Source organism: Chryseobacterium sp. OV279 (genome assembly GCF_900128945.1).
GTDB lineage: Bacteria > Bacteroidota > Bacteroidia > Flavobacteriales > Weeksellaceae > Chryseobacterium.
In genome coordinates this window covers 1,757,150-1,814,234 of sequence record NZ_FQUD01000001.1, presented here as the reverse complement: position 1 = coordinate 1,814,234, position 57,085 = coordinate 1,757,150, and the positions used below count along the sequence as shown (strand labels likewise).

Sequence of the window (57,085 nt, the reverse complement as noted above, 5' to 3'; positions counted from 1 at the left end):
CCCCTGTTGTACCCGTGTTGTGAATTGCTTTCAAAATTTACTAACTTCGTGATTAGTCACAGCCTCAAAATTTAACCCATTGAAATTCAATGGGTTTATTATTTAATTAGGATTTTAAAATTAGAATAATTCAAGCTGTTGAAAGGTTGGAGGCGGTTCTTCTTTATTTCTCGCAAAGAATATTTCGATATCCCCAAACTGCTTATCGGTAATACACATAATTGCGACCTTGCCAGCTTTTGGGAGCATAAATTTAACCCTTTTGATATGCACTTCCGCATTTTCCCGGCTCGGGCAATGGCGAACGTACATTGAAAACTGGAAAAGAGTAAATCCATCATCAATTAAACCTTTACGGAAGCGATTAGCATCTCTCATATTGGCTTTTGTTTCTGTCGGGAGATCATATAATACTAAAACCCACATAATTCTGTATGCGTTAAACCTTTCGGAATTCATATCAGTTCAGGATAAGAAATTAGTCTTTTTTCCCCTGTATAACATTTATATAGCGAAGTAGCTGTTGTTTTTACTGCTACCAACAAGGGTCTTGTTTTATCATCTATTCTCACATCCCTTGTTGCAATCTGCAAAATATGAGCTTTATATTCTTTTGACAATTCTTCGGCCTGTGGGTTTATTTTCAGCCAATCTACCACCAATAGATCAATAAAAGGACGGTATGGTTCCATCAGGTCATCTGCCAAACAGTAAGGATTGTATTTATTTTTATGAAAAATTCCCAAAACAGGAAGCAAGCCGGTTTCTACAATAGACCTTGCGACCATACTTCTTAAAACTGAATACCCAAAATTAAAGAATTGATTGGGTGAATTTCCAAAACGCCCTCTCAAAAAATCAATATTAATAAGGTATTTCCAGTAATGCTGTGCAGCTATACCTTCCATATTGGTGATATCGCCACTTTTTACATTTCTCTGATATTCTATCATAGGCTCAAAATAGTTTCCTAACCTTATCAGAAGATTTTTCTGATTTTCAATTTTACATTCTACGGTCTGTTTCCAAAGTTGTTTCTTCAAAGGCTCACTCGCTTCAAGCTGATCTTTTACCCTATCCGAATGCTCCGTATGCCCATAAAGAGGAAGCATTATTCCATGTGGCAAATGTTGTGCATCACAACTGATAACCACTACATTATTCCCCATCATTTTTTGGATCAGCTGATGCGAAAGGGTGATCTGAAAATGATCCAGCATGAGCAATCCCAGATCTTCCACCGGAACACTTCCCTTCTCTACCTTAGTTTCAGGGCAAAGTATTTTCATCTGCTCATCTTTAAGTTTAAGATAAGCGGGATTGCCGATGTAGATGGAACGGGTGATCATGATTACGATTTTGTCATATTTCCTATGCGATCAATTTTTAACTTTACACAGCACTCTTTAATCATTCTGCCATCAATAGCTCTCTCCATTTTATTTAAAGTAGAAAATTCAGCTTTATTTACAATAGAAACAGCAACATTTTGTTTTACAAAGAAAATTTGACTACCAGAAAAGCTTACCACTTTATAAACATTATTTATATACTCTTGAGAATCAGACTGAAAATCCAGATTATCTACAGATTCACCTTCTGTAGCAACATATACCAAGTCATTGGGAGACAAATAAAAATCATTTTTACTTTTTAATGTAACTGGCGCCAATCCTTGTTTCTGTCTTTCAATCACTTCATTTAAAGGAATCGTTTCATACGTTCTTTTGCCTTTATCATCTTCATATATGGTAAAAAAAAGATTAGTTCCTTTTGCCGTTTCTACATATTTATGTTTTTTATTCCCGTTTTGTCCTAATGGAAATTTACTACCTAATTCAAAAATCCTCACTTTAGTAATAGGCTGATGCTGTTTTCCATCATTAAATTTTTCGATATTCTTATTCATATCTTCAATTCCTTCAGGTGAAAAAGCTTCCTCATAACTTCCTTTATATTCAAGATAATTTTTTAGAATTTTCTGAATTCCAGTATCTGTAATGGAATTTATGGTTTTCATATCAAAAGAAGTATCAATACTTTTCCTCGTAGCAGTTAGTATTTTTCCTTTAGGAACTTTGGTTCCAGGTAAATCTACTTTTCCAGAAACCGTATCTTTATGCAATGGTTTTCTGATTGCCCAATTCAAACCTTGCTGCTCCACCAAAGCTTTTACTTTAACATTGTCTTTTTCAATCCATTTTTCATAATGATTTGTAGCTTTATTAATTACTCTAAGATTCTGTTTAAAGCTTACAATAATTCTATCAAGATTCTCTTTAGCTTCGACAATGAAATTATCCCACGGTTTTAAAAATTCTACCGGAACATCCTTTACAATTCTTTCTCCTGTTTGTGAATGCTGATAGGCTTTCTTTTCAAACTTCATCAGCTTTCTTTTCAAATCATACCGTTTCATTTCTGATCTTGCGGACTGATTATTAAGCAGATTAACATGATCTCTTGTTGCACAGGCAATTACCAAAGCGTCTAATGCATGATTGCGATGATCTATTCTCTTTTTTGAAAACCCTTTTGAAAATTCGACGGGCACTGTTGGCAAAAACTTCTGGTATTTTTCATTCCAGACTGTAAAGTCATTAGATTTGGTAAGCTCGTTCATCCGTTCAAAACGGGGAAGAACTAAATCATTCCAAACATCATTTAATCCCCAATCCTGTTTAAGTTGTAATGTAATTTTTCCATTACCGGGAATGATATCTTTAGAATTTACGCCATCATCATTTTCCTTTTTCCTTACAATATTAGAAAGAATACCTGAAATATATTTACTGATATACCGGGTATCATTAAGCTGACGTTCAATCATATCTTCCGGAATTTCTTCCAGCAGAAGTTTTGATCTCTTAGACCAGTTACTGGCATAATTTTTCTTCACAAAATCTTCATATTCATCCACTTCAAAGACTTTAGTTTTATCAGAAATTTTATAGCCATGAAAATGTTTAATGAATCCTAGACCAATGTAATTATCTTTTAGCCTGTTAACTGAAGATTCACAAATCACTTTATTGCTGAAACTGTTGTCAAAATAACGGCTTTGAGGAATAATATGTTCAATTTCATATTCAGTTGTAAAAAGTTTATTAAGAGGAATGATATCTCCTGTGTAAGGTGAACGGTATTTTTGTTCCAGCCAAAGTTTATACTTTTTCAGATCGGATGGAGAAGGTTGAGCTGTTTTACTGATCTTAAGAATGTCATCATCTACAGAAATCTCAGAATTCAGGGCTCCATCTTCATATATCTTCAGAATCTCCTGGTGCATGGGAGAATAAGACCTTACATTCTGCACTTCACTATCATTCATCATTTCTGCCAGTAAAGCTTTAATACGAAGGTTGGTATTTTCGTTTTCTGATATTTTTTGGGTCATTTTACTTCTCTCCTTTGCGGGAAGCTTCATTTCCCGGCCAAGTTCAATATGAATTTCATTGAAAAAATCTGCCGCTCCATTACCATATTTTATCCAGATATCTTTCACCACCCGGATGGTTTCTGTTATCACCTGCTCTACAATTGGGTTGCGAAGAGAATGTTGTTTGAATTCTTTCAAATACTCTTCCATATCATTCACAGAATTCCATTTCCCTGCGACTGAAGCTTCAGAATGTCTGCCATATACTACATATTGAGCTAACCATAAAGGCAATCCCTGAAAATCACTTTCCTTCTGAAGAGAAAGCGTTTTCTCTCTTATATTATCTGTAATATCTTCATCACACTCCCCGGTAATCATTTTCTGAATCCTGTTTTTTGTTTTTTCATCAACAGCTTCCCAGTTCCAGTACTTACCGGTTCTGATTAATGGTAATAGTTTCTTAATGGCTTTCTCAGAAAAGGAACCATATTCACTATCAAATGGAGGAAATTTTCTGAAAGCTTCAAAGAACGAATTGTCATCGAGATCATTTTTCTTTGTAAAAGATTTCAAGGCTTTTTCATATTCTGTTTTATCATTCACAGAATAGATAATGTGCCAGATTTGTTGCTCCTTTTCTCTTGTAAAGATATTATCCACGCTATCCCATACTTTTTTAAGTCTTTCCAAAATCATTGTTCCGGTCTCATTGCACGGATATTTTTTATCTTCAACATAATTCCAGCGATGCGTTTTTTCACTTAATTTAAAATGTTTCAAACATGCTTTCTGGTCAACTTCTTTTCTCGTATTTAGAAATACAAAAAGATCTTCGTAATCTTCAGTTGACTTTAAATATTCCAAAGTCACATTAACGTCATCATCTCTTCTGTAAATTTTAAGGTTAGATATCCATTGCCAGATGCGGAATTCCTGATAATATGGATTTGATTTAGGGATAACTTTCAGAAATTGAATTCCTTCTGTTCCGCTTTTATCTTTGTATTTTCTAAATTCCAAAGTACAGTTAGAAACAGAAGACTTCTGACTTCTTAAAGGTCTTTGATAAAAAATGATATCCTCTACGAAAAGATGTATAAAATTCTTTTTAGTCAGACTTAACTGGTGGGCGTCATTATTTCTGTATAATTCTCTCACACAATCACTGTACAAATCTTCATTTTGGAGTTCAGGATGAAAGTCTTTCTGTTTTTCTAGAATCTGCTTCAGCTCTTCTTTGTAAAACTTACGTTCAATTGTTCGGACAAGTTTTCCCTTTATTTTTTGTTTGGGATTTTGAAGAATAGCATCATAAATATAGGATCCTACCGTTTTATGAGCTGTTTCAATCTCCTGTTCTGTTTTCGCCTTGATGGCAATCCAGTCCTTTTCAGAATCAACAGCTTTAAAAGTCCGTTTTACATCACCATTTTTTAATGGAGATTCGGTAATAATAAATTCTTTGGAACGTCCAACCCAATCTTCCGGTTTTGTTATTTGCTTTTCATATTTCCATCCGTTGGTAAAATATACATCGAAAAGGACATTCCCTTTCACTTTTTCCCCGGAATCAATCACTTTATCAACATTTAACGTCACAAATGTTTTATCTTTTTCTTCGTCAAAATCTTCTCCTCTAAGCTGATAATAACCTCTTTTCTGATTAAAATTTAAAAGAATCCAGGCCAGCTCTTCTTTCTCTATTCTCTGAGAGACTGCTTTTTTTCTCAAATAATAAATCGTCCAGTCATAAGGAACTTTTTTATTTTCTGATAAAAGCTCAGGTTGAGATATTTTAAAATCTGAAAGCATTTCTTCAAAAGAATTCTTGAAAATAAAACCTTCATTGTTATAGGGTAGTTTAGGCTCTGTTTCTGCTTTAAATTTTCCAAATCTTTTATCGAAATCGATTTGAGCAGCATAATAATCCGGCAGAAAACCTAGAATATTTAAAACCCTGTGCAGCCTTTCTCTTCTTAGTAAAAACCTTTCTCGAAGCCTTCTCACTCCTCTATACCCAGTTCTGGCAGCTGTTTGTGAAACAGAATTTCCTTTTCCAAAATCCCCTAAAACATCCTGTGACATAGGTAATATACGGGTTCCCATTCCTAGAATACTTCCCTTCCTCTCTTCAGCGTATAGTTTAATTAAAGCCCAACCAATTGAGTTGGTTCCTAAATCTAGCCCAAGTATATTTTTAGTCATCATCTTATATTTAAACTATATAAAAATAGAAATAAAAAAAATAGTCAAATTATGGGTTCCCATAAATCATAAAAAGATTTTTTCATTTATATTTGTTCTATAATTTTGAAAGCAATTCACAATAAGGATTATTCCGTTGTGAAAACATTTAAGGCGGGGCAACTCGCCTTTTTTTCATTCTAAAGCCTTATTTTAGCCTTCCGAAACCAAGATAATGACGACCGTAACATTTATACAGCAACAGCTCAATATATCAGAAAAGAGCATCAACAATACGCTACAATTACTCGCAGAAGACTGCACCATTCCGTTTATTTCCCGTTACAGAAAGGATAAGACGGGAAATCTGGATGAAATTCAGATAGAACAGATCTCAAAAATCAGCAAACAGTTTGAAGAAATTGTCAAGCGGAAGGAAAGTATTTTGAAATCTATTGAGGAACAGAATGCCCTGACTCCTGAACTGAAACAGAGAATTGAAGAAAGCTTTGATATTCCGGAGCTGGAAGATTTATACCTGCCTTTCAAAAAACGAAGAAAAACAAAAGCGGATACAGCCAAAGAAAAAGGACTGGAGCCTTTAGCCAAGATCATTATGAGTCAGAAAAGCAGTGATCTGCAGTTTCTGGCTTCGAAATACCTGAACAGCGAGGTTCCTTCTGAGGAAGAAGCACTTCAGGGTGCAAGAGATATCATGGCGGAATGGATTAATGAAAATATGTACGTCCGTAAAAATCTTCGCCGCCTGTTTCAGCGTAAAGCATTGATCACTTCCAAAGCGGTCAAAGCCAGAAAGGAGGAAGAAGATGCACAGAAATTCTCTCAGTATTTCGAATGGGAAGAAAGCCTCAACAGAACGCCTTCTCACAGACTTCTGGCGATGCTCAGAGCTGAATCTGAAGGTTTCGTAAAGGTGAATATCGGCATTGATAAAGATGAAGCCGTTGATTTCATCGAAAAAGCCATCATTAAATCCAATAATGAAAGTTCAGACCAGATCGCTCTGGCTATTAAAGACAGTTACAAACGTCTTCTGGAACCTGCTATTTCTAATGAAGCGCTGCAGGAAGCCAAAGAAAAAGCAGATAAAAAAGCCATTGAAATATTCTCTGAAAATCTCAGCCAGCTGCTTCTTGCTCCACCTTTGGGCGAAAAAAGAATTCTGGCGATTGATCCCGGATATAAAAGCGGATGTAAAGTGGTCTGTATTGATGAAAAAGGTGACTTACTGCATAATGAAACCCTCTACCCTCACGCGCCTCAGAACGAAAGCGGAATGGCGATGAAAAAGATCCGTTCTATGGTAAACGCGTACAATATTGAAGCGATTTCTATTGGAAACGGAACCGCAAGCCGGGAAACTGAGTTTTTCATCAAGAAAATCGCTTTTGATAAGCCGTTGCAGGTTTTTGTAGTCTCTGAAGCTGGAGCATCGGTATATTCTGCAAGTAAAATTGCAAGGGACGAATTTCCGTCTTATGATGTCACGGTTCGTGGTGCGGTTTCTATCGGAAGAAGATTGGCCGATCCGTTGGCTGAACTGGTAAAAATTGATGCCAAATCGATCGGTGTGGGACAGTATCAGCATGATGTGGATCAGACTCAATTGAAAAACGAACTTGATTCAACGGTGATGAAGTGTGTGAATTCTGTTGGAATCAATTTAAATACGGCCAGTAAATCTTTGTTAAGCTACGTTTCAGGAATCGGTGAGAAAATGGCGGAGAATATCGTTAACTACCGAATGGAAAACGGTGCTTTTGAAGACAGAAAACAACTCAAAAAAGTTCCGAGGCTTGGAGAAAAAGCCTACCAGCAGGCTGCCGCTTTTGTAAGAATTACGAATGCGAAAAACCCACTTGATAATTCGGCTGTGCATCCGGAAGCTTATGGAATCGTAGAAAAAATGGCAAAAGATTTAGGTATTAAAACCAATGAACTGATTGCCAGCAAAGAAAAAACAGCTTTGGTAAAGCCTGAGAATTATGTCACGGAAGAAATAGGAATTTTAGGGATCAAGGATATTTTAAAAGAACTGGAAAAACCTGGATTAGATCCAAGAAAAGCGGCCAAAGTATTTGAATTTGATCCTAATGTAAAAAGCATCAGAGATTTAAAACCCGGAATGATTCTTCCCGGAATTGTCAATAACATTACGGCTTTCGGATGTTTTGTAGACATGGGAATCAAGGAAAGCGGGCTGGTTCATATTTCTCAGCTGAAAGAAGGTTTTGTTTCGGATGTGAATGAAGTGGTAAAACTTCACCAGCATGTTCGTGTAAAAGTAACCGAAGTAGATGAAGCCAGAAAAAGAGTTCAGTTAAGCATGATTTTATAATGATGCTGAAATATGTTTAACGCTATTAATCAAACAAATTAACACTGCATTTTGAGCTATACAAATTTAATTTTCGATTTAGACGGAACGCTTTGGGACCCCAGAGCTACGATCATCAAAATATGGAATGAGGTTTTAAATAAATATCAATTGATTCAAAAGGACCTGAAACCTGAGGATATGGATCAGTATATGGGATTATTGGCGGATAACATTTTAAAAGCGATCATTCCCGGTATTTCAGATCAAAAGGTTCGTGAAGTGTTATCTGAAATCGTAAGCATTGAAAATAAGGTGTTGCGCGTTGAAGGCGGCATTCTTTATGAAGGAGTTGCAGAAACTTTAAAGAATTTAGCAAAAACCCACAGCCTTTTTATTGTCAGCAACTGCCAGGACGGATATATTGAAGCATTTTTAGAACATTATCAATTCAACGATCTGTTTGTAGATATTGAATCCCACGGCCGGACTAAAAAACCGAAATCAGAGAATATTCAACTGCTTATGGAAAGAAATGATTTAAGTGTTGAAAACTCGGTTTATATTGGTGATACGCAGACTGATTATGATTCAGCTACCTCTAATAATCTGCCGTTTATTTTCTTTGAGTATGGTTTTGGAAAGCTGAATACGGATGATTATAAGCCTTCTGTTTCGAATTTTTCGGATCTATTGATGCATATTTAAATACATATTACAAAGCCGGGACAACATTAAAATTGTCCCGGCTTATTTTTATTTAAAAATGATTATTTATTTTAAAGCTTCATCTTATTGAACTGAAATTAAAGCTTTGGAATTTTTTTCCACGCACCATTGTCATAAACAGCCGTGTAAGGCGTATTCGGGATAATCCCACTTAATGAGGCACCGTCATCACCGGGATATCCGGAATTGGCGAATGTTGTGATCATACCATTCACAGCTCCTGTAACCGCATTATACTGGTATGGAGAAACTGTATTCAGATTGGAAAGATGGGTACCAGCCAGTTCATGTCCCGAAGGATATGTAATCTGAATCATTCCTTTTCCTTTTTTAAGTAAGGAAGGCGTAATCGAGATATAGGATGAGCCGGCTATAACATCATTTTTATAATTATCTCCCGAGATATCAATGGTGTAGCCTTCAAAATTTGTGGCTTCAAATTTATAGACCGAAGTATACCATCCATCAGTGTATTCAAAATAATTATTTTTTGAATATACATGAGCCGAAGTTACCGTGGAAGGAATGCGTACAAATGAACTTGAATGCCCCGTTGTCAAATACGCATGACAATTGGCCGCCATCACCCTGCAATTATTGTCAAGAATTTTAATACATGAAGCCTGATCGTCTGCTTTTTCTCCTTCAAAATAAATTCCCATGCATGAAATTCTGGATGAAGAAAGAACAATTCCAGCATCGGAAAAACTTTCTACACTTCCGCCAAACAGATTTAAATTGGTACCATCCAGTAAGAGAATCCCAATATTCGTTAAAGCTGTACTTCCTCCATATCCTGCTCTTATTGAAAGAGAAGAAGCAGTCGCATTATAACAGTTCTCCAATACCAGACATGTAGAACAGTATCCAATATAGGAATTAACAAATCTGTTGTAATAGCCTTTTTTGACCTTAACTCCTACTTCAAAATTCTGTACTACAGCAGAGTCCAATGTGAGAGATGCCAAACCATTTCCGTCTAATTGTATCCCTGTTTTTCCAGGGAGCTCATTCCCGAAAATAACCAGATTCTTAATACATAAACTCACAGCAGCTTTGATACATGAACCAATAGTGAGGTCAGTAAAACCATTGAAAATAATTCTTGATCCTTCATTATGTCCGCCATCATTTCCATTGATATAATTCTGGCCTAAAAGCATTATGGCACATTTAGTAATTGTGATCTGTTCCGAACACCTGTACTTTCCTCTTATTAGAATCGTATCATTGATGTTTGCTGCATCAATTGCCGCCTGAAGCTCGACATGCGTTTTTCCGGGACCAAACCATTCCGGATTAATAACTCCGTTGTGTACTCTTGCATATTTCACTCCGTTATTTTCCAGATACATAATGCCGTCCACCGTGGGAGATCCTGTTGTGACTTTTTCAAAGTTGACTAATTCTTTTGTCCGGCTGTCAATTAGTGTGACAATTCCTGAAGTTGGAATACCTGAAGTTGGAAAATCATTTGTTTCCAATAAACCTAGTGTGTTACTCATAATTGTAAGGATTAATTTTGGTTAATAATAGTCTCCTGCAGGAATTCTATTAAAGCAAAAGTAAGAGCTGAAAGCGACAGAAGTTGACGTGTTTTTATAAAATAAATTCTGTTATAAATTTTATTTTAACCATCAAGATCTTTATATAATTAAGGCTGCCCTAAAGGACAGCCTTATCATTTTTAATCATTTAAAATAATCTGTACAGGTCTCTTTAAGCTTCCTGCACTGGACTTGTTAATAGATTTTTATAATTGTTATTCAAAAGTCGTAAAGCTACAGAACTATTAAATCTATATGGAGTAACCGCATTCAGTACCGTATTTCCAACGATTTCATAAGTTTCCTGGAAAGTCTGTTTCACCGGATTGTTTTCAGGAGGGGTTACAAACTCTACAAAAACACCATATTTCATAGCATTACCATTGCCTACCATCTTATTGTTTCTTACAGAGATTTCTTTATTTAGCGTTCCACGAATGGTAATACCGGTTAAAAGATCTTCCAGACCCGAATTCTTCATTCCGGGATTTTCAATAGTATTAAAATTGGCAGATAATAAATAATTATTAGCTTCAATCATAATTCCCGTTTCCTGAGTCGTTTTAATATTGTTATTGCAGACTTCCACACCTTTGGTGTCGGAAATATAGATTCCTGCGTACGAGATATCATTGATCACATTATTGGAAACCACACCCAGATCTACAAATCTCACATTAATCCCGTGCTGGCCTGCATTTCTCACTACATTTCCTGAAACTACAACATTTTTTGCATAAAGCCGCGAAGCCCCCACTGTTGTATTATTGATCAAGATACCATCTCCGCCATCACCTGTATTTTCAACTATATTATTCGAAATGACAACATTATGACACACATAGTCTGGATGCTTTGGATCATCACTATTCTGAAGTTTAATTCCTACTTTCACGGTATTTCTCACTCTGTTTCCTATTACCGTAAGATTTGAGATACCGGAATCAAGGTACATCCCATGCTCCAGAATGGTATTCTCTACATCATTATCTGAAATGCTGACAAAATTGGAATTTTCAGCAATATAAATTCCCTGTGACGAATTTTCAAAATAGTTTTTAAAAATTGTGATATTTTCTCCTCCTACTACAATACCCATATTATCCTTTCTGTACTCACCATTTTTTGTTACCCATTCATGATCAAATAAATTTTTAACTTTATTAAATCTAAAGGTTAAATCTCCTACTCCATCCAGTCCTGATACCGCAGCATAGGTGAAATTTTCAAATACATTTTTTTCAATAATTAAATTTTTTGCTTTGGTACAAAGAATGCCTACATTTCGGGAACTGGCATTGACCACGTAATCAACTCCTTCTCCTTTTAACATAAATCCTGTAATGGAAATATTTTTCTTTTGCTCACAGTTAAAAATTTCTGCTTTGACTTCGGTCTGTTTTATCGTACACTTATTTGAAAGAATTTTTTGGTTGTCCTGAAGGTAAAGTGTTCCATCAATCTCGATGGACATTTCATCAAAAAATGTATTATATCCCAGAGCCAAGGCTTTGTTGATACGCTCTGTAACGGTTGGCGGCAGGATTCCGTTTTCCCTGATATTCCACCATAATACATTGACATAGCCGGACCATTGTCTTTCATAAAAATCATTGTCTTTTTTTCGGTAGATGACGCCATCCTCAACGGCAGTACTTACTTTTTTATAAACCACAGCCTCGTGGGTATAATTATCTACCAGCTGTACAACGTCTTCGTTAGGATAGCTATTACCTGGTGTGAAAAAAGCATTTGCGTAAATCATAAAATTTTGTTTTTTGGTTTAAATTAAATGGTAAAATATTTCTTCTTTAATTTTACTGATACAAATGTAGACATGCGACACGCCAGAAGTTGACGTGTTTTATTAAACTATGATTGTTATTTTTGAATGATCAGAAAAAAAAACAGAAACCTACATCTTTAAGGGAAATAAAATTCACTAAATAAGAAACCATTTCTATCCAAAAAAACAAAGGCTGCACAGTAATCTGTACAGCCTTTTAATATTTTCAGAATAAAGTCTGAAATCTGATGTCTGAAATCTGACATCTTATACCTCTATTTATACTCCTTAGAATCTCTCCTCGGCTCCTTAGCTTCCGGCCATTTTACCGTTTCACCTTTATCATCCTGAGGCATTACTCTTCTTTCTCTGCTCGTAAATTCAGGGTCTTCTGATGCCATATAAGCCAGTGCAGCCGTTAAAACCACGTTGTTTTTCACCTCATCAAAAACGATCTTGTCATACGTATCTTTCGTCGTGTGCCATGTGTATCCGAAATATCCCCAGTTCAGAGAGCTTAGAGAAAATCCTGGAACTCCGGCTGCCACGAATGATGCATGATCAGAACCGCCACCTCCTGGCATTCCCGGAAAATCGGTTTTAATCTGATCTCTCACAGTTTTAGGAACTCCATTCAGCCATTTTCCGATATAGCTGTAAGAATCTTTGAATCCTTGGCCGCTGATATTGATCACGCGTCCCGTTCCGTTATCCTGGTTAAATACTGCCTGCGTTCCTTTCATAATCTGTGGATTATCTGCCACATAACCTCTGGAACCGTTCAATCCCTGCTCTTCACTTCCCCAAAGTCCTATAACGATGGTTCTTTTATTGTTCGGGTAATATTTTTTCAGGATCCTCATGGTTTCTAGCATCGTAAGCGTACCTGTTCCGTTGTCTGTTGCTCCCTGTGCTCCGTCCCATGAATCTAGGTGAGCAGAAAGGATCACATATTCTTCAGGCTTTTCTTTTCCTTTGATGATCCCTATGGTATTGAAATTTTTCGCATCAGGAAGGATTTTAGACTGAGCTTCTACCTTAATTTTAGGTTTCGCTCCTTTTTCTGCCATTCTGTAAAGCATTCCGTAATCTTCCACATCAATGTCGATCATTGGAATCTTTGAAGTTTTCGCTCCGAAAATCCTGTTGGCTCCCATAATTCCGGTCCAGTTGGAGATAGCAATTCCAGCGGCTCCTGCTTTTTCTAAAGCTTCTGGAAGTGTATTATTGTCATAACCAATATTTTTCACATAGTCACGGAAGTCTTTTCCGGCCTGTTCTTTCTCTGCTTTCAGTTTTTCGTACAGTTCCGGAGTTGCAAATTCTTTGATCTGCTCATCAGAACGTCCGATTTTCTGGTATTGCGCTATAAGCACGATTTTTCCTTTTGCGGAAGGAAGCCACGCATCAAATTCAGCCTTAGAAGAAACTTTTGGAAGTACAACCACCTCAGCTTCAACGGCTTTTTTCGTTGCCGGACTCCAGGCAAGCTGTGTTGCCGCTAATGATTTCACACGTGGATACGTCATATCTACATGCGTAATCCCACGCTGCCATCCTTTCCATGTTCCGAACTGCTGCAGGTTGGATTCTATTCCCCATGAACGGAGTTTAGCCGCAGACCATTCATTGGCAGCCAGCATTTCAGGAGTTCCTACAAGTCGTGGTCCGATACCGTCCAGAAGCTCATAGGCCATATTTTCCAGCTGAGAACCGGTGTTAATTTCATCTACAAAGCTTTTTACAATAGGATCAAGTTTCTCTTTCGGATCTACCTTCACCTGAGCCCATGAAAACTGGGCAGCCAGCACAACTGCCGGTACAGCAAAAAATTTATTTATCTTCATAACATATATTGAATGCTTAAAGATAAAGGAATTTGCGGGAATGGCGAAGCAAATTTGATGTGTTGATGGGATATTTGGCGATTTGATCGGAAATTGATTATTCTAGTATGAAACGGATCAGATGTAAGGTTGAGAAGAAAATAACACGTTTCTTTTTTTAACGCAAAGTTTTATGATAGCATAGGAATTTTAAGGAAGACTAAGACAAAAATCAATCTTCGGTTGATTCGATGAAGCGTACTTATTCAGCCGCTTCACAAACAACGTTATCAGACCCTTCGGTTTTCTCCAGCTAAAAATAAATTTTCATAAACATTTGCGTGAAAATAAATTTTCATAGAAATAATAAGAAACAAAATGTCATTCTATAATCACAGAGTTTTGAAGCGTATGAATACAACGCCCGTTTCAAAGAATCAATGAAATTGATTCCTTCTTTGCCCAACTTATAGTATACAGCATTAAAATCGAACTTTGCGTGAGAAAAAGAAGTGTGTTTTTATAATTGAATGGTAAAAACTAACCACGGACGGCACGGATGATTGTGCAGATGCTTCTAGTTTCTTTTTTTTGAAAAAAATGAAGCAAAATTTTTCTATATAATCAATGAAGAAATAAATGCATAAAAAAACCGGCTCAGTGAGCCGGTTTGGGAACGAATTATTTTTTAGCTTCGTCAACAGAAACTTTTCTGAATTCTTTGAACAATTTGCTAAGTTCTAAAGCTGATTTACGAGCTCTTGTACCTGCAGCTTTGTTTCCTTTTTCTGCTTGTTGGTTAGCCTCACCTGCAAACGCTTCGAATTCAGCGTTGATTTTTTCAATTAGTTCTTTCATTATTTTTAAAATTTAGGGTGCAAATATAGGTTTTATGGTCATTCCAGCCTAGCTCCGACTAAAAAATTTTGGCCGAAAATGCTATTTTTTTCTTCTTTTCCTCCGCTGAAGTGTCATTTTTTATGTTTATGCTAAAAATTCAGGGCTTTTATTAGGTCTATTGGCCATATAAAAGGATTATTAAAGTATTATATCATCCGTTCGTGTTGCACATTTATTCTTATTCCAAAATTCCATGGTGCTTCTGAGCCCTTCATATCATGTAACGTCAAAAAACTGAGTCTATTTTAAGCCATCAAGTGTTATAAAACCGTCTGCTTCCTGAAATTAACACTTCCCAGATAATAAAACAACAGACTGAACAGCAATAACGGTCCCAGCATTGCTAACCAGTTGATTGTACTCCGTTCACTATAATATTCCAATTGAAACTGTTTCCAGTTGATACTTCCCGTTGGTTCGTTCGCGAAGATTTTAGGGTAAAACAAAAGCCTCTTGCCTTCATGAAAATGTTCTGCGGCCTTCGTAAACCTCAACTGATCAGCCAATCCGGAACCTGTAAGATCACTCAGCTGAAACTGCACATGAAGTCCGGGAACAAAATATGAAAGCGTGCGGCTCATTTCCTCTCTTTTCCAGAGTTTTGCCTTCAACTGATCAGACTGACTTTTAGACTCGTCATCTCCCATCTGCTGCATCGCATAATACCAAAGCCAGTTGAAACTTTCTTTTGGATATCCATACGATCTGAACTGCGGATAATGTCTGTAAAATTTGTCTATCGTCGGTTTCTGATCCGTATCCCATTTTTCGTGATACGCTTCCCTTTGCTCAATTGCCGTATCCAATGCTTCCGGTAAAGGATATTTGCTTAAAATAAAATGATTGAGAACCGCAGGAAGAATAATCGTAAGGACAATCCAGAAACACAAAAGCCCTGCAGCCCCTGCTCGGGAACTTTTATTCCAGGAAACGACCCAGAAGCTTAAAGCAAACCAAACGGTAATATAAAAAAGCGAGACGAGAATAAAACCGGACAGTGCAGCATTAATCCTCAAATCCAGAATGGGAATCGCGAGAACAATCAGAAACAGTAAAACCCCGGTAATAACTGCAAAACGGACCATGAATTTTTTAAACAAAATCCTGAAAGGCGTTTGAGATTGTACAGACAATAGAATCCATGTGCTTTCCTCTTTCTCTTCGGACAGAAGATTATAACAGAAGGAAATAATCACCAGCGGAAACAGGAAAATAATCACAAAGCCCAGATCCAGACTCCCCAGAAGCAGACTTACAGGATTCTGAAGATCCGTATCATACTTCTGACCCTCCAGATTTCTTATCGTTAAGCTCTGTATGGAAGGATTGACATCTCTCTGCCCTATTGAAAGCCCATTCAGGTTGTCTGTTGTATTAACCAATCCAAATTTTAGATAATATAGCAGAAGTCCAAGATCCTTTTCTATATAGCCCGTATATCTTTCAATATGTTCTTTCTGATAGACAGCCGTATGTTCAATATTCGCTTTCTGCTTCTCTATAAACTGCCTTCCCACAAAAATACTGACCAGTCCCGACAAAAGCAGGAACAGCATTCCCAGATAGGCAGACTGGGAACGGATGAAGTTCTTAAATAATAAAAGATACATGATTAATTTATTTTATTGTTTTAGACATAAAATGAAGAACGAAAAGAAGGCCCAATACGCATACCAGAAGGGAAAGTACAGAAGCTATTTCGTTCTGAAATAAAGCCCTCTGACCTATAAACTTATACTGAAAATCAGGAAGTTCTTTCCAGTGATCTTTGCTGATGGTGTACGGTTTATCATTTTCCTGCTGCTTTTTATTGCTGATGTTTTCCATCTGCAGCTTGTTCATCAGCTGCGCCAGTTGGTATCTGTACGCCTCCACCTGCTCCTGATAATAGATATAGGAATTAAAATCTGAACCCGTAAGTGCTGTAGACAGATCTTTAACCGCCTGAAAAGGATTTACAAAAGCCAAAGAACGGTTAATACTGTTCTGATCTTCATAAATATCAAGCTGCTTTTGCCATTGCCTGTTATAAATTCCTGAGCTGATCTTTTCTCCTTCCGCCATGATATAGCCACTGTAGTTAAAAGGCAGCTCTTCCACTGTTTTCACGTGATGAGCCTGCAGAAGGGAATCTTTTATGCCTTTATAATAGCTGTCATTCGGATTGTGGCTGTCGCCGGTTTTTACTAGTTCGTTTTCCACTTTGGTGTCAAAATCTATCTTGGAAGGCGCCGGATGCAGATACGCCCCGAAAGCCTGTGCCGTTCTCGGAATAATGACGATAAACAGCAGCCATAAACCGATCAGCTTAACTAAAGAAGATCTTGAAGTTTTGCTTACTGCAGACACCATTACGCAAACGCTGCATACGATAAAAAAGTAGATCAGATAAGCTCCGCCGATCCAGAACAGACGAAGAAATTCATCAACCGTCCCTTTAAAACCGGTCAGAGAAAACCACATGACCGAAGACAGGATCATGACCGGAACAAAAACCAGCCCCACCAGACAAAGCAATCCGAGTATTTTCCCGGCCAGCAGTTCTTTCCATCGTACGCCCTGACTGATCAGTACTTTCAGCGTATTATTCTCCCGTTCGGCCGAAATGCAGCTGAATCCCAGAAAAAATATAAACAGAGGAATCAGGGTTTGCAGGATCATAGCCGTACTTACCTCTCCGAAACGCAGCATTCCCGATGAAAATCCGGCTTCAGAAAAATTAACGGTATTCTGCTTGTGGGCTTCCAGAAATACTGAATTTCCCATATACCGTTCCAAACCGTAATCGAAAAAGCTTAAAGGATATCTTGCCCTGAAGATCAGATATCCGTAATGTGCCATTCTGTGGGGATGTTTATCCGGTTTGTTTTCCCATTGATGACGAACATCCACCTGATGTTTTACCCTGGTATCTTCCTGCACTTTGTAGTCCTGCCATCCCGTGTAGGCGGCAAATACAAACAGGAGACTCAGGATCATCAGAAGAACAATGACCGCCTTATTCTGTAATGACTGTTTCCAAAGCTGTATTGAAATCAGACGGATAATATGTATTCTCATAATCTTAAGATTTAAAATTTATAAACTGCCGTGAGCACTGCGTTTCTTGGAGCTCCAGGAAACAGACGGAGATAATTCTGTGCGCCCAGCCAGTAAGTTGTGTTAAAAAGGTTATTGATATTGAGTGAAATGCTCACAGGGCCCTGTTTCGGGCTGTAGTAAACTGCGGCATCAAAGACGGTATACTCAGGAACCAGAAAGGAGCGGTTGTACATAGGAACTTTATTTCCGCTGTACTGAACGCCTAGTCCTACGGCAAGGTCCTTCAGAAAAGAGGTTTCTCCAAAGCTGTATTTCTGCCAGATATTGGCACTGTGGAACGGAGTATTCTGCTTTCTCGCACCGATTAATGCAGGATTGATATCATCAATAATTCTCGCATCATTGTATCCGTAAGATGCAAATACCTGCCATGCCTTGGATATGTTCCCGATAACGTCCATTTCAAAACCACGGCTGCGCTCCTGTCCTCTGGTTACCAAACGATCCGGTTCCGCGGGATCATTGGCATTCAAAAGGATATTCCGCTGACGAATCTCGTAAATGGCAACATCAACATGAATTTTTTTATTAAAGAAATCGGCTTTCATTCCAACTTCCTTGGACTGACTTCTCAAAGGCTCAAAAGCTCTGCCTTCGGGAATAACCACAGGAGCCAGTGACGCCGTATTCGACTGTGGCTGGAATCCTTCGATGTATGACGCATAAACATTGATCCGTTCATTCACATTATAGGTCAGACCAATTCTCGGAATCAGTTTGCTGTCTTTGACCACGATTTCATTATTCTCTTTATAACGGGTAATATCCTGAAACCACTCCTGTCTGAGGCTTAAAAACAGATTAAAACGGTTCCATTTCATCTGATCCTGAATGTAAATTCCATGAGAACGTATCAAAGCTGGCGGTAATGCAGCCTTTGAAAAGACATATTCATCAGGATTTTTGATACTGTACACAGGATTGGCCAGATTGAAATGCTCTACATTGGGTTTAGGCATGGTAATCCCATTGACAGTCACCATTTGATAGTCAGCTGCGTTCTGCGGGTTATAGGAAGAAGTTGTTTTCCCGTTGGTCAGAAGATATCCTCTTGCCGTGTTCTGTGCTCCGCCTTTATATTTATGGGTGCTGATCAAATCATAGCCTGCCAGGATTTTATGCTCAATAGGTCCTGATTTAAGGTTAAACACCAGATAAGCATTAAGATTATCCGTATTCCAGAACTGGTTTCTCTGAACCATCTGCATAGCCGCCAGCGTTGGAATAGGTTTGTTATTCGCATCTACAGCAAAAGCATTCGTCGTTCTATGTTCCTGAAGATCTTCCTTCCAGGTCTGCTTCATATACGAAGCATTGATACTGATCTTATCGGTAATCCTGTGGGTAAAATTGGACATGATGATCAGTTCTTTTGATTTAAAATAATCATTAATGGCTCCAAGATTAAAGCTTATTGGAGTGCTTCGAAGATCCGTCATCCCGTCTACTGCTCCGAAAATAGGCTGACCTCTGTCTATTTTCCCGTTCAGGTCGCTGTAGATCATTTCTACGTTGATCGCCGTCCTGTCATTTGGGATATAGGAAATGGAAGGGGAAACCAGAACACTCTTCTGAGACTGAATATCCCTGAAACTCTGAGCCTGTGCATAGCCTGCATTGAACCTGTACAAGAGCGTTTTCTCCTTGTTTAAGGGCCCTGTAAAATCCAGAGAACTTCTTATGGTGCTAAAACTTCCTGCGCTCATGGTCACTTCCCTGCTTGGCGTTTTCAATGGTTTTTTAGTTACCAAAACAATGCTTCCTCCCGGATCCACACTGGAAAGAACGGCACTGGCCGGACCTTTTATAACTTCAATCTTTTCAAGATTTGTCGTAATCGGCTGCATAAAATAATACTGCCGGGTCCGCATTCCGTTGATGATCGTACCTTCTTCATTCTGTGCAATGCCGCGGATGCTGAACTGATTATAATAGCTGACAGGCGTTACACTGCTCGCCATTTTCACGGCATCACCCAATTGAAAAGCCTGCCGGTCTTTGATCAGTTCCTTACTTACCGTAGAAATGGAAAAGGGAATGTCTTTGTTCTGAACTCCAATTTTAGTAGCCGAGAAAGAATAATCACTCTGGTATTTTTTCGCAGCTCTTCCTAAAATTTCCACTTCCTGAATGGTTCCGACCTTATACAGATGAATGACAAGTTTCTTGGTTAAAAACGTACTGTCCGCTTCGATCTGTTCGGTATAGGTATCATAAGATTCAGCATTAACACTGATTTCATAGGTTCCTTTTCTGACATCCGGTATGCTGAAATTTCCGTCATTGGATGTCGTTTCATATCTGTTTTCGTTGTTTTTAATAATGATTCTGGCATTTTTAAGCCTCTGATGATGTTCCCCAATCACTTCCCCGGACAATGTCTCCTGCGCACAGACCTTCACACTGGCGGCGGCCAGTGCTGCTGTGATATACAAATATTTCATTCCCCGGTTCTTAAATGGTTTCTAAATAAATCTTCTGCAGCTCATCCGCCGTAACAGATTTGGCATCAAGGGTATGAACCAGTCTTCCTTCTTTCATAATGCCGATCCGTGTACCCACATTCACTGCATTGAAAATATCATGGGTAGCCATGATGATGGTTTTCCCTTTGGCAGCAAGTTCTTTGCAGATTCTGGTGAATTCTGCAGTGGCTTTCGGGTCAAGTCCTGAAGTGGGTTCGTCCATTAAGATGAGGTCTGCACTCTTCGCAACAGCAATGGCAATAGCCACTTTCTGACGCATTCCTTTGGAATAGGCAGCCAGCTTTTTGTGATGGGCTTCCTTCTGAAGGCTTGTGTTTTCCAGCAGCATTCCCAGTTCTTCTTTGGAATACCTGAAACCCGCCATCTGACTGAAAAAATCTAAGTTTTCAATTCCTGTAAGATTGGGATACAGCTGCACCACTTCCGGAATATAGGCCGTAAACTTTTTAGTCGTTTCTCCATTAACTTCCACCGGAACTCCTTTAATGAGAGCCTGTCCTGAACTTGCTTTTAAGAAGCCTAAGAATATATTGATCGTTGTGGTTTTGCCGGCTCCGTTTTGTCCGAGTAAACAGAAAATTTCTCCTTTTTGTACGGATATATTGAGTCCACTTAGTGCAGTGACATTATTGTACTGCTTACTAAGCTCAATCGCTTGTAATATTGACATGAAAATGTATTATGTAATTAAATAATTAAAAAAAGTTCAGCCCGCAAAAGCAGGCATGGGATATTTAAAAATTATAATACAGCCGGTGGGCCTCTGTCTGAAAGGGAAAAAAGAGTGTAAGAAAATAGAAATTCGGGAGAAGAGAAGATCTTTCCCGTGATTTTTGATACAGAAAAAACAGCCGTATAAATCTTTCCGATTCCACCCTCACCCAACAATTTATGGTGGCAGATGGGGCACTTGGTATCACATGATGAAAAGGCCTTTTTGAAAATTTTCCCATTCTCTCCTTTTGTCTGCTGAAAAGAATTTCCGGCATTCTGGCTGTGAAGAAAATGATGGTGGAGATATTCCGCCGGAGAAACAGCAAAAGCATACACAGCAATAAAAATTGCCGTCAGAAAGTTTTTAAAATGCCTTGTGACTCTCAATGGATAGATTTGCTGATTGAACTTGAATGCTGCGAAATTAAAAAATATTTAATTAACATCGGGTTTTACCGGAATCAATTTCAAAATTTTTACAGGAATGAAATTGTTTGATCTCTTTCTCGTTCCAAAAATGGCACTTGATGTAAGAAATAATATATTTGGATTGTCCTATTCTTAGAAATACTTTTAATCATCCTGAAATATGATCAGACCGTTACTTTTTATACTACTTTTCATCCCACTGTATCTCTTTTCACAGAATAAGATCAGCTATAAAGTGTATTATGATGAAAACCTTGAGCAGAATGGCTTAAAAATTCAGGTGGATTATACTCAGAAAAAATCTTCGGAAACAACAGATTTCTACTACCGGAATGAAAACTGGGGCGAGAAAGATCTGTTTAAAAGTGTTGTTCTACTGAAAGAAGACAATCCCGGTATCCGTTTCGAAACAAAGCCGGACAATGATGAAATAAAGATTCGTCATAAAGACAGCAGAAAAGTTTCTTTTGTGTATCACATCAAACAGGATTTCAAAGATCCGAACCACCGCATTTTCAACCGCCCCAAAGTAAAGGATCATTTTTTCCACGTTATGGGAAAGAACTTATTTATCGTTCCCAAAATGTTCACAGAACTGCCGGATGACCATGAATTTGAATTTTCGATTGAATGGATCGGTTTTCCTGAAGAGTTCAAAATACACAATACTTTTGCAAGCCAGGTCAAAAAACAGAAGATTAAAACAGTGCTTTGGGAAGGTTTCTACCACTCACTTTTTGTAGGTGGTGATTACCGGATCTATGATTTTAAAATTCATGACAAGCCGGTCTACTTTGCAATAAGGGATGAATGGAATAACGGATTCTCCGATGACTTTCTTTTTTCCAACCTTAAAAAAGCGGTACAGTCGCAGCGGGATTTCTGGAAAGATTACGATCAGGATTATTTTACCGTGATCATGAGCCCGACCGTTTCTCAAAAAGACAGCTTATTTAAAGGCTACAGCACTAATGGTTCAGCTATAAAAAATGCTTTTATGATCCAGGGAACCAACAATCCGTTTAACAATAAAAATGCTTATCTCTACCTTCTTCACCACGAGCTGATGCATGACTGGATTGGAAACAGGATCAAAAACCAGCATGAAGAACTCAATTACTGGTTCAGTGAAGGGTTTACAGATTATTACACCTATAAAAACAGACTTAGAATCAAAGATATTTCATCCGAAGAATGGCTGAAACTTTTCAATGAAGAAGTGATTAAAAGTCATTGGAAAAACCCACAACGCAACATCCCGAACTACAAAATAAAAGATGAATTCTGGAAAAGCCGGAACATAGAAAAAGTTCCTTACCGAAGGGGTTCTATCTTCGCGTTCTGGCTGGATAACCAGATCATGATCAAAAGCGGTCATAAAAAATCTCTGGACGACCTGATGCAGGAACTTTTAAAAACCTGTAGAGAGAAAAAGCTGAAGTTTACAGATGAACTGTTTCTTGATCTTGTCCAAAAGTATCTGGATAAAGACCTGTCTTACTTTTTCCAGAAACACATCCTGAGCGGTGAAGACGTTGATCTGGCCAGTGAAAAATGGATCGATGGTTTTGAGTTTAAAACAACAGACGGCATTCCACAGCTTCAGACGGATAAAAACAAAGCAGTGAAGTATATTTTATAACTGGTCAAGCCAAAAGACAGAGATGGGTTTTGCCAGCTTTCAGGACTTCTCACTCCCATCTTCAAGCAGCTCCTTTGCTTTTTTACCCGCATTTTCCAGCAATGCCAGACTTTCAGATTTGATCCGTTCTGCAAAAACGATCCGGAAATGATGGCTGTACTCATCGGTTAATGAAAATGTATTTCCGGGCGTGAACAGGATTCTGTTTTTATCACAATAATCTAAAAATACCTTCATATCAGTTCCTTCCGGTAGTTTTCCCCAGATACTGTAACCTCCTTCAGGACTATGAAAATAGGAGTCTTCAGGAAAGTAAAGGCGTAAAGCATCCAATAGCTCAACAGCCTGCCGATTCAGCTGCTTGCGAAATGACCGAAGATGCCTTTCATAACCGGTTCCCTGAAGAAGCTTCAGCATCAATTCCTGATAAATGGGAGAAACTGATCTTCCCAAGACAAATCTTGCCCTTTCCGAGCGGGCATAGAAACGTCCGGTATGCAACCAGCCTAAACGAATGCCCGGCGCCAGCGTTTTTGAAAATGAAGAATACGTCATCACCAGTCCTGAATCGTCAAAACTTTTAATACAACGCGGCCTTTTACCACCAAAGTAAAGATCGCCATAGATATCATTTTCAATAACAGGAATCTGATAAAGAGAAGCGACAGACAAGAGTTCTTTTTTAGCATCATCACTCATCATGATACCTGTCGGGTTGTGAAAATTGGGTGTTACGACTACAGCTTTTATATCATTTGAAGTACAGACTTTCCTGAAATAATCTGTGTCAAAGCCGTTTTCATAATGTACTGGAATTTCGATTATTTTAAGACCCAGATTGGCTACAGCCTCCAAAACCGAAAACACGCACGGACTTTCGACAGCTACAATATCTCCGGGATCGGTTACCGCTCTTAAAGCAATGGTCAATGCCTGCAGTGCTCCGTCTGTAATGATCAGTTCATCAGGATTAAGCAAGCATCCGTGATTTGCCATCTGAATAGAAATTTGTTTTCTTAATTCATACAAACCATTTGAAGGATAATAACGTAATAATGCAGCTCCTTTTTCGCGGATCACTTCCTGCATGGTTCTGAGAATCAGTTTTTGTGGTATCAGAAGATCTCCCGGTGCTGCCATATGGAAAGAGCTGGATTCTGAAGGTTTGTTTCTGGCCGAGGTCAGCATCATATTTTTCGCAAATACGGCATCTCTTACAACAGGAACCAGATCTGTCCTTACTTGTGAAATACTGTTTTCTTCAACGGAGGCTACGAAATAGCCTGAACGCGGACTGCTTTCTATCAAACCTTTCATCATCAGATATTCAAAACCACCTTGAACTGAGCTTGTACTCAGCTGATATCTGCTTTTGATCTCCCTTACGGAAGGCAGGCGTTCTCCTTTCAGCAAAATCCTATTTCTGATCTGCTCTTCAATAACCGATGTAAAAATTTCATATTTATAGGACCGCATCGTTCTTTTATTAAACTGTACTGAACAAATTTACAAAATAAACAACTGTACCGATTAAATTAATGAAAACTGTATCCCTTTCGAATCCAATAATCCTCTAATTTTGAATAAAAAAAGATTCATGAATATAATTTCAAAATTTACAGTAGGTTCTGAGGAGGGAATTTCTGATCTTATAACCATTATCGATTCTTCAGTTTATGCCCTGCACAGGGAACTGGTTCTTGAGGAGGACATCAAAAAATACATTAAAAACAATATTGATCCCAGAAAGATGATCAATGACCTAAATGATCTGTCTAATCAATTGATCATTACGTATGCAGATGATAAACCGGCAGGTTACAGTATTATCAGAAGCGGATTGAGTCATTCTTCCCTTCCGGAAGAAAAAAAAGCAACAGAAATAAGTTTTGTGATCCTTCCGGAATTTGATTCACCGGAAATCAGGGAATCGCTTTGGAAAAAAAGCAGATCGGCAGCCAGTTTTACGGATATCATCTGGGTCAATATGATGACGCATGATCCACTTTTGCCGTTTTTAAAAGAATTAGGGTTTTCTGTTGTGATAGATGCTGTAGCGGGACCTTTTAATTTTCCTTCGCAAATATTAAAATTCGAAATCAGTAGAGGTTAGATCTTTTCTGCTTTTAAAATATTTTGACACTATTATTTTTTTAAACCACAAAAGAAACCAAAGTTTTTGTGGTTTTATTTTTTAATCTCTCGCAGATCAAACGAATTAGGCAGATTTTTCATCATGCCGAATAAAAATCTCTGATTTTTTGAAACATCAGTGTACTTCTTTGTAATAAAATTTTAAACTTTAAATAAACTTAAGTGTTTAAAAAACTTTTGTGACTTTTGTGGTTTTATTCAATTCCTGAGCAAAGGAAATTGAGAAAAACTATTTTGTCAATTATCATTACCTCACAGAAAATGAATCCGGATTCATTACAGTTTACGTATCTTTGATTTTTATAATTTATAAAATCATGAGTGATCAGCTGGAAACCATTGAGGATTATTACAGACGTCTCAGAAAGAATCAGATGAAAATGTTCGATTCCGATGATTTTGAAACCGGAAAGTCGCATTTCAATGTTTCTATGCGGAAATACTGCGGCTTTAAAAGCCCGTACAACCGCCGTGACTATTATAAAGTGAGCTTTATTCTGGGAAAAGGCACTTTCCAGTATGGATCACATGAACTGTATATTGACCGCCCTGCCCTCTTTTTTCCTTCGCCGAATATTCCGTATTCCTGGGAATGTGACGGAGATCTTCAGGAAGGCTATTTCTGCCTGTTTAATCAAGAGTTTTTTAATGAAAATTCTGAATTTAATCTGTTTAAAAAGACTTCACTATTCAAAGAATGGAGCAAGCCTATTATTTTTTTAACGGATGAACAGACTCAGCTGGCGACTCTTTATTTTGAGCAGATGTACAAATTTAATAATTCAGCATATCCTTTCCGGTGCGGCAGTATTAAAAGTCATCTTGCTTCTCTGATGCATCTCGCTCTGGAGATCCGTGTGGATGATATTAATCCTCACGAACTTCCGGCCAATATCCGCCTGTACCGCTTATTTGATGAGCTTTTGAACAAACAGTTTCCATTGGATTCCCCCGCTTATCCTTTGGCTCTGAAAACCGCTTCAGACTTTGCAGAACATCTTAATGTACACGTTAATCATTTGAATTCCTCGGTAAAATCAGTGACACAGTTGACCACCACGCAAATCATTAAAGAAAGGGTATTTGAGGAATCTAAAAATTTACTGAAATACACCAACTGGGATATTGCTGAGATCGGATACACACTGGGATTTGATCAGCCTTCCCATTTTAATAACTTCTTTAAAAAACATGCTGAGGTTTCTCCGTTGAAATTTAAAAACGCATATTAAATCTTTGATTTTTGTAATTTTTACTTTGTCTTTTTAAATTGAAACGCTCATTTCTTAGTCTATTTTTGCATAGTAAAATAACGAACGAATATGTTGTTGAAAGAAGCATCTGAAAAAAGAATCAGATTAATCACCATTATGGCCTTTGTGTCGATCCCGCTTTCCGGGTTTGTCACAGATATTTATTTACCTTCATTTCCCTCGATGGCCAAAGAAATGCAGGTTTCCGAAAAGGATATTCAGATTACTTTAACGTCTTACCTGTTGAGTTACGGGATCTCGCAACTCTTTGTCGGAGGAATTCTGGACAGCATCGGGCGTTACCGTCCTAAGCTGATCGCCCTTTTTCTATTGATTATCAGCAGTATTTTGATTACCATGACGGACAGTATTCTGTTGATCTGCCTGTTGCGTATCCTTCAGGGAGCTGCGGTTTCTGTACTGGTTGTGGCTACCCGTGCTATTTTTGTAGACCTTTATGACTCTGAAAAAGTAAAGCATTATCTGAGCTATTTCACGATTGTCTGGTCGTGCGGACCTATTCTGGCTCCTTTTCTGGGCGGATATCTTGAAAAACTGTTTAACTGGCATGCGAATTTTTATTTCCTGGCCTTTTATGCAGGCGCACTGTTTCTGTTTGAATGGTTTTTCAGTGGTGAAAGCTTACCGGAGAAAAAGAAACTTAATCTTTCTGAAAACATCAGTCTGTACAAAATGATGCTGAAAAACAGGATCTTTATGTTGGGGATCATTATTTTAGGACTGAGTTATTCTATTGTTATGCTTTTCAATCTGACGGGACCTTTTATTATTGAGAACACCTTTCACTTTACTCCTGTAGTTATAGGATATTGTACGCTGATCTTAGGATTTTCATGGATGATCGGAGGATTTATAGGAAAACGAAGACTCAAGCTGGATTTTAAGGCAAGAATTCTTCAGCCTATCATTTTGCAGCTGATCTTAATTGCCGGACTGATCGCCACTAGCTTCTACGCAGAAAGTCTGTATATCATGGTTCCATTCGCGTTTTTCATTCATATTTGTTCCGGAATTCTGTTTACTTCGTTTTTCACAACGAGTATGCTGTATTTCCCTAAAAATGCAGGAACAGCAGGTGGTTTGATGGGTGGTTTGGTGTATGTGATTACGTCTATTACAAGCTTTATTATATCAGTCAGTGGAAACGTCACAGAACAGGATGGTCTGGCCTGGCGTTATCTGGCGATTGCCATTGTGCTTTTGGGAATTATTCTCGTCATGCATCAGGCGGTTAAAAAAGAACAGGCAGAGAGTTGATCTCTGCTTTTTTTATGTCTTTACTATTGCTCAATATCTGAGTTCATTCCAGTCATTTCTTCATTAAATCTATAAAGTTACTACAATCCCATGATTGATACCACCAATACAGCTATTGGTGGAATATATTTTAGCATTGTTACGATAAGAACTAATATTGCAATGTCAAAAAGAGAATTGTTGTAATTTTAATAAGCGATTAAGTATTATTTATAGAAAAATACTCAATCATAAATACAACAAAACCAAATTATTAAACAAAAGAAGGGAATTAAATGTTAGAGAAGGTCAAAAAACAATGGAAGCAGATTCTGGTCATCCTCATGTTGTATACGGCATGGAATATCGCGGTATTTCTGTTTCTTATAAGACTGCAAGGACTTGAGACCACCATGAAGCAATTCGGAACAGGAACTCAGCTGTATGTCAATTTTATTCACACTATTATTAAAGGAACTATTGTTTATTATATCCTGATCTACCACCTGATCATCCCATTCATCAGGAACAGAAATTGGAAAAACTTTCTTCTGCGGTGTATTCTGCTTTTTGTAGCGCTTACCGCTTATGAATATCTCTGGAATTTTACAATATCAAAAACAGATCCTGCGAGCGGCAACTATGTTTCACCCAAAGTATTTCTTATCAGCGCTGCCGTTCTGGACTGCTTTATTATACTCATCTCTTATTTCGTGGCAACATTAATTACCTCTAATGAAATGCGGAAACACAAAGAGGAACTGGAAAAGGAAAAACTCAGGGCAGAGCTTGCTGCGATCAAATATCAGATCAATCCTCATTTTCTGTTTAATTCATTGAGTTTTATTTATACGAAAACCCTTAGAAGCAGTCCGGAAGCCGCTCATGCCGTACATCTTCTTTCTGAAATCATGAGCTATGCCCTTGATGACTGGGGAGAACTGGGAACCGTTCCTCTGGCACTGGAAGTGGAGCATATGAAAAAAGTGATTGAGATGAACCAGATCCGGTTCAGTCATAACCTGAAGATTAAATACTATGAAGATATTCAGGAGAATGATGCCTGCATTCCTGTCTTAGTTTTCGTTACCCTTGTGGAAAATGCCTTTAAACATGGCGATCTGAACGATGAGAAAAACCAGGTGTCTATTGAGCTGATTGCTACCAAAAGTAAAATCTGTTTCCTCGTAAGCAATAAAAAGAAAACAGGTCCCAAAGAACCTTCCAAGGGAATCGGTCTGAACAATGTACAGCAGCGACTGCAACTGATGTATGGGATCAAGCATTCTTTTACCATCAAGGAAGATGAGAATTATTATTTAAACGAAATTATCATTAATCTATAAATTATGATGAACTGTATTGTGGTAGACGATGAGTCTCACGCCATAGAACTGCTGACACTGCATATTGAACAGACTCCGTTTCTGAAACTTGCGGGAACAGCCACCAATCCTGCGGAAGCATTACAGCTGCTGAACAGCACGGAAGTTGATCTTATTTTTCTGGATATCCAGATGCCAGGAATGTCGGGAATTGAATTGCTTAAAGTATTGAACGACCGTTATAAAGTGATTCTCACCACCGCTTTCAGAGAATATGCCCTCGACGGATTTGATCATCATGTAGTGGATTATCTGCTGAAACCTATCTTTTTCCCAAGGTTCCTTATGGCTGTACAGCGGGCACAGGAAACAACTTCGGTCCCTAAAACGGAAACAGAAGATTTTATCCTTGTCAAAACCGAGTACAAAGGCAAGCTCCTGAAAATCAAAATCAACGACATCATCTATATTGAAGGAAAAGGGAAATATGTATGTTTTCACACCAAAGACGGTGAACAGATCATGGCTCTTCTGAATATCGGAGGTCTGGAAGAAAAACTGCCGACAGACCGCTTCAAGCGAATCCATAAATCTTTTATCATCGCCGTTCCATTTATCATCATTATTCAGGGGAATACAGTACAGCTGGAGTTGACGAAAAACCAGATCCCGATCGGGCAAACGTACCGTGACAGTTTTATGGCCCAGATGATGGACAAAGTACTGACCAATAAAGGCAGAGAAGAACCCGGACCCATTGATCCCATCCGATAAATCAATTAATAACCAACCACATAAAAATCTAACAATTTTAATTTACAAATCAAAACAATGAAAAAATTATTCATCCAATCTATTGGAATCTTCGCGCTCGCCGCAGCTACATCATGTACACCTTCTTATTTCGGAAAAACGTATTCACCGACACAAAATGTAGATGTCTATTTCGATGCCGCTGATGTAAAAAAAGAGCATGAAGTAATGGGAACAACAGATGTAGGTCAGGGATTTAATTCTCTAAATGCCGTACAGCAGAAAGTTATTGAACTGGGCAAAGCGCAAGGAGCAGACGGTGTTATCATGAAGCTTACGGAAGAAGTTACAGGAAGCTCGACAAGTGATTTTGGAAGCATGAAAAATGGCAGTAAAAAAAATACGTACAGTGGCGGATCCATAACTTCTAATATCAAAACTAAAAAAGTACTGGCTACTTTTATTAAATATAAGTAAGCCGCTACCCTATTCATCAGGTTTCTCAACTGATGATTCCCCTGCAGGAGATTGCAGAAACCTACTCATAAATCCTATCATTCTTTACCATTTTTAGTACCATAAACCGCTGTACGATGCAGCCGGAAAGGTAAAATATTGTAACAGGATGTAGTTGCCGGATCCAATCTCGGAACATATCTGATATCAAAAATCTTGGTTTTTGGTTCGTGGTTCAGGCTTACCAACAAAATAGTCGTTTTATCCTTTTTATCCAATGTTTTTTGATCCGGAGCTTTTGTGGCTCCGGATTTTTGATTGCAAATTTAAAACCCTGTGTTTCTTCATATCAATTACATAGGATCTTTTTGCCATTCTTATCATAGCAGCAGTATTCATTCACAAAAACTCCAAACTACTTCACACAAAGCTTTTCACGAAATCATTCCAAAATATCAAGATTGAAATTAAGTAAAAACACTGAATGGCATCTACCACATTCTCATTAATTTTGAGTAAACAAAAACTGAAAATTATGGATCACTTAAAAAGCAATCATCCATTTCTAACAAAGGAGATGGACTGTAAAACGGCATCCAGGAAACTCTGATAAATACAGATTTCTCGAGATGTGGTGTTGAAGACACTTTAATCATCAAATTTTAACGAAATGATTTGAATACAATCTCCCTAACGACGATTATTATTTCGACGTGTCTGCCTCTGCCTCAAAATGATTACCAGATCCAATTTTCAAACCCATTAATTAATAACCATAAAAACGATAAATCATGCTTAAACGTAAAAAAGAAAGTCTTGAAAAAGGGAGTGAGCTCCTCCGTAAGAGTTCAGAAGAAAATCAGGGTACACTGGCCCAAGTGATGGACGGATATTCCAAACTTCTCATTGATGATCCGGTATTACCCTTTAAGGAAGAAAACCTGCAGGACATCGCCAACAATGTGGATTACGGGGTACTGGCGGCGCTGGATGGCACCTGGGTAAGCTACAACGCTAATTACAATCAAAATATAGGAAAACCATCATTGGCAGGCGGAATACACACAACGATTATGCCTTCCCCCGGTACAAATTCAGGAACAATTCCCGGCAAATTCAGTTTTGACTGTGAAGAATATATCGAAAAGCTGACCTTTTCTCTGGTTGCCGGAGGTGTCCGTAACCGTGGCGGCGCCAGTGAGTTATTCTGTGGGGCTGTAAAATATGAGCAAACCATTAAAAGCGTTAATAAGGAAGAAGGAAAGCCTGATTTACAATATGCCGGCATTCATGAGGAAAACGGAATGTATTTATGGCTGAGCGATGTTTATAATCATGCCGCTACTAAAGAATCGATTGAGAAAGACCGTGGTATTCACGCTTTTTCTGATGAGGACTTTAAAAATTACGGGTACACAGGAGAATACAGAGACGAGCCTCTGGTTCAGATATCTGCGGATGAAAATCATAAAAAATATATTCTTTTAAGTGAACTTCAGCCGGGACAAGAGTACTATGAGATCATTCCTGCTCAGGAGCTCAAGCCTGGAGACGGCATAAAAGGTCCTTACTTTATTCCTGACTACTCCATTTCCAGAAGTGGCGTTATTCCTCATGGCAGTACCATTACCTTATTGGGAGATATTGCTCCGGACGGTAACAATTACTTAATTAACGGTTCTCCAAAGTTTCCGTACGGTAATGCTGCGTGGCAGACGGATCACCTTGCGATTTCGCAAACCATGGGAGGAGCAGGTGCAAGTCCTACACATCCTATTGATTTGGATCAGCCGGCACCAGCCTGGGTTCATGAAAAACTGAACGATCATAATGACAAAGGTTCGAATAAAATTTACACACAGCGAATCCTTGCCAATGATTTGTATCCGTATTCCGTACGACCGGATTTACGTCTTAGAGATACTTTAAGCGGACAAAATGTAACCAACTATGTGCTTGTTCAGATGTCCTCAAAAATGAAGACCGGTGCTCAGGGAGGAATTTTAAATGTGCCTTTTGTCAATCGTTTCGTTCCTACGGTTGAAGTGGATTTCCGTCTGTGGATTGAAACCGTGATTGAAGATGGAAAAGAAATTCTTCAGCTGCAATACGAGCAGATTGTGTTTTTCGAATTTGATTTCGGAAATGATGGTGGAACGACCAGCTGGCCTCACATACAGGTCAATACACTTCGTAAATTACAGGATATCCCTGAAGATCAGAGACGTGTGATAGAAGAGCAATTCTTTGACTGTAAACCGGCCACTTCAGGCACTGTTGAAACATCAAATGCTGCTTCGGGATGTCCTTATCATAAAGGATAAAAATCACTCAAAAAAGGAAAGTAAGGGGCAAATTATTGCCTCTTTTTTATTTCTCCGGCGATTATAAAAAGTCCATATATATACCTGTCCAGTAAATTACTACAGATTCTCATAAGTTTGATCCACCAGGAAAGATACTGCCTTTTTGATCTTCTCACGGCCTTCCTCCGTACTGAGGTCTATTCCGCAAAAAACGCTTCCATTTAAAGAAGAATACATATTCAGATAATAAAGTCCTGAAATGATAATGGCCGTTATAGCACGGAAATCCTGTGTCCGTTCTCCAAAATGAGGCTCGATAATGAATTTAAAAAGACCCTCCCCATTTTCCTCCTGTGCATTGGTCATTTTTGTTAATGACTTTCTGGACTCAGATAAGCGCCACAGTAATAATTTCTGCAGCTCCTTATTTTTGAATACATAATCGTATTGCTCCAGCAGCATGGCTTCCGTAAATAATCTCCCGCCACTTTCCATATCAGGCATCATTTTTTCGGTCGTTACATTACTCCAGTAATCCTTGGATCTGATATATTCGTCCATAAGACCATCCATTCCACCAAAATAGGTGTAGATCATTTTCTTATCTACTCCCGCGACGGTGGCGATATCATTCACTTTTAATCCTGCATATCCTTTCGTTTTCAGAATTTTTCCAACCGCATCCAAAAATTTCTTTTTACTGCGTTCCTTGTTTCGGATACTGCCTGCTGCTGATTTTCTTTCCATGATTAAACATTAGATTATACAAGTTTATGAAATTTTTAATTATTTTAGACACTAGTTAGTGTCTAATTTTATATATTTGCACAAACTAAGCCATTCTATATATATTTAAACACTCATTAAGTTGAAAAAGCTAAAGACAATTCAGATCGCAGTATTGCGTAAGTCAGGACAGAACAGCCAGCAGGCACAGGGAAAATCCGACCTTTTATCCAAGGATAAATTGTTGGTTGAAAGTATTTCGATTTCTTTTAAAGATTCTTTCTTTCATTCCCATTCCGAAGGTTGCACAAGTACTAATTAACAAAATAAGAATTGATTTGAATTCCCAATTTCGGACAGGATCAGAAATCTTTTGCAGCTTTTATACAAAAGCTCCAGAAGAAAGTCCATGAAAGCTAAATGATCCTATCCTTAAAATGGTTCCCTCGGTTTATTCTCTCAGTTTAAGAATACTTCAGAAATAACCATAGAACGAAGCACTTAAACATGAGGTTTTGAAACAAGCGAAAATGTGGTTGTACCCGTAACATAAAGACAATTTCGAACCAAATTACTAAGGTAAAAACACTTAATGTAAGCAGCATCATTAGAACTCTAATGGTGCTGTTTTTATTTTCCCGGAAGCTTTCGGCTAAAACATTTGCCTAGTCGAATCAATACAATTAATTCCTTCTTTGCTCAACTTTTAATATGCAGCATTGTGATGGAATTTTGCGTTTAAAAGAAAAAATATTATTTTCTACTGACAACCTCTTGTCACACCACCACCCTATTTTTGTTAAATAATTTAAAATTTAAAAAAATGAATTTAGTATCCATACGAATTATCACAGCCCAAATCGAAAGTCTGGTGAAATTTTATGAACAGATCACTGGGGTTCCTGCCATACAGTATACTCCTGATTTCGCTGAACTGAAAACGTCAACTGCAACCCTTGCCATCGGAAGTACGAAAACTTTACAATTTTTTGGAGGAGAAAGTGTGGCGCAGCCTGCTGAAAACCGTACTGCAATAATAGAATTTATGGTTGAGGATGTAGATCAGGAATTTAACCGCTTAAAAAATGTACTGTCTCCTTATATTGTACAGGAACCTACAACCATGCCTTGGGGAAATAAATCGTTACTGTTCAGAGATCCTGATGGTAATCTGGTGAATTTCTTTACATCTGTAACCAAAGAATCGGTAGAAAAATTCGCAACAAAGTAGGAATAATATATACGATTGAGTAAAAATAATTATTTAAAGACTATTATAAATTAAGGCTTGGATGTTATCATTTGAGCCTTTTTTTATTAATATACCATCTTATAAAATCTATTCTCCGGATATCCGGATCATTCATTTTTTGATACCACATTTTAATTCCATTTTCATATCAATAAAAAGCTTAATAGTAAGAATTTGCAAAATAATTTGAATTATAATGTAAATTGGAACAGGATTGGAAAGTAATTTAAGGTTAGTTCGGATTAGAGAATCAGGATTAAGGAATCTGGAGCAGGAATTGATCTCAACAACTTTCCTCTTCCAACTTCGTTTCTGATAAAATAAAAAACAATACAATGGAAAAAAAATTAATTTCGAAAAAAACCGGAAAAAGGAAGAAGATTGTGCTGATTGTAATGGGGGCCTTGCTTGTTTTAGCACTTATTTTCCCGTTCGCACTGAATATCTATCTCAAAAATAAATTACCGGAACTGGTGAATGAAAAAACACCTTACCAAATTCGTCTTGCAGATTTCAGCCTTAATCTTTTTAAGGGTGATATTTCAGCGAATTCGATAAACATTACGACCAAACAGACCAAAGACCCGACTGTTACTCAGATCAACGGGAATATAAAAAGCCTGCGTGTACAGAATTTTGGGATCTGGAAGGCGATCTTTAACAAATCTTATCATATCAAAGAGCTACAGCTTATTGATCCTGATGTGAAAGTGATCCTGGGAAAATCAAAGGAGAAAAAAGATGCTCCAAAGAAGAAAATCAATTTCGGGATTGAAAATATTTTGGTGACCAATGGACATATTTCTGTGAAGGATAAAAACAAAAAAGATCTCGTTACCGGAAAAAATGTTAATATTAATCTTACAGAAATTAAACTGAGCGAAAATGTCTCAAAAATACCCGTTGAGTTTAAAGATTTTAAGATAGATGCTCATGATATCCTTATCACTGTAAACGATTTTTATCAGATTTATGCTACAAAAATTGATGCCAAAAATAAGCAGCTCAATATTTCTGAATTTCACCTGAAACCTATTGAAAGTCCTGCACTTTACAACGCAAAAAATGTCTTTGACCTGAAGATCAATCAACTTGCTGCGGATAATTTCACGGTGAGTAAAGATTCTCTCATCATTGAAAATGCAAAATTCGTAAAACCACAACTGACGGTTACTTCAACCAACAAAAAAGAGGTTAAAGAAAATCCTAAAGAAGTCAACCTGAAAATCGGTATCAAAAACCTTGATTTTGGGCAGGGTTCTGTACTCATTCAGCAAAGAGATAAAACAAAAGTGGCTTCCGTAGATAATTTCCATCTGAATCTGAAGGATATTGTTTTCGATAAAAAAACGGTGAAAGAAAAGATTCCTTTTGCATTTTCCACACACAATATTGAGTTTGAAAACATCTATTTCAAAACGGATCCTCTGCAGGCAGTGAACATTAAAAAAATCACGTCAAATGATTCCAATATTTTAATCAATGATATTGCATTTACGGCCCTTGGAAAGAGCTCTACAAAAGATGTTTTCAATATTAAAACCGAGAAAGTTGAAATACTGAATAATACTTCAAAATTTGCAGGACAGCAGTTGCAACTTCAATTAGGAAAAATTAATGTATACCGTCCCCATGTAGAAATCATTGCTGCCACGCATAAGTCTAAGGTTACTAAAAAAAGCAATACTGCCGCGCCGGATCTGCTGGCCAATCTTGGAGCGCTTCATATTATAGACGGTACTTTTGTCCAAAAAAAGGAGGGTCAAGATAAAATGAAGGTTGAGAATTTCAATGTGCAACTTAATTCAGTTACAACTAATAAAGATATCCTTAAAGAATCTATTCCATTTCATAGTAAAAGTCAGCTTATTACGGCAAAGAAAATTGATGTGGATGCCGGGAAATACTATCGTCTGAAAGTTGATGAGATCAAAAATACAGGAAAAGAAACAGCTCTTAACAATTTTGCTTTCCTCCCTAAATATTCCAGAGCACAGTTTAACCGTTTAATTGCAGTTGAAGAGGATTTGTATACGATAAAGGCAAAATCGGTGACGATTAAGGATAAAAACTCAACATTGGGAGCCAAAACAAGCATAGATCTGGATCAAATCATTTTTGACGGCATCGACTGTAATATCTATCATGATCTGGCACCGCCTGATGACATTGGAATACGATATATGTTCAGCAAAAAGCTTCGTGATGTGAAATTCCCGCTTTATATCAGAAATATAGACATCAAAAATTCGCATCTTACCTATGAGGAAGTGGCAGAAAAGGCGAAAATTCCGGGTAAGCTTACTTTTGCCCATTTTAATGCGAAAATCAGAGATGTAAACAGTGCCAAAATGAAAGGAAAACCGACAATGGTGAAAGTAGATTCAAATTTTGACTTTTTTGGAGATGCTCCTACGGATGTACACTGGCAGTTTGATGTGGCTAATACCAATGATGATTATGCCATCAATGGAACCATAAACAATCTTTCTGTACAAAATGCCAACCTGTTTGTAAGACCTTACCTTAATGTAAGCCTCGACGGGCAGATTCATTATCTGAAGTTTGATTATAAAGGAAGCAGCAAGCAAATTGGTGGTAATTTTTACTTTAAATATACCGACATGCAGGTCAACTTTTTAAATAAAAATACGGGTAAAGAGAGAAAACTTCTCAGCGCTGTTGCCAATATTTTTGTTAAAAACGACTCAAAAGGTGAACCCAATCATGTAGAAGTGGATGTAAAACGTGATCCCAATAAAAGTTTCTTTAACACACTGTGGCAGGGAATTATGGAGGGACTGAAGAAGTATCTGATCTAGTTTAGAGTTTGAGAGTCGGAGGGTTTGAGAATTTGAGGGTTTCGGGATGTCTGACGTCTGATGTCTAAAATCTGACGTCTTGCCTCTTAGCTCTTGATTCTTAATTCTTTTCACCATTGACTCTCAAACCCATCCTTTCTATTTTTTCGCTATAAAACCAATTGCTTCCTGAATGTTTTTGTCTGCTAAAAGATCATTGAAATTGTCCTGTTTTGAAACTGCGATGTCTGGAAGGATCTTTTCATAATAATTGCCATTCCTGTCGCTGTCATACGCTACACTTAAAATCAATACAGTATCAAAAGGCAGCTTGATATCAACATTGGATGTGGTCATTCCAAAAGTAGGTTCTCCTATCAAAACGGTATTGGGCCTGCCTTTAAATGCTAATGCTGTCACTTCTCCGGAACTGGCGGTTAATGGACCTGTAATAACGGCTACTTTCGCTTTATCGAGCAATTCTCCTTTAGGATTGATATAAGATGATTTTTTAGAATTGCTTAAGTAGTTTCCTTTTTCCAGTTTTACTTTAGAATTTTGCTTTTTATTGCGGTCAACGGTACCCCAGATATCATTATCACCCAGCAGATCATATAAAGCGAGCAGCATTGCTGAAGAATTTCCACCTGTATTAAAGCGCAGATCGAGAATCCAGCCTTCTGTTTTATGTTTAGCTTTAAAATCGGCAATCTGATCGTACATAGGCTGAGCTATTTTATGAACGTTTGCAGGACTGAAATCAAGGAATGAAATATTCGGCATTAAAATATATCCAATGTTTCCATTCAGGGCTTTCACTTCAAAACCAGGTTTGGTTGCGAATTTTTCTTTCCATTGGGTGCTTAAATTATCTATTGATGCTTTTACCGTTGTTCCATAGGGCTTATTCTGGTAAAAAACCTTGCAGTGTGTTGCGCCTATTTTACCAAATAATACCTCTGTTTCCTTTAATGAACTTTTAAAATCACTGTACTTCGTTAAATTCTGATTGGTTTCAGCTCCAACAGCCTTCCAGTCTACATCCTTTCTAAGAAGATAATCCGATTTTAACATCACCAGTAATTTATCATAGAATACTTTTGTACTATCTTGGGAGGTCATTATTTTCTGCGCATTCAAATGGAATGATAAACTGCAAATACAAAGCAATGCTAATATTTTTTTCATGTTATATCTGATAGTTATTAATTTTGTTACGGATCTAATATAATTAATTTAAAAATATTCCAAATCATCTATTTTAAAATTAATTAAGGGGAAAAAGCCGCTTCTTCGTCGAATTTTAATAAACTCAACGGGAAATTATAGTCCAACCTTCCAACTTCAACCCTTAAATTTTAATTTTTTGAACCTGAACTCCAATTATTAACATACAATCATCACAAATTTTACACAAGTTGATTTTTTATTGACAACAAAGGAGAACTGATCATTTCTGGCTGGTGATCAGGACATTCCGTCTATAAATTATCAATCAGGCACTCAAAAAACGATATTGATTTTCAAAAAACATATCCATAAATCTGAATAAAATAATTTCTTTTGTGCTTTAATCTTTATTTTCCTTTGATTTATTTTAGCTTATGGGTAAATTTGTATAAAAATAAAATTCATGAACTATACACTTGAGCTCAATACACAGGAACCCGGTTCCAATATTGTATTTAACACAATCGTATTTGATCCGTTCAAGGTTAATATAATTGAAAGATATGTGGGAAAGATGAATTTCCATCCTAAATTATCTTACGTCTTATTTAAAATCAGAACTCTGGATAATGAAATCATTAAAACAAGAGATGGCAATGGAAGGGTAAAAATTAAAGGTGATCATTTCGAAACGTACCAGAGACTGGTAAGAGTTCTGAATTCTTATGATTATAAAAATAAGCTGATCAACCGAAAAGAAGCTGATCAGGATTATGTTCATTTCATTCTGAGTCTGGTGCTTGCCAATTATCAGCTGAGCTAGAAGTTCTTCGCTGATACGTGATCTGATAGCCAGAAGGTGGAAAAAAGAATTGTAATGAAGTCCTAAGAGCAACCATAATTTTGTTCTTATTCTTTTGAAGAATGTCGTAATTACTTGTCGCTGTAAGAAATAACAAGTCTTCCCTCTTCCGGCCCGTAAACTATTAATATACATCTTATGGATCATAAAACAGTTTTGAAAAAGGCCAATTCAGCAATCTCGGAGGGTGATCATGAAACCTTCCTTGCATATTGTGCGGAACATATTAAATGGACATTCGTGGGAGATCAGGTACTTTCAGGAAAAGACGAAATACGCCAATATATGGCTCATACCTACAAAAAACCACCGAAGTTTAATGTAGATCTGATGATTGAGGAAGATAATTATGTAACCGCAATAGGTACCATAAGCCTGTTTAATGAAGATGACCAATGGATCACATATGATTACTGCGACATCTGGAGATTTGAAGATGGGCAAATGGCTGAACTGAAAGCTTTTGTTGTCGAGAAATAATATTCTTTAAAGCCAAACAGCATCAATACAATAGATAGCCACAACCTGACTGACACGCACTATTAAAATAATGTTGATATCAAGTTGCAGCTATTAAAACTAAGCTATCCTTATTCTGAAGTTGACTGTAAGAATTTAGTACAGTTGAGATAATGAGTTCTCTTTTTTTATAGAATGGACAATCGCGTCTATTTTCCCGTATCCTGCGCCATAGAGGATACCTGCCATGCTGATCCGTTTTACACCACAGTCAGTAAGTTCATCAACAGATGAAAGTGCTGAAATCCCAACTACATTGACAGGAAGTTCCACAGCGGATACAATTTTCCGAACTGTGTCTGTGTCTTTTAAACCGATCACAAATAAGCCGTCAGCTCCGGCCTCTTTATAAAGCTTTGCCCTACTAATCACAGTTTCCGTTGGATGATCTATTTTTTGAACAAACACATCCGTTCTTGCGTTGATGAATAAGTTTTGGTTGGTTTCACGAAGATAATTCGTGATGGATTTCAGTTTTTCCAGGAATATATCCTCGCCTTGATTATCCTCAAGATTAATACCCGCAACGCCTATATCTATCATCTGCTGAATGTGTGAATGAAGAACATCAAGATCATTGGTGTAGCCACGTTCCAAATCCACGGTAAGCGGAATACCCGTGCTTGCCTTGATCCTTTTCACGATATACAGCAGCTCATCAAAAGGGATCTGCTCTCCATCTTTATATCCCAGCGAATCGGCGATGGCACCACTTGAGGTAGCGATGGCGCTGAATCCTGCTTTTTCTATAATCTGTGCACTTTTAACATTCCAGGCATTGGCCAGTAACAAAGACTGAGCCTGATGATGCAAGTCGTAAAATATCTGATACTGATTCATAATATTGTATTTTAAATTGATTTGATGATTGTATATTTTTGAGATTAAGATTTCGATTCATACAGGATGAAAGACAGATGCATCCATTTTTTGATTCCGAAATAGAAAATCTGCTTATTTAGAAAATCCGGTTGCTCTGTTCTGTACAACACCAGGATTTGCTGAAATAATTTAATCAGCAATGGTTCCCATACTCATATTGACAATAGTCCCGGTCATTCCGCTTGCACGGTCGGAGGCCATGAATGCTGCAACTTCCGCCATTTCCTGAAGCAATGGTAAACGTTTGCTATGTGTATTTCTTTCAATGATTCCTTGAAACTGTTCACGGGTAAGACCATTGGCTTTAGCATGAAGTCCATATACTTCTTCCATGGTATCACTGTCTGCCATACCTTCAGGACGAATTCCTATTGCTCTTACGCCTGTAGACCCCAATTCAGCGGAAAGATCTCTGATAAGGGCTTCTTCAGCAGCCATCGCAACGGCTACTCCACCCATATGCGGGATTGCTACCCTTGAAGGACTTGATGTAACGGTCATAATAACTCCCGATCCATTGGCACCCATATGTCTTCCAGCTACTCTCGCCGTTAAAAAATTAGACTGTACATGAGATAAAAGAGGAGCCATAAAATCTTCGACATCAAGATCTACCAACGCAACACCCTGTAATTTTGTATTGCGGAGCCCCACTGCGTTAAATGAAATGTCAATATTTCCTGACTGATTCAGCACATAATCTAAATGGTCTGTGATTTGAGATTCATTAAGTGCGTCAACTTCTGCAACTTCCGCATAACCACCGGCAGCATTAATTCTGGCGGCTACAGCCTCCACTTTTGATTTGTTACGACCTGTTAAATACACTTTCGCTCCTTCACGGGCAAATGTTTCAGCTACTGTACTTCCGACAGCTCCGCCGGCTCCATAAATAATGGCAATTTTGTTTGTTAATAACATAATTCTGTTTGTTTTTGATTTAGTGTTCTTATGAACATGACAAAGGTATTGTCTATATCAGGCAACTTTATACCGTAAAATAGACAACTTAATGTGTTGATTTGGACAAAACATTATCATATCTTTGTAAAAAATTAAGGATGAAACAAGTAACAATTCTTGTTCCTGCGGGAAATGTTAATCTGAGCAGCGTAGTAGGAACTTTGGAAATACTGACCGAAGCTAATGAGTATTGGCGAAAAGCAGGAAAAAGCTCCGGTATAGAAATCCGGATGGCAGGTGTATTGACAGAACTGAAGGAGAATAACAGCTTATATTCCCTTAATCCCGTTGATGTAAGTACTGTCAGAAAACATGATCTGGTTATTATCCCTTCCATCTCCCATCCGAAAGGTTTTGCTCAACTGATCAATGATAACCAGGAACTGATTGACTGGATTAACAAACAATATAAAGATGGCGCTGAAATAGCCAGTATCTGCACAGGAGCATTTCTTCTCGCTGCTACAGGATTATTGAATAACAAAACCTGCTCCACCCACTGGCAGGCTGAAAATGATTTTAAAGCACTTTTTCCGGACATTGATCTTCAGACGGATAAGCTTCTTCTTGCCGGACACGGGCTGTATACCAATGGCGGAGCTTTTTCATTTTTAAATCTTGTATTGCTGCTTGTTGAGAAATATTTTGACCGAGAAACGGCTATTTACTGTTCAAAAGTTTTCCAGATAGATCCGGGCAGAAGTCTGCAGTCGCCTTTTGCTGTTTTTCAGCCACAGAAAAATCATGATGATGAAGTTATTATCAAGGCACAAAGCTATATCGAACAGAATGTCAGCGAAAAAATATCTTTTGAAAAACTGGCTTCCCAACTGGCCGTCAGCCGACGGAACTTTGACCGCCGTTTTATTAAAGCCACCCACAATACTCCTGTTGAATATATGCAGCGGGTAAAGATTGAAGCTGCGAAAAGCGCACTGGAAAGAGGCCGGAAAAGTATTTTTGAAATTATGGACGATGTAGGTTATAGCGACGAAAGAGCATTCAAGGATGTTTTTAAAAAATTAACCGGCCTTTCACCGACTGATTATAAAGCCAGATTTAATAAGGAATCCGGGTTTTTTCAGGATTTGATGTGACAGTGATTAGTGTTAAGAGTCAAGAACCAAGAGCCAAGATGCAAGACGTCAGATTTCAGACATCAGATTTCAGACATGAGACTTTAAGCTGAGATTGAGATTAATAAATGTGAAGGGTGAATTTTGCTTCGCAAGTGAAGGGTGAATTTTGAGGAAGATCTTATATTTTCCAGACGAAAAATCACAAAAGCCTTAGTAAAATCTAAGGCTTTTGTGGTTGAATGCTATTATTTACAATATGCTTTTTAGAAAAATTTCATGGGCTCTGCAGTATAATGTTTTTTAAGAAGAGCGACCTGACCAAGATGGTAACTTTCATGCCATACAAAAAATGACAAACTTCCAAATATGGTAGGAATACCTATTGGAGTAACTGATTTAGCCTCTTCAGCAAGTCGTTCTTCGGTAACAGTTTCAAGAGCATCACTGATGAGAAGAGCAACCTTACTCCATTCCTCTTTGATGTATTCTATCTGGTTAAGCACTGTATCTTCATCATACGGTTTGAAATTTTCAAACAATTCCTTATAAGGATTTTTCTCACGAGCTTTTCCCAATAGGTCTAACATTTCATATCTGCCCCATAAAATATGATTGGCCAGCCAGTTGACAGGATTATTATGCTCACTCAAACGCTCTTTAGCCTGTTCGTTCGTAATGTTTTCTAAAGCATTTATAAAAAGCCTGTCATTAAGTTTTAAAATATTGGCAAGACCTGTAATGGATTGTATCATCATCTCTTTTTGGTTTAATATCGTTTATGAACGATGCAAAGGTAGTGTCTCTGTGTAACAACAATATGCGGTACAATAGACAACTTGAGACGGTGATTTGGACAAATATTACAATGTATTTATAAAAAAAATTAGAATGGTCAATTGGGCTTCGCAAGTGAATGGTGAATTTTTTCATTGACAGAAGTTTTCAGATGGTGAATATTAGATTTCAGACGTCAGATTTCATATATCTGAAAACCCAAAACCCAAAACCCGACCCCGACACACTCAAACTCTAAAACTCTCAAACTCTCCAACCCGAAACTCTGCTTAATGTATTTTCTTTTTACTGAAAGCAACTGCATCTACTTCGATCTGCATATCATCCAGTGCCAATTTAGGGACAGGAATTAAAGTACTGGCCGGGAACGTATGGCTTTTCCATGTTTTATGCATTTCTTCCGTCCATATTTTAAGTTTTTCCTGATCATGATCAACGATGAGGATCGTGATTTTAAGGACATCATTAACCCCTAATCCATATTCCGAAAGCACTGTTTCTAAATTTTTCAGAGACCACTTCACCTGAGTTCTGAAATCTGCAGAAAGGCTATGCTTCAAACCTTCTCCACCGCTTTGCCCGGATATAAATACATACTGTCCTTCCCCATCATGGCTGGTAGTATGAGAAAAAGCAAACGGAGTGGGATCAAAAAGGGATTTGGGGTTTTTGTTGATGACAGAGGATGTATGAGTTTGAGAAAAGGCAAGGCATCCTAAGCAGAATGCAGAAAGGTTGAATATGATACGCTTCATGATATTTTTTGTATTGAATTAACAGAGCAAATGTAGATTTCAACATTTTTAAAACATTCAACATATGTTGACATTTTTGTTTTTTATTGGCTGTACATTCGTGGAATTTTTGCATCCTGAATACAGAAATGGAAATGAAAATTAGGATGATGAAAATAAAAAACCTCCAAATTAATTTGAAGGTTTTATTTTTCTAGCGGAACATGACAGATCAGCCAAAACCAATTCCTCATATTCCATTATATAAATATTCAGGAAAACATCAACCGTTAAATAACAGTTCCTCCTTTTGCCTGGAAGTCTTTCTTCATCCTTGCATATCTTTCGGGATCTATCGGTTTGGAAGCGCTTTCTATAATACTTGATTTAAAACCTAAGTCCAGCGCATCATTGGCCGTATAGTACACACAATAATCGGCGGCTACTCCGCAAACGGCTACTTCGGTAACTCCACGTCCTTTAAGATAATCAGCCATACCTGTGGATTTTTTTCTGCCATTATCGAAAAAGCCACTGTAACTGTCAATTTCTTTATCCATTCCTTTTCTAAAAATAGCCTCAACAGCATTCGTTAAAAGTTCCGGAACCAGCTCTGCTCCTTTTGTTCCCTGTATGCAGTGTTCGGGCCACAATACCTGGTTCAGCCCGTTTAAAGATATTTCTTCAAACGGTTCTTTCCCCGGATGAGACGTAACGAAACTCTTGTGACCTCTCGGGTGCCAGTCCTGTGTAGCGACCACCAAATCATATTTGGACTGTAAATCGTTGATTGTCTGTACAATTTCATCACCATGGTTAACGGCCAAAGAGCCTCCCGGTAAAAAATCATACTGTACATCGATAATAATTAAAGCATTCATAATAAAGGTTATATGTTATTAGTTTATTTTGGATTGGATATTTTACCTTTTCTATTTTATACGATAGAGAAATGATAAATCTAAAACCGGCAGTCCGGCTAAAACAAATTTAATTAATATTTCAATATATGGTGATTTTTTTAATAATAAATTACAAACACATTATCAATACACTAGAATACATTCAAAACACTTATAATTTAACCATTTTCAGTTAAAAAAAAGAGCGCACCGTTAGATTTCTAACGGTGCGCTCTGATCTTATATTAATATTAATAGTCGTTTAGCCTTTCGCCTTTTCATCGGTGAACAACTGAAGGCCTTCTTTTCTGTCAATAAGCTGTAACGGGTACAGTTTTGGATTGTACTCACCGTTTAAAACCTCATTCAGGGCATGTTTTTTCGACTCTCCGAATGCAATAATCAGTATATTTTCAGCTTTGTTAATCAATGGTGACGTCAGAGTGATTCTGAACATTTCCTGAGATTTCAGATAATAAGCGGACACCCACTTTTCATTTTCATCCAGAACAGCCTCACCCGGAAACAGAGAAGCCGTGTGACCGTCGTCTCCCATTCCTAAAAGAATAAAATCAAAAACCCCATCATTTCCGAGAACATTTTTAATCTGTTGCTCGTATTCAGCAGCATAATCTTCCGGAAGTATTCCGTCTTCATACATAGGGAAAATCTGATCTTTATTGACGGGAACTTTATTCAGAAGAGTCTCGAAGGTCATCAGTGCATTGCTTTTATCATCATCTAAAGGAACCCAGCGTTCGTCTACCCAAAAAAAGTAGAGTTTGTTCCATTCAACTTTGTCTGCATACTCCTCAGTCGCCAGCAGATTAAAAATAGCTTTAGGAGAAGAACCTCCACTTAAAGCGACCACGAAACGGTCATTTTTCTGAATCGATTTTTTGGAAAGATCCACAAATGTATCCGCTGCTTTTGTATATAATTTCTCCAGATCGTTAAATACTGTGATATTCATTTTTCTTCTAATTTAAATTGATATGTTACACCCAGTTATGCCCCTGTCTTTCAACCAGTGCAATACTTTCTTTCGGGCCCCAGCTTCCTGCTTCATAGTTTGGAAAAGATGCATCTTTATTGCTTGCCCAGGCTTCCTGAATGGTTTTGACAACATCCCAGGCTTCTTCCACCTGATCGGAACGCATAAACAAAGTAAGATCTCCTATAAGTGCATCAAGTAATAGTGTTTCGTAAGCTTCAGGGGTATCTTCCTGACAGGCGAAATTGTCGAAAATCATTTCAACAGGCTTTAACACCAATGAAAGTCCCGGTTTCTTTGCCATAAACTGCAGTCTGATATCCATTAATGGCTGAATATTGATAATCAATCTATTAGCAGATAAGTGCTGTGAGCTTTCTGAAAATGTAGAATGTGGAAGCGGTTTAAACTGAATGGTAATATAAGAATGCTTTTCCTTCATTTTCTTCCCTGTACGAACGTAAAAAGGAACGTCCTGCCATCTTTCATTATCCAGATAGAATTTTACAGCGGCAAAAGTTTCCGTATTGGAATCGGTAGCAATTCCGTCTTCCTGACGATAGCCTTTAGCCTCTACTCCATTCACGATGCCTTTTCCGTACTGGCCTCTTACGGCATAATGATCCACCTGATCTGCCGGAATTCTGCGGATAGATTTCAAAACATCTACCTTGCGGTCTCTGATTTCGCCCGCTTCCAGTGAAGCCGGTGGTTCCATAGCGACCATACAAAGAATTTGCAATAAATGGTTCTGAATCATATCCTTAAGCGCTCCGGTCTGCTCATAGAAAGCGCCTCTGGTTTCAACACCTACTTCTTCCGCAACGGTAATCTGCACGGATTCTATATGCTTACTGTCCCATAAAGGTTCAAAAATAGAATTTCCGAATCTAAATGCTAATATATTCTGTACAGTTTCTTTCCCCAAATAATGATCGATACGGTAAATCTGCTCCTCTTCAAACGTTTCAGCCAGTAAACTGTTCAGTTCAATTGCCGACTGTTTATCATGACCGAATGGTTTTTCGATAATGATGCGGTCTTTTTTAGCGTCAGAAGCCAATGCTGAATTTTTGATATGATTGGAAATGGTAGAAACGAAATCAGGTCCGATGGATAAATAAAACAACCTGTTCCCTCTCGTTCCGTAAACCTTATCAAAATCCTCTAATTTCTGGTGCAGATTTTTGTAAGAACTTTCCTCATCCAGTTGATGCTGAAAATAAGTAATATGAGCCTGAAAACCGGCCCAGTCTTCTGTAGTTATCTTTTTCCTTGAGAAATTCTCAAGGTTTTCTTTGATGTAGTTTTTAAAATATTCATTGGTATTGTCTGCTCTTCCGAGTGCCAGAATATTAAAACCTTTGGGCATTCTGCCGTCGATGTATAAATTATAAAACGCCGGAAAAAGTTTTCTTTTCGCCAAATCTCCTGTCGCACCAAATATGATAATTGTAGTTGGCTTCAAGACTTTATTGTCATTCATTTTTCCCAATTTTAATCGTTTGCAGTTTGCCATGAAGTGTGAAAAACACCTTCTCTGTCTGTTCTCTGATAAGTATGTGCTCCGAAATAATCCCGCTGCGCCTGAATCAGATTCACAGGCAGTGATTCTGTGGTATAGGCGTCAAAATATCCTAAAGCAGTCTGAATCCCTAAACTTGAAATTCCATTTGAAGCAGCATAAGCAGCTGTTTTTCGTAATGATTTAATTTTATCCTTAACGATCACGGAAATATCCTGATCCAGTAAAATATTGGACAGAAGAGGATCTTTGGTATATGCGGAATAAAACTTTTCCAACAGCACCGAGCGGATGATACATCCTCCTCTCCAGATTTTCACCACATCTTTCAAAGGAATCTGGAAATTGTATTCTTCAGAAGCTTTTACCAGTAAGGCCAATCCCTGTGCATAGCTGATCAATGTTGCTAAATATAGAGCATCACCCACTTCTTTAATGAATAATTCTGTATTTTCCGGACTTACCATTTCTTTTTCAGCATACAGCTGAGAAGCCTGAACCCTCTCTTCTTTATAGGCTGATAAAATTCTGGAAGTTACTGCAATATCAATAGTAGGAATAGAAACTCCTATTTCCATAGCCTGCTCGGAGGTCCATTTTCCGGTTCCCTTAGCTCCTGCTTTATCTAAGATCTGATCGACAAGATAACCATCTGTCAATGAATCTTTCTGCTGAAAAATATCTCTTGTGATCTCGATCAGGAATGAATTCATTTCACCATTATTCCATTCTTTGAAAACCTGGTATAACTGATCGTTGTTTAAATTCGCACCTCTTTTCAACAAATCATAGGCTTCGCTGATTAGCTGCATGATCGCGTATTCAATTCCGTTGTGAACCATTTTCACATAGTTTCCTGCGGAATCTTTTCCCATATAAGCGGTACACGCTTCATTGCCCACTTTGGCTGAAATAGCTTCCAGCATAGGCTGAATAAGATGGAAAGCTTCCAGATCTCCACCCGGCATGATGCTTGGGCCTGTTCTGGCTCCTTTTTCACCTCCGGAAACACCCATTCCCATAAAGTGAAGATTCTTTGAGGCCAGATCCGCAACACGTCTGTTGGTATCTTGGAAATAAGAATTACCGGCATCAATTACGATATCTCCTGTGCTTAAAAGCGGTGTGATACTTTCCAGAACCGCATCTACAGGCTTTCCGGCCGGAACCATAAGAATAATTTTCCTTGGGGTTTCCAGGGCAGATACAAAATCTTCCATCGTACCTGTTCCTTTTACTTTCATTTCTGAGGTGGCGCCGTCCTGTAGTTCTTTTACTTTCTCTCCATCAAGGTCGAATCCGGCGATAGAAAAGCCGTTATCGGCAATATTATAAAGAAGATTGCGTCCCATTACTCCGAGGCCAATCATTCCGTAATTATATCTTTCCATTTATTTATTAGTATGAATTCTGTTATACAGAGAATAAAATTACGCAAATGCCAATCAGGAAAAAAATAATTGGGTAGAAAAAAATTCTTCACAACGGAAAGACAAAAGCCTATTCATTTAATTCACACTTTTAAAAACCGCTAAAACACATTGCATCAGTAATTTAAAAATATCTCAATTATTAAAATTCACACAATAAGGATTTAATAACTTATTTTGAACAAAGCATAAAAATAGTATCCAAATAAATCCTGTTTATCTGAATACTATTTAGAACATTCCGGCATCGGTTTATAATGATACTACTGTACGCACTAACCGGCTCAGAGCATATTGTTAAACTCCACAGGCACTCTTTTTGTGACCAAAGGTCTGGCTACCTGCGCATCTGCCTGTATTTTGGTATCATCTGCATTGAACAGCAGTTCCCATATGTTTTTATCAGAACTGAAGTTTCTTTCTTTCTGAACAATGAGAATTCTTATAAATCCTTTAAGCCCTTTGCTAATGATTTTTTCTCCATGATCGCTTTTTAGGATATTATTTTCCTTATCATACCAGTACGTTCCGTAATAACTTTCTACAGGCATTCCTCCCATATCATTTTCCAATTTTGTGACCACTATATACTGTTCTTCATAGGAGGTGTTGATCTCCGATAAATCTTTAAATGATGTAGTATTTACTTCCACCGTTCCATATTTGTTTACTTCATTGATCCACGCTTCAGGGATGGTTGAATCGATGGCGAGTACATATTCTACCCAGGTTTTTTCAGACCATTTGCTGGTCAGATCTTCTAATTTTGTCTGGCCTCCATAAAATCTCCTTTTGATAACACTTCGGGTAGCGACTCTCATTAAGCTCCATGCCTGGCGTTGATCCTGCAGGGTACAGACGGCATCTGATAAATGCTTATCTGATAAATCCAGCAGATAGGCTGAAGAAGTGATTTTAGGCGTTTCAGCAGCCAAATCAAATGTAAAACCTACCGGTCCCTGCGGCATAAAAATAAAATTATCAGAATCAACTGAACTGCCACTACCGGACAGCGCAAGAGACTTGATATGAGATAAATTTGGACTGGCTCCAAAATTAAGGTACGCTTCCGTATTACCTTCTTTAGTAAGGTAGTTCAGTTTTTCAATCCCGATTTCAAGTCCATAGGCAAGACCCGCCTCATTAAAGACATTTCCTTCTACAACCGCCATAATAGGCGCTGCATTTTGATTTAGTGTTTTTTCCTGTTCAGACGTAATGGATTCTGTGAGTGGAATGAAAAATCTTACCACCGGAGCTGAGAGTTTTTCTTCACGCTTACACAGCTGAATAAAACGTTTCCATTGGTTTTTAACCGAAGTATTATCTATCGGTATTTTTCCTTCTATCACTCTATGTTCTCCGGAATCTATCTTATCTATAAATGCATACCGGGAATACGCCGTGACTGCAAAACGATGGTAGAGTGCTTTTGTTTCTGCTTTATTTTCGATGGAAAACAATAACTGTCTGTTGATCTCTCCGTCACTTGATTTTAAACGGGCCTGTCTGACCGTACCCGTATGATCAGGTCTGGTGGAGAATGACCAGGCTTCCCATTCCATAGCCTGGCTGGTTTTATATTTTTCAGAATGTTCCGGATCAAGAGAAACATGGGTGTTATTCAGATATTCCGGTTCACCGGATACATCCAGCCGTCCGTCCCAATACCACCGCTGATGTCTTACTTCCAATTTACTGATATAGGCAAATTCTAAACTGATGTCGGTTTTGAATTTTTTTGCCCCGGCAAAGACTTTTACATAATCATTATCGTGAAACGGAACATCTTTGTTACTGTCACTTGTAATGTTGATGAGCTCCCAAAGTTCCTCTTCCAGATGGCCGGAAGGATGTTTTGCCGCCTCAAAGCAATAAGAAACAGGCGCAAATGTTAAATAGTTTTTATAAGTATGCGCCGCTCTGTCTTCCGGAATCAGAGACTCGTGCAGCATTTCTTCATTTCCTCCTTTAACGAAGTATTTCTGATCGACCAGCGACAGAAATTTCATTTCGATAATTTCGCCTTTTTTTACCGTAAAGATATTGTCAGTTTTATTATATCCTGTTGAATCTTTGTTCCAGGACACCGTAAATGGTTCTTTATGTTTGCTGTCGAGTTCAAAACTGTCCATTGCGGTTGCCTTTGGAAATGCGGTGCTCCATTCAACTAGAATCAGGTCAGATACAGCCGGATCCGGTAGTTTAAGATCACTTTTTTGGGTATCACTTTCATCTTTGTTTAAAAATGCTTTGACTGCTTCCAGTAATTTATCTGTACCCTGATATTCCAGCAATTCATTCAGTGTTTTCTTTTCAAACGCAAACCAGTCCCAAATGCCCGTCGTAGCCTTGGAAATATCGAAGGTTATTACCTGATTAAAGGTCTCTGATCCGGAAAGCGTAAGGTGGGTATATTCCTTTTCTTTCCAGAAAGACAGTTCTTTTGCCAGTGGCATAAAATCTGAGGGAGGTTCCTGATGCGAAAACCGCCTCGTAGATGCATTGATCTCCGGTGATACATTAGGGGATGCAACAGCCACTTTTCTAAGGTGATGATAATTTTTAACCAAACTGTTGTCTTCAGTAATGACCGGACTTTGCGCAAAGGCATTTAAACTGCTGCCCGATCTCAGCACAGGAGGCAGAACACCACTGTTTAATACCACAAATCCCACAAACTGATAATGGTATCCGTACCAGAATTCCGGACATTTAAAATCCATTTTATAAGGGGATAATTTGGTTTTATTGCTGGTGGCAGTTCCGGGTGCCTGTAGCGTATTATGCAGTGCAAGATTGGGTTCTACAATGCCGCGCTTATGATTGGTTAAGGATAAAGACAGCAGGGGCATTCCATCCACTTCCGGCAGGAATAAGGGTTTAAGAATTGTCATCCCGGTATCGGTATCATTAATGGTCAACGTTGTTTTATTCAGATAATGCCAGGATGCGGGTTCAAATTCTTTTACATAAGGTTCCCTGCTTCGCTGATTCAACAGTACGAATCCTGCAATTTCGTCCGATATATCATCGGTATCGTTATGTATCCTGTCGTCAGAATATACCTTTACCTGTATAGCTGGAGGATCATAAACAGGCGCTTTTTCTTTTTTAATCTTAGCCTTTAATCCTTTTACATGGTCTGTCAGATAATCGTTAACCAATTTTTTTATGTCGTCGGATTCTTCTCCTTCATCCACGTACAGGAAATTCAGAAGGCATAACGGATCTTTTTTGATGTTTTCCCAAACCTGTACAATATCCGTTTCGAGTTTTGACATAAATTCTCCAATAGATACAGCTCCTGAAATTTGGTATTGATGGTAGTACACAGCCTGATTATACTGCGCAATACATTCTAAAAGGTATCTTTCCTGCACAATTGGCTTTGGTGGAGAATTTTGATTAACAAATTTCATCGTTTCATCCAGCAGTCTGCCGATAATGATCCTTTTTTCAGGTGTTGCCAATTGCCGGCAATCTTCAAGAACAGCGGCCCAGGATTCTGTCCATTTGCCCACCCATTCTGTTTTTGATTCATTTTCGGGAAGTGATAATTCAACGGTTTGGGTCGTTTCATCCATTTTCCGGCAGAAGCGGTATGCTTCCTTAAGAACGATTTTATTATCCGTCCAATCAGTAAGAAGGATTTCTTTTAATTTTTTTGTCAGTTTTTTTAAGTTGGCATTGGTCTTTGTGGTATCCACCCATGACTTATATACAACCGGATCGATCTGCTCCTCAAAATAACCGCTTCCATCAGGTAATTCTTTAGTATGAGGAAAGAACGGTTCTAATACCAACCGCCACATCAGCCCATCAATAGCTCTGATGTTTTTTTCAAATGACTTTTCATCAGCCGCAATGAGTTCAATGCTTTTGGCATCACCCAGGCAGTCCTGCAGCAGAAAGGAAAAATCTAAATAGGATCCTATACTGTTATAATAATCTGTGCTCCAGTCAAGATCCTGCAGTACATCAATCTCAACTTTTCCATCAAAATTTCCCTTTTCATCTCTGAGATGGATATTCCCCTTTTGAACCGTTTCTTCGGGAATTTCCGTTTCAATGCAGATATACTTATTCTCGAAGCTTATGCCCTCCTCATCCGTCTGACCATACTTCAGTTCCCAAATCCCGGAACCGATTGGCCGTGGGCCGGCTGCCGGTTCAGTATCATGTAAAGGAAATGCCAGGAATTTTGTTGTTCCCGCAGGAATATTCAGCTGTGTAGGATCTGTTATATCCTGTTTTCCGAAAAGTACAAGTCCTACCTGTTCGTTCAGAGGTGCCAGCATTTGGGAAAAATTGGCGAAAGCCATATTGGAATAGCCTTCTCCGGCGTTTATATATTCCTCCTCCTTAAAGTTCCTATCCTCAACACTAATCTCTTCGTTTATTCCTCTAAATTTATATTCTAAATGTGCTTCATCTTTAATATTCTGTAGCAGCTCATTTTGTATATAATTTAAATATTCACTAGGTAAACCAGCTGTTGAATTTCCAACGATAGCACAATCTTCATATCCATATACCGTATCGGTGTCGCTAAGAAAATAAAGTCTGATTCTGTTGTGCTGAAGATGGGTATTAAAATTTTTCAACAACTCCTTTGCTGCCTCAAATTCTTCCCTCGTATCCGTTTTGTCAAATGACAGACCGGTAATGCTTACGGCCACTGTCATTTGCGGAGTTCCTGCATCATCAGTGGTTTGGATGCAGCTTGGATCTATGGCTATTTGTAAATAATTATTCATGTCTTGGTGCTAATTAAAAGTTATGGGTGTAATTTTTTTCCACTTTTAGGGTGAAAAATCTGCAAATTCTCATGGAGGCTTTTATTCTTCCGGTACCTGTCATTTTTTGACCGTCATAGGCAATGGCAAGGCGTACAACCAGAAAAACATGAATAATACGAACGACGCATACATGCCCGATAAACTGTATGAACATGATAACACTCGTCCTGCTTCCAGGCCCGAGAGCCTTTTTGACATACATTACTTCTATGCCCATTCCTACCATTACACTACCGTAGATCCAGCCGGCATTAAAAGCCAAGGCAGCACTTGCCTGTACACTCATGGCAAAATTGACATTCAGGCTATTGCTTAAAGAAGGCGTGTAATCCACCGAACAGTCGACAAAGCCGCCGCCACCGAATATAAAGGCGGTAAAAATAAACGGAGCTTCCCGTTTTCCGAGGTAAAATCCTAATCCCAAGCTAAAGTCCAGTGTTTTTTTCTCAACATCAAAAGCTTTCATTTTAAAATATCCTCCAAAAGCAAGATTGGTGATATTCGTAGGACCACCGCCTATCGTGATGGGCGGAATATCCAGAGAAGCATTCACTCCGTATGGGACTTCAACATTGGTATTCTCATACTTTGTTTTTAAAATATCAATCTTAAACACGGAAGTCTCTTCACCGTCTTCAGATGCTGCAGGAATATTTTTAGTGGCATCCGTAATTAACTGTAACAGTCCGGACATTTCCATCCTGCTGGGATCCAAATCAAAATCATATTTATCATTAACGCAAGTGATCTTAGCATCTCTGAAACGCATTAATTCTGTGCCCTGCAATCCTATGATAAAAGAACCTGTAAGCGATCCGTGGTTCTCTTTTTCGACTTTGCTGTCTGCATCAATTTCTGCTCTTACATTTCCGACCAGAGTAGCTGCTTTGTCCAATGATACGCTTACCGGTCCTATGGCAAAAAGCTCTTCGCGTTTGGGAAGACTCATATTGGTTTCCGCTTTTACCCAGGCTTTTAGGTTGTTGACATCGGTCCCGTGCATTATTTTAATATTATTTCTGAATGCGTCCGGCATTTTAAACCCGGGGATTAAGCGTTCCAGATCAAGACCGCCTGCTCCTTTTATAATATTGGTAAAATCATAATTGCTCAGGAGAGAATTTTTAAAATTCTTCAGAGCTTCTTCTCCCCATTCTCTGGCAGGGGCTAAAAATTTATCGGTAATAGAAACAGAAGGCAGCCTGATGCCCAGTGCAGAAAGATTTTCCTTTAACTGATTGAATTTAGTCATTACAGGAGTAATGGTTAAACGCTGTTCCACGTTCTTCCAATCGGTACTTACGAGCATCGCTACAGTCTTACGGTTGAAGCCAAGACCGGGAGCAACCAGTTCATCATATACACCTCTGTAATTGAATAAAGTGGTATTTACCGCATCATTGAGCTCATTATATGTATACTTTGCTTTTTCGCCTTCCGAGTAAGTACGAAGTAATGTTCCGGTGAGCGCCCGGAGATCTTCATTAATTTCTTCGGTAAATTTATTGGCTGCTTCCAGGATACTTTTGGGGTTTGGGGGTTTAGTTCCGATAGCAGCTTCCAGGTCTTTATAGCTTTTATAACGCTCCAGGTATTTGCTGAACTGAGCTTTGTACTGATTGGGATCCAATTGATGAAAAAAGGAAGATAATTCCCTCGCGATGTTTTTAATATAATCATCAGCTTCCTTAAAATAATCGATAAGGGGTTTAAAACCAACAATCTCACTTTGGGGATCATTCACCAGGATAGTTGAAAATTCTTTTATAAGCCCGGGTTCCAATATTCCCCTAATATCAATCACTGTCTTATTTAGCCAACCGTTGACCGATTGTATAAATTCCTTCTTCTCTTTGCTAAAGGTTTTCAGGGTTTCTTTAAGGTTCAGATGTTCAATCGAAATTGTATTGCTGAGCTGTTTCAGTTTTTTTAAAAGCTCACTTTCTATGGTATTAACACCGTCTTTAAGAGCTGCGGATTCTTCATCAACTATTATTCTTATTTCTTTAGACAAACCCTTATTGGCATTAATATAATCGATGATATCATTGCGCAGTTTTTTTGTCTTGTCTACAGCAAAACCGATAGACAGCTCTGATTCACGTATTTCCTGAAGTATGTCGTCAAATAAATCATTGATCTTCTTTTCGAAATTGAACTTTGCATTTAATTTATTTAACAGAACATTATTGGTCATCTGATCCAGAATATCTCTTCTTTTAACATTTAAATGCCTTTCTATTTCATCTTTCACCTCATCGGGAGTATGCAGATTAATGCTTTGGATTTCTTTTTCAGCATCTGATAAATAGGTATCAATCTGTTGTAAAAAGCGTTCTGTAACGTCTACTCCCTGGTTAATAATTCCCGTCGCTTCATTGGCAAGCGAACTTATTTCAAAAGAAAACTGTTCAATGATCTTTTGGACAGATACAACCTGACCATTGATTTCATGATCTAATTTCTCAATAAACTCATCAGTTATTTCATTAGCCTCCGCCATTATTGCATTCACCTTTTTAGTCACTTCACCAGTCAGCAGGTCATAATTTGAAATGAGTGAAGCTATAAATGCATCGGCACTTTCGACGGTTTTTTTCCAAAGTAATTTTGTAGGAAGTTCGAAATGGCTGGCGGCCGACCAAACATTATTACTTAGATAAGTCACCTCAGGAGCTGAAACCAGTACATGTTTAATGGCATCAATCTGGTTTACAGAAAAAGTGATTTTCTCCACTGCTTCGGAAGCATATCCGGTAATGTTAGCCGGCAGTATACCTGACAACAGCTTTGTATTGGCACGTTCCAGCCCGTTTGCACACTGGCTCAGAATATTATTGGGATCAAAAGCAAGTTGGTTAATGACCGTTGTTGTTTGAAGTGTTCCGCCTGATAATGCTGTTTTCAGCTCATTCCCTTTTGGAGCACTCCGCATCATCGTTGCTACCCGCAGTTTCCCATTAATCTCGGAATTTTCTACATATCTTCCGTTGACTGAGCTGGTTATTTCCGAAGGTTTTACTTTAAAGCAGAATCGTTCAAAACCGGGCAATATACTTATCGGTCCCGGTAAGGGAGCA

The 57,085-nt window shown here is 38.1% G+C and carries 41 protein-coding genes (1 of these 41 only partly in view); 16 read left to right on the top strand and 25 right to left on the bottom strand.

Going from position 1 to position 57,085, the window contains the following annotated elements; all coding sequences use genetic code 11:
* Positions 1–120: 120 nt before the first annotated feature.
* The 3 genes from cas2 to cas9 are packed head-to-tail and all read right to left on the bottom strand — an operon-like array spanning position 121 to position 5,590.
* A complete protein-coding gene (gene cas2, locus BUA72_RS07960; RefSeq protein ID WP_048506756.1) occupies positions 121–459 on the bottom strand; it encodes a CRISPR-associated endonuclease Cas2 in 339 nt (112 codons plus the stop codon).
* On the bottom strand, positions 456–1,349 hold the full coding sequence (gene cas1, locus BUA72_RS07955) for a type II CRISPR-associated endonuclease Cas1 (protein ID WP_072922451.1): 894 nt from the start codon (positions 1,347–1,349) through the stop codon (positions 456–458). The genes cas2 and cas1 overlap by 4 nt, the downstream gene beginning before the upstream one ends.
* A 2-nt stretch (positions 1,350–1,351) precedes the next feature.
* A complete protein-coding gene (gene cas9, locus BUA72_RS07950; RefSeq protein ID WP_083544144.1) occupies positions 1,352–5,590 on the bottom strand; it encodes a type II CRISPR RNA-guided endonuclease Cas9 in 4,239 nt (1,412 codons plus the stop codon).
* A gap of 211 nt (positions 5,591–5,801) precedes the next feature.
* Between cas9 and BUA72_RS07945 the strand changes: the two genes are divergently transcribed.
* Together BUA72_RS07945 and BUA72_RS07940 are read left to right on the top strand one after the other, a co-directional pair.
* On the top strand, positions 5,802–7,925 hold the full coding sequence (locus BUA72_RS07945; protein WP_072922450.1) for a Tex family protein: 2,124 nt from the start codon (positions 5,802–5,804) through the stop codon (positions 7,923–7,925).
* 51 nt (positions 7,926–7,976) lie between these two features.
* On the top strand, positions 7,977–8,612 hold the full coding sequence (locus BUA72_RS07940) for an HAD family hydrolase (protein ID WP_072922449.1): 636 nt from the start codon (positions 7,977–7,979) through the stop codon (positions 8,610–8,612).
* A 98-nt stretch (positions 8,613–8,710) separates the two neighbouring features.
* Here the strand turns inward: BUA72_RS07940 and BUA72_RS07935 are convergent, their stop codons facing one another.
* The 9 genes from BUA72_RS07935 to BUA72_RS07895 form a co-directional block, all read right to left on the bottom strand.
* A complete protein-coding gene (locus tag BUA72_RS07935) occupies positions 8,711–10,138 on the bottom strand; it encodes a hypothetical protein (protein WP_072922448.1) in 1,428 nt (475 codons plus the stop codon).
* Between the two features lie 214 nt (positions 10,139–10,352).
* Positions 10,353–11,945: a right-handed parallel beta-helix repeat-containing protein gene (locus BUA72_RS07930; RefSeq protein ID WP_047456433.1), complete on the bottom strand. Its 1,593-nt coding sequence runs from the start codon at positions 11,943–11,945 to the stop codon at positions 10,353–10,355.
* A 296-nt stretch (positions 11,946–12,241) separates the two neighbouring features.
* Positions 12,242–13,813, bottom strand: coding sequence for a M28 family peptidase (locus BUA72_RS07925; protein ID WP_072922447.1), 1,572 nt, complete (start codon positions 13,811–13,813; stop codon positions 12,242–12,244).
* A gap of 660 nt (positions 13,814–14,473) precedes the next feature.
* A complete protein-coding gene (locus tag BUA72_RS07920; RefSeq protein ID WP_072922446.1) occupies positions 14,474–14,650 on the bottom strand; it encodes a histone H1 in 177 nt (58 codons plus the stop codon).
* A gap of 302 nt (positions 14,651–14,952) precedes the next feature.
* Entirely contained in the window at positions 14,953–16,302 is a 1,350-nt protein-coding gene (locus BUA72_RS07915) for a DUF3526 domain-containing protein (RefSeq protein WP_072922445.1), read from the bottom strand.
* Positions 16,303–16,309: 7 nt separating this feature from the next.
* Positions 16,310–17,752 (bottom strand): DUF3526 domain-containing protein, encoded by a 1,443-nt coding sequence (locus BUA72_RS07910; RefSeq protein ID WP_072922444.1) that lies wholly within the window; start codon positions 17,750–17,752, stop codon positions 16,310–16,312.
* 11 nt (positions 17,753–17,763) lie between these two features.
* The gene (locus BUA72_RS07905) at positions 17,764–20,238 is read right to left on the bottom strand and encodes a TonB-dependent receptor (RefSeq protein WP_072922443.1); all 2,475 of its coding nucleotides are present in this window, start codon (positions 20,236–20,238) and stop codon (positions 17,764–17,766) included.
* A gap of 10 nt (positions 20,239–20,248) precedes the next feature.
* On the bottom strand, positions 20,249–20,950 hold the full coding sequence (locus BUA72_RS07900; protein WP_034725169.1) for an ABC transporter ATP-binding protein: 702 nt from the start codon (positions 20,948–20,950) through the stop codon (positions 20,249–20,251).
* Between the two features lie 71 nt (positions 20,951–21,021).
* Positions 21,022–21,381 carry a hypothetical protein gene (locus BUA72_RS07895; RefSeq protein ID WP_072922442.1) on the bottom strand — a complete coding sequence of 120 codons (360 nt, stop codon included), beginning with the start codon at positions 21,379–21,381 and terminating at the stop codon, positions 21,022–21,024.
* Positions 21,382–21,583: 202 nt separating this feature from the next.
* Between BUA72_RS07895 and BUA72_RS07890 the strand changes: the two genes are divergently transcribed.
* Complete coding sequence (locus tag BUA72_RS07890; RefSeq protein ID WP_072922441.1) at positions 21,584–23,065, top strand: M1 family aminopeptidase; 1,482 nt, start codon at positions 21,584–21,586, stop codon at positions 23,063–23,065.
* A 39-nt stretch (positions 23,066–23,104) separates the two neighbouring features.
* Here the strand turns inward: BUA72_RS07890 and BUA72_RS07885 are convergent, their stop codons facing one another.
* Positions 23,105–24,541, bottom strand: a complete 1,437-nt coding sequence (locus BUA72_RS07885) for an aminotransferase-like domain-containing protein (protein WP_072922440.1) — start codon at positions 24,539–24,541, stop codon at positions 23,105–23,107.
* A 121-nt stretch (positions 24,542–24,662) separates the two neighbouring features.
* Here BUA72_RS07885 and BUA72_RS07880 point away from each other — a divergent pair, with 121 nt between their 5' ends.
* The 7 genes from BUA72_RS07880 to BUA72_RS07850 all read left to right on the top strand — a co-directional run bounded on the left by BUA72_RS07880 (position 24,663) and on the right by BUA72_RS07850 (position 32,587).
* A complete protein-coding gene (locus BUA72_RS07880) occupies positions 24,663–25,178 on the top strand; it encodes a hypothetical protein (protein WP_072922439.1) in 516 nt (171 codons plus the stop codon).
* Between the two features lie 358 nt (positions 25,179–25,536).
* Positions 25,537–26,451 (top strand): helix-turn-helix domain-containing protein, encoded by a 915-nt coding sequence (locus BUA72_RS07875; protein WP_072922438.1) that lies wholly within the window; start codon positions 25,537–25,539, stop codon positions 26,449–26,451.
* A 93-nt stretch (positions 26,452–26,544) separates the two neighbouring features.
* Positions 26,545–27,750: an MFS transporter gene (locus tag BUA72_RS07870; RefSeq protein ID WP_072922528.1), complete on the top strand. Its 1,206-nt coding sequence runs from the start codon at positions 26,545–26,547 to the stop codon at positions 27,748–27,750.
* A gap of 275 nt (positions 27,751–28,025) precedes the next feature.
* Positions 28,026–29,075: a sensor histidine kinase gene (locus tag BUA72_RS07865; RefSeq protein WP_072922437.1), complete on the top strand. Its 1,050-nt coding sequence runs from the start codon at positions 28,026–28,028 to the stop codon at positions 29,073–29,075.
* Positions 29,076–29,078: 3 nt separating this feature from the next.
* Positions 29,079–29,828, top strand: coding sequence for a LytR/AlgR family response regulator transcription factor (locus tag BUA72_RS07860; protein WP_072922436.1), 750 nt, complete (start codon positions 29,079–29,081; stop codon positions 29,826–29,828).
* A 57-nt stretch (positions 29,829–29,885) separates the two neighbouring features.
* Positions 29,886–30,284: a hypothetical protein gene (locus BUA72_RS07855; RefSeq protein ID WP_034725161.1), complete on the top strand. Its 399-nt coding sequence runs from the start codon at positions 29,886–29,888 to the stop codon at positions 30,282–30,284.
* A 770-nt stretch (positions 30,285–31,054) separates the two neighbouring features.
* Positions 31,055–32,587 carry a peroxidase, FMP-type gene (locus BUA72_RS07850; protein ID WP_072922435.1) on the top strand — a complete coding sequence of 511 codons (1,533 nt, stop codon included), beginning with the start codon at positions 31,055–31,057 and terminating at the stop codon, positions 32,585–32,587.
* Between the two features lie 99 nt (positions 32,588–32,686).
* Here the strand turns inward: BUA72_RS07850 and BUA72_RS07845 are convergent, their stop codons facing one another.
* Complete coding sequence (locus BUA72_RS07845; protein WP_047451390.1) at positions 32,687–33,316, bottom strand: TetR/AcrR family transcriptional regulator; 630 nt, start codon at positions 33,314–33,316, stop codon at positions 32,687–32,689.
* Between the two features lie 121 nt (positions 33,317–33,437).
* On the opposite strand from BUA72_RS07845, the gene BUA72_RS24185 reads away from it, so the two are divergent.
* From BUA72_RS24185 to BUA72_RS07835, 3 genes are all read left to right on the top strand, one after another.
* Positions 33,438–33,617, top strand: a complete 180-nt coding sequence (locus tag BUA72_RS24185) for a hypothetical protein (protein ID WP_139259568.1) — start codon at positions 33,438–33,440, stop codon at positions 33,615–33,617.
* A gap of 501 nt (positions 33,618–34,118) precedes the next feature.
* On the top strand, positions 34,119–34,526 hold the full coding sequence (locus BUA72_RS07840) for a VOC family protein (RefSeq protein WP_072922434.1): 408 nt from the start codon (positions 34,119–34,121) through the stop codon (positions 34,524–34,526).
* A gap of 356 nt (positions 34,527–34,882) precedes the next feature.
* Positions 34,883–37,369, top strand: a complete 2,487-nt coding sequence (locus BUA72_RS07835; protein WP_072922433.1) for a DUF748 domain-containing protein — start codon at positions 34,883–34,885, stop codon at positions 37,367–37,369.
* Between the two features lie 138 nt (positions 37,370–37,507).
* On the opposite strand, the gene BUA72_RS07830 is transcribed toward BUA72_RS07835, so the two are convergent.
* A complete protein-coding gene (locus BUA72_RS07830) occupies positions 37,508–38,470 on the bottom strand; it encodes a S41 family peptidase (RefSeq protein ID WP_228407846.1) in 963 nt (320 codons plus the stop codon).
* A 511-nt stretch (positions 38,471–38,981) separates the two neighbouring features.
* Between BUA72_RS07830 and BUA72_RS07825 the strand changes: the two genes are divergently transcribed.
* Positions 38,982–39,341: a hypothetical protein gene (locus BUA72_RS07825; RefSeq protein ID WP_034725142.1), complete on the top strand. Its 360-nt coding sequence runs from the start codon at positions 38,982–38,984 to the stop codon at positions 39,339–39,341.
* Positions 39,342–39,518: 177 nt separating this feature from the next.
* Positions 39,519–39,860, top strand: a complete 342-nt coding sequence (locus tag BUA72_RS07820; RefSeq protein ID WP_072922431.1) for a nuclear transport factor 2 family protein — start codon at positions 39,519–39,521, stop codon at positions 39,858–39,860.
* Between the two features lie 135 nt (positions 39,861–39,995).
* Here the strand turns inward: BUA72_RS07820 and BUA72_RS07815 are convergent, their stop codons facing one another.
* Together BUA72_RS07815 and BUA72_RS07810 are read right to left on the bottom strand one after the other, a co-directional pair.
* Positions 39,996–40,739: an isocitrate lyase/PEP mutase family protein gene (locus BUA72_RS07815; protein WP_072922430.1), complete on the bottom strand. Its 744-nt coding sequence runs from the start codon at positions 40,737–40,739 to the stop codon at positions 39,996–39,998.
* A 171-nt stretch (positions 40,740–40,910) separates the two neighbouring features.
* The gene (locus BUA72_RS07810; RefSeq protein WP_072922429.1) at positions 40,911–41,702 is read right to left on the bottom strand and encodes an SDR family NAD(P)-dependent oxidoreductase; all 792 of its coding nucleotides are present in this window, start codon (positions 41,700–41,702) and stop codon (positions 40,911–40,913) included.
* A gap of 140 nt (positions 41,703–41,842) precedes the next feature.
* Here BUA72_RS07810 and BUA72_RS07805 point away from each other — a divergent pair, with 140 nt between their 5' ends.
* The gene (locus BUA72_RS07805; protein WP_072922428.1) at positions 41,843–42,841 is read left to right on the top strand and encodes a GlxA family transcriptional regulator; all 999 of its coding nucleotides are present in this window, start codon (positions 41,843–41,845) and stop codon (positions 42,839–42,841) included.
* A gap of 245 nt (positions 42,842–43,086) precedes the next feature.
* On the opposite strand, the gene BUA72_RS07800 is transcribed toward BUA72_RS07805, so the two are convergent.
* The 8 genes from BUA72_RS07800 to BUA72_RS07765 all read right to left on the bottom strand — a co-directional run.
* On the bottom strand, positions 43,087–43,578 hold the full coding sequence (locus BUA72_RS07800) for a DinB family protein (protein ID WP_072922427.1): 492 nt from the start codon (positions 43,576–43,578) through the stop codon (positions 43,087–43,089).
* Between the two features lie 309 nt (positions 43,579–43,887).
* The gene (locus BUA72_RS07795) at positions 43,888–44,373 is read right to left on the bottom strand and encodes a RidA family protein (protein WP_083544142.1); all 486 of its coding nucleotides are present in this window, start codon (positions 44,371–44,373) and stop codon (positions 43,888–43,890) included.
* Between the two features lie 269 nt (positions 44,374–44,642).
* Positions 44,643–45,233, bottom strand: a complete 591-nt coding sequence (gene pncA, locus BUA72_RS07790) for a bifunctional nicotinamidase/pyrazinamidase (RefSeq protein WP_072922426.1) — start codon at positions 45,231–45,233, stop codon at positions 44,643–44,645.
* Positions 45,234–45,516: 283 nt separating this feature from the next.
* Positions 45,517–46,227 (bottom strand): 6-phosphogluconolactonase, encoded by a 711-nt coding sequence (gene pgl, locus BUA72_RS07785; protein WP_047451418.1) that lies wholly within the window; start codon positions 46,225–46,227, stop codon positions 45,517–45,519.
* Positions 46,228–46,252: 25 nt separating this feature from the next.
* Complete coding sequence (zwf, locus tag BUA72_RS07780) at positions 46,253–47,734, bottom strand: glucose-6-phosphate dehydrogenase (protein ID WP_047451954.1); 1,482 nt, start codon at positions 47,732–47,734, stop codon at positions 46,253–46,255.
* A gap of 11 nt (positions 47,735–47,745) precedes the next feature.
* Positions 47,746–49,164, bottom strand: coding sequence for an NADP-dependent phosphogluconate dehydrogenase (gndA, locus tag BUA72_RS07775; RefSeq protein WP_072922425.1), 1,419 nt, complete (start codon positions 49,162–49,164; stop codon positions 47,746–47,748).
* 323 nt (positions 49,165–49,487) lie between these two features.
* Positions 49,488–53,963 carry a hypothetical protein gene (locus BUA72_RS07770; protein ID WP_072922424.1) on the bottom strand — a complete coding sequence of 1,492 codons (4,476 nt, stop codon included), beginning with the start codon at positions 53,961–53,963 and terminating at the stop codon, positions 49,488–49,490.
* Between the two features lie 13 nt (positions 53,964–53,976).
* Positions 53,977–57,085: the 3' end of a hypothetical protein gene (locus BUA72_RS07765; protein ID WP_072922423.1), read on the bottom strand. 3,560 nt of this gene lie beyond the right edge of the window; only the last 3,109 of its 6,669 coding nucleotides appear in the window; its start codon lies beyond the right edge, outside the window — the gene reads right to left on this strand; the stop codon is at positions 53,977–53,979.

Coding starts and splice junctions, on each gene's coding strand:
- BUA72_RS07920 (WP_072922446.1), bottom strand. CDS start 14,650: ATGAAAGAACTAATTGAAAAAATCAACGCTGAATTCGAAGCGTTTGCA.
- BUA72_RS07900 (WP_034725169.1), bottom strand. CDS start 20,950: ATGTCAATATTACAAGCGATTGAGCTTAGTAAGCAGTACAATAATGTC.
- BUA72_RS07810 (WP_072922429.1), bottom strand. CDS start 41,702: ATGTTATTAACAAACAAAATTGCCATTATTTATGGAGCCGGCGGAGCT.
- BUA72_RS07850 (WP_072922435.1), top strand. CDS start 31,055: ATGCTTAAACGTAAAAAAGAAAGTCTTGAAAAAGGGAGTGAGCTCCTC.
- BUA72_RS07885 (WP_072922440.1), bottom strand. CDS start 24,541: ATGCGGTCCTATAAATATGAAATTTTTACATCGGTTATTGAAGAGCAG.
- BUA72_RS07840 (WP_072922434.1), top strand. CDS start 34,119: ATGAATTTAGTATCCATACGAATTATCACAGCCCAAATCGAAAGTCTG.
- zwf (WP_047451954.1), bottom strand. CDS start 47,734: ATGAATGACAATAAAGTCTTGAAGCCAACTACAATTATCATATTTGGT.
- BUA72_RS07910 (WP_072922444.1), bottom strand. CDS start 17,752: ATGAGAATACATATTATCCGTCTGATTTCAATACAGCTTTGGAAACAG.
- BUA72_RS07930 (WP_047456433.1), bottom strand. CDS start 11,945: ATGATTTACGCAAATGCTTTTTTCACACCAGGTAATAGCTATCCTAAC.
- BUA72_RS07815 (WP_072922430.1), bottom strand. CDS start 40,739: ATGAATCAGTATCAGATATTTTACGACTTGCATCATCAGGCTCAGTCT.
- BUA72_RS07860 (WP_072922436.1), top strand. CDS start 29,079: ATGATGAACTGTATTGTGGTAGACGATGAGTCTCACGCCATAGAACTG.
- BUA72_RS07800 (WP_072922427.1), bottom strand. CDS start 43,578: ATGATGATACAATCCATTACAGGTCTTGCCAATATTTTAAAACTTAAT.
- BUA72_RS07915 (WP_072922445.1), bottom strand. CDS start 16,302: ATGTATCTTTTATTATTTAAGAACTTCATCCGTTCCCAGTCTGCCTAT.
- BUA72_RS07845 (WP_047451390.1), bottom strand. CDS start 33,316: ATGGAAAGAAAATCAGCAGCAGGCAGTATCCGAAACAAGGAACGCAGT.
- cas1 (WP_072922451.1), bottom strand. CDS start 1,349: ATGATCACCCGTTCCATCTACATCGGCAATCCCGCTTATCTTAAACTT.
- BUA72_RS07825 (WP_034725142.1), top strand. CDS start 38,982: ATGAACTATACACTTGAGCTCAATACACAGGAACCCGGTTCCAATATT.
- BUA72_RS07795 (WP_083544142.1), bottom strand. CDS start 44,373: ATGAAGCGTATCATATTCAACCTTTCTGCATTCTGCTTAGGATGCCTT.
- BUA72_RS07770 (WP_072922424.1), bottom strand. CDS start 53,963: ATGAATAATTATTTACAAATAGCCATAGATCCAAGCTGCATCCAAACC.
- BUA72_RS07925 (WP_072922447.1), bottom strand. CDS start 13,813: ATGAAGATAAATAAATTTTTTGCTGTACCGGCAGTTGTGCTGGCTGCC.
- cas9 (WP_083544144.1), bottom strand. CDS start 5,590: ATGATGACTAAAAATATACTTGGGCTAGATTTAGGAACCAACTCAATT.
- BUA72_RS07855 (WP_034725161.1), top strand. CDS start 29,886: ATGAAAAAATTATTCATCCAATCTATTGGAATCTTCGCGCTCGCCGCA.
- BUA72_RS07890 (WP_072922441.1), top strand. CDS start 21,584: ATGATCAGACCGTTACTTTTTATACTACTTTTCATCCCACTGTATCTC.
- pgl (WP_047451418.1), bottom strand. CDS start 46,227: ATGAATATCACAGTATTTAACGATCTGGAGAAATTATATACAAAAGCA.
- cas2 (WP_048506756.1), bottom strand. CDS start 459: ATGAATTCCGAAAGGTTTAACGCATACAGAATTATGTGGGTTTTAGTA.
- BUA72_RS07805 (WP_072922428.1), top strand. CDS start 41,843: ATGAAACAAGTAACAATTCTTGTTCCTGCGGGAAATGTTAATCTGAGC.
- BUA72_RS07935 (WP_072922448.1), bottom strand. CDS start 10,138: ATGAGTAACACACTAGGTTTATTGGAAACAAATGATTTTCCAACTTCA.
- BUA72_RS07880 (WP_072922439.1), top strand. CDS start 24,663: ATGAATATAATTTCAAAATTTACAGTAGGTTCTGAGGAGGGAATTTCT.
- pncA (WP_072922426.1), bottom strand. CDS start 45,233: ATGAATGCTTTAATTATTATCGATGTACAGTATGATTTTTTACCGGGA.
- BUA72_RS07875 (WP_072922438.1), top strand. CDS start 25,537: ATGAGTGATCAGCTGGAAACCATTGAGGATTATTACAGACGTCTCAGA.
- BUA72_RS07865 (WP_072922437.1), top strand. CDS start 28,026: ATGTTAGAGAAGGTCAAAAAACAATGGAAGCAGATTCTGGTCATCCTC.
- BUA72_RS07835 (WP_072922433.1), top strand. CDS start 34,883: ATGGAAAAAAAATTAATTTCGAAAAAAACCGGAAAAAGGAAGAAGATT.
- gndA (WP_072922425.1), bottom strand. CDS start 49,164: ATGGAAAGATATAATTACGGAATGATTGGCCTCGGAGTAATGGGACGC.
- BUA72_RS07945 (WP_072922450.1), top strand. CDS start 5,802: ATGACGACCGTAACATTTATACAGCAACAGCTCAATATATCAGAAAAG.
- BUA72_RS07830 (WP_228407846.1), bottom strand. CDS start 38,470: ATGACCTCCCAAGATAGTACAAAAGTATTCTATGATAAATTACTGGTG.
- BUA72_RS07905 (WP_072922443.1), bottom strand. CDS start 20,238: ATGAAATATTTGTATATCACAGCAGCACTGGCCGCCGCCAGTGTGAAG.
- BUA72_RS07820 (WP_072922431.1), top strand. CDS start 39,519: ATGGATCATAAAACAGTTTTGAAAAAGGCCAATTCAGCAATCTCGGAG.